Below are 57,671 nucleotides of genomic sequence, written 5' to 3'. Positions count from 1 at the left end.
AACAGTTGAGAAAGAACAAGATGAAATAGGAAAACAATTTAAGAAAGTATTTCAATAAGATGGTGATTACATGGTAAATCGATTTGTATCAGTAAGACAAGTTGGAATGACGGTAGCGTTGTTACTTGTGGCGATGTTAATCGTCATTCCGCTTTTCCTCATTTTATTTTCTAGCGTATATGAAAATAGTAGTTGGAATTTTTTAAAGCCTTTTGAAGTGATGCAGAGTGGTGGATTAGCCGGGATTTTTCTAAACTCGATGCTTCTAGGTGTACTCGTAGTAATAGGAGCAACCGTATTTGCATTTCCATTGGCGTTTATTATGAGCAAAACAGATGTTGGAAAGTATAGTAAATTGGATATTATTTTTATGATTCCATTTATGACACCGCCATATATTGGATCGATGGGCTGGATTTTGTTCATGCAGCCGAACGGCTATTTCGAACAGTTTTTCCCGATGCTAAAGACGATTTCATCTTCATTTTTTAGTTTAGGAGGTATGGTTTTAATTATGAGTCTGCATTTATTCCCATTTCTTTACTTTATGTTGAAAAACACGTTACTTCAAATTGGAAGTAGTAAAGAAGAGGCTGCAGCGGTTCATGGTGGAAACTTTTTCTATCGTTTACGAAAAATAATATTACCATTATTAGTATCAAGTTATGTAATGGGTGCTTTACTTATTTTCGTAAAGACGATTGCTGAATTTGGAACACCGGCTACATTCGGACGAAGAATAGGATTTCATGTGTTAACATCAGAGATTCATAAATTTATTTCGAGTTGGCCGATTGATTTTAGTAGTGCAACAGCATTATCTTCTTTATTACTTAGTGCGTGTATGCTCATTTGGTATATGCAAAATGTATTGAATCGAAAGTATTCATATGCAATGGTTAGTGGAAAAGGTGTGAAGTCTAAAAGGTATACTTTGTCTATATTTACACGCATTGTAGCATGGGGCTATGTAATTGGTTTATTAATCGTATCAATTGGAATCCCGTATTTTTCTATACTGATTGCTTCATTATCAAAATTAAGAGGCGGTGGCTTACATATAAACAACTTTACAACGAGCCATTATGAAGCATTGTTTACAATTGGATCTCCAGGATTAGAGGCTTTATGGAACAGTTTTCTTTTTTCACTTATAACAGCGATTATTGCTGCTACTATTGGAGTGTTTTTGGCGCTTATGATTCGAAAGGGGAAAAACTCTTCTGAAAAATGGCTTGATATGTGCGGTATGTTACCGAATATGGTACCAGGAATCGTGATGGTTGTAGGGCTTATTTTATTTTGGAATTCACCCTATATGCCCATGTCAATTTACAATACGCCAGTCATGGTTATCGTAACGTACGTTGTTCTTTTTTTACCTTATACGGTGCAATATGTAAAAGCATCGCTCGTGCAAATTGATGATTCTCTAGTACAGGCAGGAAGTATTTTTTCTGGAAATTATATTTATATTTTTAGAAAAATAATATTACCTCTTATTATCCCGGGAATTCTTGCTGGGTGGGCGATGATATTTACAATCTCGATAAGAGAGTTAGTAGCATCCCTTCTCGTACTGCCTCCATCAGTAGAAACGTCAGCAACATTTATTTTTGCTCAATTTGAACAAGGAGAAGTATCTATTGGCATGGCAATGGCTGTCGTTTCAGTTGGACTTACAACAATATGTTTATTACTTCTGCAACATATGGAGCAAAAACGAAAAGGGGTAGCATGATGAGGATAGAAGTATGGGGAGGAGCGGGAGAATACGGTCGCTCCTGCTACTTCGTAAAAAATAAAGAGACGAAAATAGTATTTGATTGTGGTATTAATCGGTCATATGAGGATAGTTATCCAAAGATAGAGAGGGAAGTTGTACCGTTTTTAGATGCAGTATTTTTATCACATATTCATGAAGATCATACGATGGGCTTACCTTTATTAGCGAAGTATGGATATAAGAAAAAAATTTGGACGACTCGTTATACGAAGGAGCAACTTCCCGCTTATTATGAAAAATGGAGAAACTATAATTTGACGCAAGGATGGAATGTACCTTATAACGACCAAAATGTTAAAGATTTAAATTATGTATATATTGATGAGATTAGTAATCCGAATGAATGGATACAGATTACACCTACATTGCGTTTTCAATGGGGGTATAGTGGGCATGTATTGGGGGCTGTTTGGTTTTTAGTGGACATGAGTCATACATATGTATTTTATTCTGGCGATTATTCAGCGGAGTCTAACATACTACGAGCTAATTTACCTGAGAAGTTGCACGGCGATATAAAAGTCGCAATCGTAGATGCCGCTTATCATACTGATGATGTTTCGCAACACGAACGAATAAACGAACTGTGTACAGAAATTGAACGAGTTGCGCAAAAGAAAGGAATAGCATTATTGCCATTGCCACCGCTTGGTAGGGCGCAAGATATCGTATTGTATTTATATGAAAAATATAAAGAACTTCCCATTATAGTAGATCAAGAAATTTTGGATGGATTTCAAGAGATGTTCGTATATAAAGATTGGATCAAAAATAATGAAGAACTTGAAGGGCTTATGGAGAGTTTAAAAAGAAACATAATCGTTATGGATCATGACTTTGGTACGCAAAATAGTTATGGAATAGTTATAATGAGTGATGCGAATATGCAAACGAAACGAGCGCAGTTATATTATGAACAACTGCGATATGAAGAACGAAATTCCATTATATTTACTGGACATATTGCTAAAGGGAGTTTTGCAGACAAAGTTTTGAAAGAATGTGTAGGTAAAGAATGTAGGGTGACGCGAGTTCCATATAAAGTTCACCAAAGTATAAGAGATGTGAAAGAGATGTTAAATACATTATTACCAGAACATACGGTGTTAGTACACGCTTTGAAAGAGGATACGGATCGATTGCAGGAAAAGCTTAGTATAGCAGGGTATGAAAATGTGTATTCACTTACTATGGAGCGTATAGAAGTCATTTAAAATGTAAAGGAGATAGGTATATGAAAAAAGTATTTGTATTCGTAAGCATTTTCTTTTGTTGTTTCCTTTATAACGTTAAGGAAGGGTTTGCTGCCAGTCCGATGACACCTAGTTTTGAAGTGAAATTATTATTAAAACCAGAACAAGTATTAGGTTATAACAAAGAGATAAATCAAGAGGTATTAGAATATTTCCAGGCTGGTACAAATTATGAAAGAATACAAGTGCAATTTTTAGATACGGCAAATAAAAATTTAAATAATGAAGGTTGGTTTGCGAGAATTCGAAAGAAAGAATTTAGTAAAGATTTTGAGCTAACATATAAAAAAAGATATCCTATTCAAAATGGTGTAATTCAAGATGCACTAGAAGTGGCTAAAAAAGATGGATTTGATAGTAAAACTGATAACTATGAGGCAGAAATAGATTGGGGATTTGAGAAGAAAACGTTAAGTATTTCAAATAAGAAAAGCTACAGTGCTAAAGGATATGGAGTACTTGATTTACCAAAAGAACGAGCTGCTCAAAATATGTTAATAGAAAAGTTGCCAGGGAAAATGAACAAATGGTTGTATACAAATTGGGGAGAAGAAATGCTCAAAAATTCTCGTATTTATGGCCCTGTATTAATGAAACGGTATACAGCTGAATTTGAAAATATTAAAACGAATATTGAAGTTTGGCCACTAAGTAATACAGGGAAAATAGAAGATGATTTCGTAATAGAAGTATCGTTTAAAACAAATGAGGAAAGTATTGCAACAAAACAAAGAGAATTATTAATGAAGAGTTTAGAACAAAAAGGATGGTTGTTACCGAAAGATAGTCTGAAGACAGAACTTATTTTTCAGTGAATAGTAAAAAGGAATCCATATTCCATGGATTCCTTTTTCTAATATATGAGTATTAAGCTAAATCAGCTGACACGAACATATCATTATTTTGAAGGTTTTTAGAGCGTAAACTATAAGCAACTACCTTCTTTTTATGTTGCTTTACAACATCAACATGCTCTTCATGACTATAAATATAAAATGTAAAATCTTTTTTGCCACGTTTTGCATTGATAATTAAAGGCGTGCCCTCATTGTGTGGTGGTGCATAATAGCGATCTAAAAATAAACCTTCGTTAAAATCATGAATAATTTTGGATTTCTGTTCGCCTTCTAAGTTATTTCCATTGATTGTAACAGTCGCATTCTCTTCTTCAAGTTGTGGATGTGTCTCGTACTTGCTAATAATGGATTCAATAACAGAGTTGGGAAGGCTAGAAACGATAATTTTAAATGCCCCAAATACAACTAACATAACAATAAACCACGTCGTCATAGTATATCATCCCCTTTTTCCTATTAAATAATATAACTCATATGGTAATAGTACATATGGTGAAGTTTTGTATAATTTGTGAAAAATATGCCATTTTTACGAACGAAATATTAGAAAAATCAATTTTGTTACAAAAAGTTGAAATCGAAGTATTTTAAAAGAAAAAGGTTTATAATAAAAATATAACTAATAACAACATTACTAATTATAAGGAAGTGTAACTATGAGTACTGTAACAATCGTATATGGTATTATTCTTTCTACAATTATTGTTTTATTTATTGTCGGGGTTTCACGTTATATTCATAAATGGAAAGAAGGCGTTGCGAAATTAAATCACATTGAAGAAGAACTTAGTGATTTAATGTTACATCATGGTAAGTAAACGTTTATTTTTTAACTAAACAATGTGAAAAATATCACAAAACATGCTCTCATCATGAAGGCATGTTTTTTTTGTTATGTGAATGATAGGCACATTCATACATTTTTTCCATACGATACAGTGTGAAAGTAGAAATGTTCGGAGTGGAAAAGAGGGATAAAATGAGTAGTTCAGGTTATGTTCCAGATAATAAAAATTTAAAGAAAAGCTCAGGAACTCCAAACCTTTTCTTTGATTCAAGAAAAAATGTCTTTTTTAAAAGAGATGAGAAAAACGTTGCATATGAAGTTACGTCAACGCAGTTACCAGCGATGATAGGAGGGGCGTTTGTTGATTTGTTTATGACGAAAGGGCATATGAGGGAACCACATTGGCATCCGAATGCGTGGGAATTAGATGTTGTTGTATCAGGAGAAGCAGTTACATCCATTTTAAATCCGGAAACGAATCAATTGCAAAATTATCATGTGAAAGCGGGGCAAACTGTCTTTATTCCAATGGGATGGTGGCATTGGATTACAGCGATAACAGAAGAAGTACAATTACATTTGTTCTTCAATAACGATCAGTTTGAAACAGCAGAAGGATCAGACATACTTAGATTAACTCCGCCAGAAGTATTTCAAGCTGCATACGGTGTAAGTGCAGAAAAATTAGGAAAGGACCTTTCGCCAATTAAGGAGTCAGTTGTAATTGGTCCTCCTAACTCAAATCGACTAAATAGCGTTAAAGAAAGTCACGACTCAAATATAATCGTTACGTTAAATGGAAACATAACATCATGTGAAATAGAGTAACTCTTTCTATTTTAGGAAGGGTTACTCTGTTTTGTTTAATTTTGTAATTTAATTCGTTATAATTATTATATAGAAGGGAATTTCTAGAGGGGGCATATTGTGAACATATTAAAGATTATAGGAATTGTTGCAGGAGTCATTATAGTAGCCGTTATAGCTTTCTTTGTTATTATGAAGTACTATTTGTCAAAAGAAGATCCTGATTATGTATTAAAGTACATAAAAGAACATAAAGATGATAAAACATGTTCATTACTAATTAGAAAAAATGGGGAAGTATTAACATCTATAAATGAAAATGTAAAATTGCCATTAGCAAGTACGGCAAAAATCGTCATAGCAGTTGAATTTGCTAAGCAAGTGTCAGAAGGAAAGATAAGCCGTGATGAACAAATTTCACTGCAGGAGCTAGAAAAATATTACGTTAATAATACTGATGGTGGAGCGCATCCTGACTGGTTAGAAGATGCCAAAGCGAGAGAATTAGTGAAAAATGGACAGATCGCCTTAGAAGAAGTCGCTAAAGGGATGATTCATTATAGTTCTAATGCAAATACAACATATTTGTTAGATAAGCTTGGAATAGAAAGGGTAAATGAAAGTATAAAAGAATTAGAGCTTACTAGTCATGACAAATTCTCTTCGTATACTGCTGCACTATATATGAGAGGGTATGTAGAAAAAGAGCTTCATGAGCCAGAAAATCAATCGTTAGAAATGATACGTAACATGTCAAAGGATGAGTATAATAAACATGTATTACAAATTCATGAATGGATGAAAGATGAAGAAGAATGGAAAAAAAGGGATATTCCATTAAAGGTAGATATGGAATTTCAGCGAATTTGGTCAGATCGATTAGTGAGTGCCAACGCTAAAGATTATATGAGTATAATGAAAAAGATAAATAGTAGAAATTATTTTCCAAAATCAATGCAAGAAGAAATTGAGAATATTTTCAAAGGAACAGTTAATAATAGTAAGTTAGAATTTGCTGGTCAAAAAGGTGGCTCTACCGCATTCGTATTGACAAAAAGTTTGTATACTACAGATAAGAAGGGGAATAAGGTAGAAGTTGTAATTATGTTTAACGATATAGAAGATCAAGTTGCATACCAAAAGCTGAGAAATAATATAGATTATTTTATTCAAGATGCTATAACAGATGAAGAGTTTAGAAAGAAATTATAACGAAATAATTTTATTATGTAAACAAGGGCGCTTTTTAGAAAGCGTCCTTTTTCTTTTTATAATACAGGATTTCTTATTTACTTCATTGAATATTGATTGAAAATAAGAAGGGAAGTTGAAAAATGACCACAATATATTTCGTTCGCCATGCCCACTCTACATATACAAAAGAAGAACGGGAAAGGCCTTTATCTGAAAAAGGTTTGTTAGATACGCAGCATGTAACACGCTTATTAAAAGATAAACATATTGATGTTGTGATTTCTAGTCCGTACAAAAGGGCAATGCAAACTGTGCAAGGAATTGCGAATACATATAATTTATCAATACAACTGGAAGAAGATTTACGGGAAAGGCTATTAAGTAAAGAACCAGTACAGGATTTTAATGATGCTCTTCAGAAGGTATGGGAAGACTGGACTTTTGCATACGAAGGCGGAGAATCAAATGATGTAGCGCAAAGACGTGCTGTAATATGTATGCAAAGTATATTAAAAAAATATAAAGGTAAGAATATTGTAATAGGTACTCATGGGAATATTATGGTATTACTAATGAATTATTTTGATTCGAAATATGATTTTCAGTTTTGGAAAACCCTTCATATGCCTGACGTGTATAAATTAACTTTTGATAATAATTGTTTCAGTTCTGCTGAAAGAATACAGTCTACAGATTATCAGATAAATAATTTGTAAAAGTTTATCAAAAAAAGAGGAAAGGGAGAAGTTATTGTAGAAGTATGACTTTGTAACATAAAAAATATGTGTTAAAGGAGGCTGTTTACATGTTTGAGAAAGAGAAAGAAGGGCTTATTGAAGTTCAGAACGTATTTGAAATTGTACCAGCAGATGGAGCAATTATTGGTATGGCAACGGAAGAAGAAATGGAAATTGCTGCTGAACTAGAGCTGCAGTACTATGCCCATTCTCGTTTGCTAGAAGCAAATATTCAGTTAGACGGTTCCTCCTACAAAGAGTTACTTCAGGAGTTCCAGGAGTATGAAAGAAAATCAATGAGCTTTTGGCGAGCAATACATAAGCGTTTAGCTGTGCCATGGGCATGGGTATTACGTATTGACGTTGCGAATGGCCCTATTTATGTAAGTAATGGGAATTCGTATTATGAAGAAATCGATGATGAAGAAGATTATGAATAGATAAGTAAGGAAGCAGCGTTAGTTGCTTCCTTTTTTTATTTGCAAGGAGTGAATTGCTTCAATACCTCTACAAATTTATAAATAGTAAACCCTCCTAACTAAGCTTGAAATAATTTTTGACAAGCAAAAACGATACACCAAACCCCAATTCCGAGTAAGACAGATGTACTAAGTGAAAACGAATTTTTCAACCCAATATAGACGATAAATAATAGTAGTGCGGATGCAGGAAATCCATATAATACGCCTATAGCAAATTGACTTAATTCTTGTTTGTTCCCGCCTTCTAAAGAAATCCAAAATAGGCTTAGTAAACTAACGAGTGGAAGGGCAGCAATAAAGCCGCCTATCGTACTATAATGTTTAGCGACTTCAGTAATAACGCCAATAATAAGTGCAGAAACGATTACTTTAACGAGGAAATGCATATTTTGCCTCCTTCGCTAATAACGAAAAGGCTTTTTCAATTAATTGTTGTTCTTCTTTTGATAACTGTGATTCTAATATTTTTATCTTTTCTTTATCTAGTAAAGTATGCTTTTCTAATACTTCAATGCCGCCTTTCGTTAAAGTAAGGTTTACGACCCTTTCATCTTGTTTATTTCTTTCTTTCATGATAAATCCTTTTTGAATAAGGCGCTTTACGTGTTCAGACGCTGTGTTATGAGAGAGACTAAGCTCAATAGCGACTTTTCCAATTGTTATATCTTTCTCACGAGAAACGATTTGTAAAATACGAATGGCTTGGTGGGAAAGGTTGTCTTCATATTCATATCGTAAGTGATAATAAATACTTTCCCAATGTTGATTGATGTCTTTCATAATGATAAATCCTCCTATTTTTATATCGTATAGTAAGATATATTCGTGAATATAGAAATAAAATCCTTTTATTTGGATAAAAAATGTTGAAAAAGTATATTTTTATTGAAATATAAGGTAATCTATGTGTAAAGGTATACATTTAGCAAGAGAGAGGATGATAGCTGTGAATACATTCAAATGGATGAGTCATGAACAGATGTATGTAGATGAAATACATGTTGAAAAATGTGGTCCTCTTTCAGTCGGCGTATATGGGGGAAATCAAGAAAGTGATGCATATGAAAGAGGAGATGCGGTGCTTGCTTGGTGGGATCCTGAATTACAATTTGAATTTGTTATGATTTTTGATACACACCACAAAACAAAAAATATCGATTATATAATAGAAGCAATTTCAGAAAGAAAAGAGAAACTAAAAGAGTTATTTTCTTACCCGATACATTTAGCTTTTCATCATACGCATATGTACTTATTAGCGTTATTTACAGATGAACTGTTTATTGAAAAATGTGATCAAGATGATGAGGAACTTGCATGCTTAATTTGTTTGCGAAAAGGCGAATTTTTATATTGGCTATCAGTTGGTGATTGCTTCGCATATTTATTCCATTCTGAAAAAACGAAGAATGGTAAAGGGCGGTTAAATAAACGGAAGAATTACGAATATATTGGTAGGAAAAATATTTTTGCTGCAAATACACCTTGCTTTACATCAGGTGTCAGAGGATTAGAAAAAGGAATGAATCACATTGTAATGGCAACGGACGGTATTTTAGAGTGTGATAAACGAAAATTTGATGATGATCAATCTTTAGTAGAAATATTGCACGACGGAAGTTGCTTACAGATTGAGCCAGTATTAACAAATGTACTGCAGTGGAAAGGTAGAGATTGTGCCACTATTATTGGGTGGTCTATTGACACTGAGAATAAACAATGTGCTAATTAATATAAAAGGAGTTCAAGGTTTTTATCCTTGAACTCCTTTTTGTTAAGCAATATGAATATGATACGTTTTCAACCATTCATTTACTTGTAGCATATATTCCAGAGCACTTCTTGCTTCAAAATTGTTAATTTCTTTATTGCTTTGATCGGCAATGGCAAGTAATGTGGAATGATTAATAAGTGAGAAGATAGGATTGTTTTTATTACTGCACATGTCGAGTGATAAATGACGGATTGTTTGTAAATAATGTGGATCTTGTGAAGTTGGATAAGCACTTTTTCTTCTATTGCGTACATCGTCAGGTAAAGCAGGTTGCAGTGCTCTACGTAAAATGCCTTTTTCAATATTATCAATGCTTTTTATATTGAAAGGAACGTTCCATAAATATTCAACTAATCTATAATCGCAAAACGGTACACGAACTTCAAAGCCTACAGCCATACTCATACGGTCTTTACGATCAAGTAAGAATGGGAGAAATCTCGTTAAAAATAAATAAAACATTTGACGTTGTTTCGCGGATTTTTTACTTTCACCTTCAAGAGTAGGTACTTCAAGTATCGCTTCTTGGAATCGTGTATCAATATAGTTTTCTAAGTTGCATTGGTTATTTACTTCATTTAGTAGAAGAGGGGAAGTGTTTTTCCAATTTGTTAGCCAAGGAAATTTATCGACATATAGTAATTCTTCTTGATGAAACCAAGGATACCCGCCGAATACTTCATCAGCAGATTCTCCGGATAAAGCTACAGTTGCATCTTTTTTCATTTCGCAAAATAGTAAATATAGTGAAGTTTCCATTTCGCCAGCACTCGGTAAATCTTTTGCATGGAGGGGAACGAATAAGTGATTTGCTAACTCTTCAGCATTCACAATAATGTCATGATGAGATGTCCCTACATGTTCAGAAACGCGTTTTACCCAAGGAGCGTCTAAACCAGTGCGAGCAAATGTCAACTCGAAATCTTTTGCGCTATTTACAAAGTCAACGGAATACGTATGAAGTGTTTTATTTTCTGCTGCAAATTCTTTTCCTGCTAGTGCAGTAATACCGCTAGAATCTAATCCTCCTGATAACATACAGACGAGAGGAACATCGGCAATTAATTGTCTTTTTACTGTATCTTGTAAAATAGATAAAATATGTGATGATGTATCTTCAGTACAGTCTGTATGAACTTTACTTTTTAAATTCCAATACTTTTGAACTACTTTTTTATCACGTGTAAACGTTATAAAATGTCCAGCACGCACTTCTTGAATATGTTTAAAGACGCCACAGCCTGGAGTTCGAAATAAGCCTAATCCAAATATTTCGTTTATTCCATCCGAATCAATTTCAGCAGGAACAGATGGATGAGCTAATAATGCTTTTATTTCAGATCCGAAAATAATGCTGTCATTTCTTTCTGTATAAAAGAGTGGCTTTACGCCTAAATGATCGCGTGCTAAAAACAGTTGTTGCTTTTGATCATCCCATATTGCAAAGGCAAAAATCCCATTTAAATGTTGTACGCAGTCTTCTTTCCATTCTAAATATGCATGTAGTAATACTTCTGTATCTGAATTCGTTTCAAATGCATGACCACATTGTTGAAGTTGCTCTCTCAGTTCATGGAAATTATAAATTTCTCCATTATAAGTAAGAGCATACGTATAATCACCAGCACGAAATGTCTTCGGCTGTGTCCCACCTTCTGGATCAATAACAATTAAACGCCGGTGTGCAAAAGCCGCACGTGGTGAAAACCAAAATCCTTCAGCATCAGGACCACGATGCTGGATACTATTTGCCATCTTTTCTAAAATAACATGTTCATTGGAAAGATCCTTACTCCAATTTACCCAACCTGTAATTCCACACATACACATCTCATCTCCTAGTTTAAAATGTTGAAAAGTAGATTAATGAAATAAAATGTACACCTAGTTAAAGGATGACCATATAAATAGTGTACTACATGAATTAAAGCGTAGACTTGAGAAAATTTTCTTTGAACGCGTAGTTATGTGAGACAATGGCTAAGGGAAAGTATTCCATTACATACAAAAAATAAAAAAAGATGAGAGAAAATATTTTGTAAGACGTTATATAGGGTGTAAAAGCTTTTACAAAAATATAAGGGGAATCGCTACATGAAATCAAATGAGAAAAATTTTATAAAAAGATTACAGCGGCAAAAAGAAGATGCGCTAGAATTTGTTGTCGATACATACTTACCACTCATAAAGGGGATTACGCACAAAGTTCTTCTTCCGGTTCAAAATGATGGATTAATAGAAGAATGTATAAATGATATTTTTCTTTCCATTTGGAATAACGCAAATAAGTTTCATGGAGAGCCGAATGATTTTAAAAAATGGATTGCAGCGATTGCAAAGTTTAAAGCAATTGATTATTACCGAAAAGCGACTAATAAAGTAGAAATTATTTCAAATGAGTTTCATATCAGTACGGAAAAGTCAGCGGAAGACGAATTAATCGTTATGGAAGATAGGGAAGAATTAATGCAGCTTCTTAACCAATTAGAACCGTTAGATCAAAAAGTATTCATTATGAAATATCTTCTCGGTATGAAGACAGAGGAAATCGGAGAGAAATTAGGATTAACCCGAGCAGCCATAGATAACCGGGTGTACCGGGGAAAAAAGAAACTACAACAAAATGCTACGAAAATTAGTTTTGGAGGTAGTGCAATATGAAAGACATTTATGAACTATTAAATGATATTGATATAGATGAAAATGAACTTGAGGAAATTGAGGCTTCTGAAATTGAAAAAGAAAAAGTGAAACGTAATGTAAAACAATCGATACGTACGAAGAAAAAGATGAAAAGTTGGAAAAAGGGTGTCGCTGCTGCATCTATTTTAGTAGGGTTATCAGTTGCAACGCTTGGTATCGGGTTTCCTACATATGCCGGGGGATTGCCAATTGTAGGTGACATATTCCGATTTTTAGATAATGGTAGAACAGGGTTATATGAAAATTATAAAGAGTTTTCGACTGAATTGAATATGACGAGAGAGAGTAATGGGGTTAAGGTTACAATTAATGATGTAATTTCTGATGGCAGAACATTATCTATAACGTATTCACTGGAAAGTGAGCAAGACTTAGGGGATGATCCTATTATATTAGGCGGATTGGATATAATGGACGCTCATGGTAGTTCAGGAAGTGGGAAAATGACTAAAGTTACTGAAAAAAAGTATGTAGGTATGGTAACAACGACGCACCATGATATTAATAAAAAGGACAAAGTAAACTTTAGATGGAATATAGAGGGAATAGAGATGCCAGATAGGAAAAAATCAATACAAGGTAATTGGAATTTCGCATTAACTGTAAAATCAATGGATAGTAAAGAGAGAACAATTGGTGGAAGTTCGGAAAAAGAAGGTATAAAAGCAAATATGGAAAAGGTCGCAATGTCGCCGGTTTCATTTATTCTTTATTACAATCAAGAAGTTTCTAAGGGTGCGAGGAAAGAATGGGATAGTGTAGATGTTGAATTGACGGTTAAGGATGATCTAGGGAATGATTATTCGGGTGAAGGAAATGGGGGAAGTGGCAACGATCCTTACAATATTCGATGGAGTGCCACATTCCAAAAACTAAACGAAAATGCAACAAAGCTTATCGTTACACCTCACGTGCACTTGCGAGTTCATACACCTGAAAATCATGGTGGAGTGGAATATGTGAATGGAAAAGAGAAGAAAATTGAAGTGCCGAAAAAAGAAGAGAAGAGTAAAGATATTGTTCTAGATGATATCGTAATTGATTTAAAGAAATAAAAGAGAGACTGCCTAAAAACATTAGGCAGTCTCTTTTCCGTTAAAAACTAGTTACGAGTAATGCATGCGGATGCTGCTTTTTATACTCATCTTTCCACGGAATATTTAGTTGTTCCCATGATTCGCCGCTATCATTGGATTGAAACATGCCGTTGTTATTTAAAGTGTAAAATGTATGTGGTTCTGCTGGATTTGTCGCAAACATTGAAATGACTGTACCAATTGCAGATGGTAGACCTTGCTGCAATTGCTGGAACGGAGTATCTTTCGTTTTACGATAAATATAAGATTCATAAGGAATACGGTGATGAGCGAGGTCAGCACTTGGTGCGGCAGAAACGAGAATCGTATCGCAATCGGCCGGATCGATAGCCATGCTGTATAAATAATGATGTTCAAGTCCTTCACTGCATGAGATCCAGCTGTTTCCATTGTTATAACTTTCAAGGTATGCGCGATCAGGTCCGCCCATAAATCCGTCACCACATGATGCATAAAGGCGATTTGGAGCTTCAGGGTGCATAAGTAATTGATGAGCGTCGATAGGAGCACCGAATTTTTTATCAATCCATGTATGCCCTCTATCATTACTTTGAATAACAGCACCAGCTTCAATTGAAACATGGATTGTATTTGGATTGTTTGGATCAACTGTAATCCAGCGTACATGATGGGTGAAAGGTCTAGGCGGAAAAGCCCACGTGTAAGAAGATAATAATGATTTCATATTTTTAAGTTCAGTCCACGTTTCACCACCATTTTCCGAACGGAATAAAGCGCTCGGTTCTGTGCCGACATAAACGACGCCATAGCCGTTAACTTGTTCATTAGGACTTATCGTAATGGAAGTTATCGAAGAGTGTAAAATCCCATCTTCTTTAGGGAAATCAAAGTAACGATATGAATCTCCAATTGGTTTCCACGAATCCCCGCCATCGCCGCTTAACCATAAACCTCGTCCAAATGTTCCGCAGTATACACGATTCTTTTGAAATGGATCAACAGCGATACAGGTAGGTTGCATATTTTGTAAGTGATACGCTGTTTCAAAGTGACCATATTGTTCTTTCACTACAACAAGTTCTCGCTCCATACAGAGAAATAAACGTTTCATTTTAGTAACCTCCTTAAAAATTCTTTCATTAGTAAACAATATGAAGCTGAAAAAGAAGTAGTCTTATTTTTTGTTGAGAAAAAGGACTTGTTTGAAAAATAGCGAAGTGTGTAGGTAGAGGAAGCGGACGTTTATGGGCAGTTAATGGGGGATAAAGAGGGGGAGTTTGTTTCATACTAACATACAGATATTGCACTTAAAGGAGCATTTGTATGGGGCATTCACATGATCACGGTCATTCTAACAATAAAAAGGCGTTACTAATTGCTTTCGTATTAACGACAAGTTTTATGATTGCTGAAGTGATTGGGGGATTTGTAACAAATAGTTTAGCACTACTATCTGACGCGGGGCATATGTTAAGTGATGCAGTATCCTTAGCGTTAAGTTTACTTGCGTTTAAGCTTGGAGAAAAAACAGCAACAGCTGCGAAAACATACGGGTATAAGAGAGTCGAAATGTTAGCGGCATTATGTAATGGTGTCGTTCTTATTGTCATTTCAGTATACATTTTTATTGAAGCAATTCGCCGTTTTAAAGAACCAGTTGAGATTGCTAGTAATGGGATGCTCATTATTGCTGTACTTGGTCTGCTTATTAATATTTTATCAGCTTGGATATTAATGAGAGGCGGAGATGTGAAGGGTAACTTGAATTTAAGAAGTGCTTTCCTACACGTATTAGGCGATCTATTAGGATCAGTCGGAGCGATTATTGCAGCGCTATGTATTAAATTTTTCGGATGGACTGTTGCTGATGCGATTGCTAGTATTCTTGTGTCTATTTTAGTCATTATTAGTGGATGGCGTGTAACACGTGATACCATCCATATATTAATGGAAGGTGCACCGCAGCACATAAATGTTGAAGAGGTAAAAAGTACATTATTAAATATTACGGTTGTAAAAGAAGTTCATGATTTGCACATATGGTCTGTCACATCTGATTTTCAAGTATTAACTTGCCATTTGATTATTAAAGGTGATGAAACGCAAAATGTATTAAAAGAGGCTACGGATGTATTAAAGGAGAAGTTTCATGTAGAACATGTCACTATTCAAGTAGAAATAGATGGTGAATCTAATCATAGTGAGACAACTTGCAAAGTATGAAAGAAAAAGGATTAGAAAAAGTGTCATAACATTTTTCGCGTGACATACATATATATAATGTGGCCACAAATACTTTGTAAGGTAAATATTTCATGAAATTACTTTACTTATAAAGAGTCATCTTTTATAATCTAAAGTGGTAATTGATAAAGATTATCATTTTCAATGATTGTAGAAAGGAGTTTTTTAAAAGATGAGTAGTCAACTCCGTTTTGCTGTTGAAAATCGTAAGAGGCATTTAATTGATGAGTTAATTGGAGCAGGTGTGTTTAAGATTCGCGACCGACAATTATACGAGCTGTCTTTAGAGGAATTGGAAAAAGAGTACGAAAATATGGAAGATTATGCAGATATTCAGGTATAACTATATAGATTAGTAAAAAGTGAGCTGGTTACGATTTTGTGTAACCAGCTCTATTATTATTTTGTAGAAATTATTTTTGATATTTCTTTCATTGGACGGAGCCAGTTTTGAGACATCATTTGTTCCATTTGTTTTTCGTCCTGCTTTTGCAATGCTTGAATGATAGAGTGATGCTCTTCAATAGATTGACTTGCTGGAACAAAGTTTTGGAAAAACAAATATTCAAGGCGTAGAACATGAAGTTGCATATTTTCTAGAAAGGGTTCAATATATTGGTTTTTAGCAATAGAAGAAATTGTATTGTGAAATTGTATATCTAGTTTTAAAGCTTGTTTTGCGTTTTTCTTCTCTATAGAGCGCTGAAAATCAGCATTTATTTCAGAAAGTAGTTTCAAATCAGCGTCTGTAATGTTTTGAAGAGCTTGCTTTCCTATAATAGAGTGAAGACCAGCCATCGTTTCATAAATGATAGGAATGTCGTCTAACTTAATAGGAGCAATTTTTGTTTTTTGCCCAGGTACCATTTCCACTAATCCAGAAAGCTCTAATATTTGAAGTGCTTCTCTTACAGGTGTTCTGCTTACTCCTAGTGCTTCAGCCAATTCCCCATCATTAATTTTTTCATCAGGTTGCAGTACACCTTCAATAATCCAATCTTGTAGTTGATTTAAAACGAGTGATTTTGCCGAAACTCTTCCTTGTTTTTTATAATTTTGAGGGATAGGCATAGTGAATTCAATCCTTTCATTGTATATTTTCTTTTTTCTCATGAACAAACTTTAATTCCTGTTTCCCTTCATCCGGTTTTTGGCTTAAGATGAGCACCATTACAATGACACAAAAAGCACCTAATAACTGAAAAGATTGAAAGGGTACGTGTAATATAAGTACAGAAGAAATAATAGCTGCGAGTGGTTCAGTACAACCGAATAATGTCGTTTCTTTCGGAGTCAGGTATCGTATGCTGTCTAAGTATAAATAAAATGCAATCAGTGTCCCGAAAATGACGACAAATGTGATGAGCGGTAGGGTACTTAGTTTTACATATTTCATAGTCGATAATAAAATGAATTCGTTTGTAGAAATAAAGTGTAGAATCGTAACGCCAATACCCCCAATAATCATGCCCCATCCAACGATAACAGAGGAAGACCATCTTTCTAGTAATGTCTTGGAATATAAACTATAAAAAGCAAGAGATACCCCAGATAAAATACCCCAAATAATAGCCGGTGTAGAAACAGCTAAGTTATGAACAGACCCATTTGTTAGTAAGAGAAAAGTGCCTACTAATGAAAGGGTAATGGAAATGAAATCAATTTTTGATGGCCGAACGTTCCATTTGAAAAGTAAGTATACAGTAATAAATATAGGAGCTAAATATTGCAATAATGTTGCGACGGCAGCGTTCCCTTCTTTAATAGAAGCGAAGTACGTGTACTGTACAGCAAGCATACCGAATAGGCCAAACAATATCATTTTAGTAGCATCAGATCTTTGTTTCCATATGCCGAATATTTCTTTTTTTCTCGTTCCGAATGATGAAATAATGAGCAAGATAAAGCCCGATATAAGCAAACGAATTGTAACTAACCATTCAGTAGAAACATTTTCATATTGAAAAAGTTGTTGTGCAGCTGTCCCGGACAAGCCCCATAAACAAGCACCAATTACAACCATAATGATTCCTTTTAAACGATTTGGATCCATATAGTTTTAATTCTCCTTTTCTAAAAATTCGTTTTGGATACAATATGCAATATATCACGAAATGAATAAAAAATAAACTGAAATTTCTGTGTTAGAAGGTGGGAATTTTAGTAGTTCCAGTTATGTTTACGATACAAGTGAGTAGGTGAAATAAAGCGAGATAAAATTATAAAATTAAATCATAATCAAGAGGATAAAAAAATAAAGATAAGAGTAATTTGGTTTGTTAAAAATATGTGTAGAAGGAGAAATGTGATGAGCTGGGTTACTTATAAACCAACATTTGAATTTGATCAATATAGTCCATATATTCGAATGAACTCTGCGTGGGTGGGACATTTAAACTTCGCTTATGATTTAGTAAGATTTGAAAAACCAGAAATATTAGTTGAGTTAGGTACACATTTAGGAGCTTCTTTTTTTAGTTTTTGCCAAGGGGTAAAAGATGGAGGAGTATCTACAAAATGCTTTGCTGTAGATACTTGGGCAGGAGATGAGCACACAGGTCCATATGGAGAAGGTGTTTTTCAAATAGTGAGTAAATTCGTGAGCACGAGTTATCCTCAAATAGGGAATTTAATTCGGTCTACTTTTGATGAGGCTGTGGATCAGTTTCAAGATGGAACGATAAATTTGTTGCATATTGATGGCTATCATACGTATGAAGCAGTTTCTCATGATTATAAAACATGGTTACCGAAACTTGCGAATAACGGTATCGTGTTATTTCACGATATTGAGGTGAAAGATCGAAATTTCGGCGTGTATAAATTTTGGGATGAGGTCAAAGCGAAGTACCCTCATTTTCAGTTTGAGCATTCATATGGGCTCGGAGTGTTATTTCCGAAAGGTTGTAGTGATAAGTTTGCGGAAATACTTAAAAATAAAGAAGAAATACAAAATATGTATAAATAAAAGTGGAGCATGCATCATTTTAATGATGTGTGCTTTTTTGTGGGGAAAAATGGTAGTCCTTAAAAGGTGAGGATAATAGTAAAAAATTTGTTATGGCAAATATTAAAAAAGTTATTTATGGATTGTTCTATATAAAAATGTAACATTTTTTATATTTTCCATTGCGAAAAGTAACATCTACTTTTACAATAGAAAAGGTGTTATATTATACTGGAAAAATAAATCGAAATAATATGAAAATTTTGTTTTGTCTTCGCTAATTGTATATTACATACATGTAAGACGACACACGTCATGTTATCGACTTGTAAGGAGAGAAAAAAATGAAAAGTGTAAGATTACCATCGATGCTAGAAATCATAGTTCTTTTATTACTATTTCTTGCTGTTGTCTTTTCCTTCCAAACGATTTTTGATCTCCCAATTCAATTAGCGCTATTTATTTCATGGTTTTTAGTAATTGCGCTTGGATTAAGATTAGGATTTCGTTATCAAGAATTGCAAGATGCAATTACGAAAGGAATTTCTAACGGATTAGAAGCAATACTGATTTTAGTTGCAGTAGGTGCTTTAATTGGAACATGGATTGCTGGTGGCGTAGTACCAACATTAATCTATTATGGATTAGAATTTATTCACCCTAGCATATTCCTATTAGCAACATTAATCATTTGTTCGATTACTTCTATCGCAACAGGAACATCATGGGGAACAGTAGGAACAGCGGGTATTGCTATGATGGCGATTGGTGAGGGACTTGGATTACCACTTCCACTTGTTGCGGGTGCAGTTCTTTCAGGAGCTTATTTCGGCGACAAATTATCACCACTTTCTGATAGCACAGTTCTTGCAGCTTCTATGGCGAAAGTAGACGTTATTGCCCACGTTCGAGCTATGCTCGTATTAGATGTTCCGGCTTATATTATTACTAGCATTATGTTTACTATAGCTGGTTGGATGTATGGCGGCGATAATGTAGATTTGAATCGAGTAGAGTTTTTAAAAGAAGCTTTATTAAAGCAATTTGATATTAAAATATGGATGCTTGTTCCGGCGGTCATTGTTATTGTTCTATTAGCGATGAAAAAGCCGTCTATGCCGACAATTGCAATGGGAGCTTTAATTGGTGCAATTTGGGCAGCTCTTTTCCAAGGAATGAACTTTGGAGAGGCGATTGGAACAGCGTATAACGGATTTTCAATTCAATCTGGTGTTGAGTTTGTTGACAAGTTATTAAACCGTGGTGGAATTAACGGTATGCTTGGCTCAGTGGCCGTTATTATTTTCGGTTTAGGATTTGGTGGATTACTTGAAAAACTAGGTGTTTTAAAAGTGATTGTATCTAAATTTGAGAAGAAATTAAATTCTGCAGGCAATGTAACATTGTCTACATTAATCGTGGCATTCTTAGCTAATATATTTGGTTGTGCGATGTACGTATCACTAATTTTAACACCGAAAATTATGGAAGATAGCTATGATAAATTAAAAATAGACCGACGTGTATTAGCGCGTAACTCAGAAGTAGGTGGAACGTTAACTTCTGGTATGGTTCCGTGGTCGGATAATGGTATTTTTATGGCTGGTATTTTAGGTGTAGCAACGTTCTCATACGTTCCATTTATGTGGTTAAGCTTCGTATCGTTAATTTTAGCAGTTATTTACGGATATACAGGTAAATTCATTTGGTATGTAGATGACGTTGAAAAAGGAAAGCAAGCATCATAAAATAAAAAATCACCTTCTACAATATGTAGAAGGTGATTTTTTATTTTGTAATAGGAGTTGAAGAAGTTATCTCGTTCTCATATTTAGCGATTTTTTGTTGTATCTTTTTTAAGTTTTTTTCAGTGTCTTGAATGAGTTGTAAGACATTGGTCTCCTGTTGTTGCATTAATTCCAACCGTCGAAGGATTGTAGATTCTCCCTCCATAGACCAGTCGATAAATTGTTTTATTTTTTGAATGGGCATACCGGTGTTTTTTAAGCATAAAATCATCTCTAAATATTTCAGTGCTTCTTCATCAAAAACTCGATCTCCTTTTCCATTTCTTTTAAGAAAAGGGAACAGTCCTTGTTTATCGTAATAACGTATTTGAGAAATAGTTAAGTGGTGCATTTTGGCGACTTGCCCAATTGTATAATACATATCGTTCATCCCTTTATTACCAAGGTATAATGCCATCTTTATTTAGTATTTTACCATTATAGTTTGTTTCACTTAATGCATATTTAATAATAATTTTAGCACTTTCATTAGTCGTATGGCCACCTGGGGAATTTCCATTTAGGTCAGTAGTTGTAAAACCAGGAGTTACTCCGAAAATTTCTGGACCGTTAGTACCAAATTCTTTGCTAAAAGCTAATGTTAAAGCATTAATAGCTGTTTTTGAAGAATTATATCCTAATGTATTAATCGGGTGTGTTTCACCATTAGCAAACATTGTTAGTGAGGCCATGTCAGTTGTTACATTTATAATTTTACTGTTACTTGATTTCTTTAATAATGGTAAAAAGGCTTGCACCATTTGGAATGTTCCAAAAAAGTTAACTTCAAATCCTTGGCGTAAACTTTCAATATTCAATTCACTAGGTATCGTATGGAAGTCTAGTGCTATGCCTGCATTATTGATTAATAAATCTAAGTGGTCAGTCGTTTCATGGGTTTTTTTGATTGCTTCTTGAATGGATTGAGCACTAGAAATGTCTACTTGAATATAGGAAACGTTTGAAACATGTAAAGATTCTATGGCTTGTTGTCCAAGTTGTTTATTACGGGCACCTAAAAATACGTGATAGTCTTTTTCGGCTAATTGACGAACAAGTTCATATCCTATTCCTTTATTCGCACCTGTTATGAAAGCATATTTTTTCATTTTGAATTCCTCCAGTAGTGTTATAGTAGGTTACAATGGAAAGGATACGGCCTAAACTTAAGTTTAGGTCAAGAGGAATTTTTAAAAAAAACATTGAATATTTGTATATATAAGTGAGAATTCTTATCATTTGATTGAAAGTCTGTTAATATAAGAAATGTAGGTATTATATTTTCAAGGGGATGAAAAAATGGATTACAGAATTGAAAGAGATACAATAGGAGAAATAAAAGTTCCAGCTGATAAATTATGGGCAGCACAAACGCAACGTAGTAAAGAAAACTTCCCGATTGGAACAGAGCAAATGCCGCTTGAAATTGTAAAAGCATTTGCCATATTAAAGAAGAGTGCAGCACTTAGTAATCAAAAATTAGGAAAGCTATCAGAAGAAAAAGCAGAAGCAATTGTGGCAGCAGCTGACGAAGTGATTGCAGGGAAATGGAATGAACATTTTCCACTTGTCGTATGGCAAACGGGTAGTGGTACACAGTCAAACATGAATGTGAATGAAGTAATTGCAAATCGAGGGAATCAAATTTTGAAAGAGAAGGGATCTGACGTACATATTCATCCGAATGATGATGTGAACATGTCTCAAAGTTCAAATGATACATTTCCAACAGCACTTCATGTAGCATGTGTAATCGCAGTAGAAAATCACGTATTACCAGCAATTACGAAATTAAAAGAAACGTTTGCAGAAAAAGTAACTGCATTTGAACATATTATAAAAATTGGTCGTACACACTTACAAGATGCAACACCGTTAACATTAGGACAAGAAATTAGCGGATGGCACCGTATGCTTGAAAAAACAGAGCGTATGATTGCTGAGAGCAATACATATATGAAAGAGCTTGCGATTGGTGGTACTGCAGTTGGAACAGGTATTAATGCTCATCCAAAATTCAGTGAGATGGTGTCAGAGGAAATTAGCCAATTTACAGGTAAGCAATTTATTTCTGCACCAAATAAATTCCACGCATTAACGAGCCATGATGAAGCTGTATATACGCATGGTGCATTAAAAGCATTAGCAGCTGATTTAATGAAGATTGCTAACGATGTGCGCTGGCTGGCAAGTGGTCCACGTAGTGGTCTAGGAGAAATTATTATTCCGGCAAATGAGCCAGGAAGCTCTATTATGCCAGGTAAAGTAAATCCAACGCAAAGTGAAGCGTTAACGATGGTTGTAGCGCAAGTGATGGGAAATGATGCAACAATCGGATTTGCTGCGAGTCAAGGTAATTTTGAGTTAAACGTATTTAAACCTGTTATTGCATATAACTTCTTACAATCCGCTCACTTATTAGCAGATGCAATTGTTTCATTTAATGATAATTGTGCAGTTGGTATTGAAGCAGATGAAGAAGTAATTAAAGAGAATGTGAATCGTTCATTAATGCTTGTTACAGCATTAAACCCGCATATCGGATATGAAAATGCAGCGAAAATTGCGAAGCATGCTCATAAAGATGGGTTAACGCTAAAAGAAGCAGCACTGCAATCTGGACTACTAACAGAAGAACAATTTGATGAAATTGTCGATCCGAAAAAAATGATTGCTCCGAAAGAGTAATGAAAAAGCCAAGATTCTTAGTTTAGAATCTTGGTTTTTTTGATATTTATTTTTATGACTTCCATTTGTATTACTGCAAGTGCCAAAATATATTATTTGTTAGCAGGCATATTCAATACTTTCATTTGTGGACAGTTTTCTTTTAAGAGTGAAATGAACTTTTCTTCTTCTTGAGGTACGAAAGTTGTCACAGAATCAAATAAATTGTAATGAATTTCTAATTGCTGCCTAGTCCACTTTTCTGAGCGAAGTGTTTTGCCAGAGTATTTAATGTGGCGAATATCTTCAAATGGAATTTCAGTACGCAGTATGAAACCATGTTTTACAACAAGAGAGGATTCCGTTACGTTGTAGTGAGAGAAATAGAATGAAGAAAGATTGACGATATTTAATAGCATCATGAGAGTGAAAAAAATAGAATTTTCATTTTGGAAGAATAGCGAAACGAAAAAAATAATGATAAATAATGTAATAAAAATGACGTGAAATGGATTCTTTTTCGCTTTGAATTTCAAGTTAGTCACCTCAGTTTACGTGTACTCTAACTAAATTAAATCACAACATCTTAATAAAACGTGTGAATATGCATAATTGCATATTCACACGTTTTATTATTCATGTAAAATTTTCTGATGGGATAAATTTAAATGGAATTTTGCAGTAGTGGAGAGGTATAAAGTGACTTGCAAAAATAGAAAGTTAGCATTAGTCATAATTAGTTGTATGATGATTATGGGTAGTTGTGCTAATAAATTTGTTGAGGATGGAAACCGAAAGCATATATTCGTACAGGTAAGTAGAGCTTTAGTCGAGGTTGTAAATAGAATATATAATGGATAAAAGGTATTTCTGTATACGGAAATACCTTTTTTGTAGTTAAAATTGAATACTGAAGTTTTCGAATGAGTGAGTACCAGTTCCGTGTTGAATGAGGTTGTTATCACTCAAATATTGAATAGCGTATTTTACTTCTTTCAGTATAGTAGGCGGGAGACCAAGAGTATGATGTGAACCGTAAATTTGATTAATAGGTGAGAAATTTGTAATTTTGTGTAGAGACTGGACGAAGTCTACAGGATTAGTCGTTGGATAAAACGCAAAAATTGTGCCTTCATAAAGTAAATCTCCTGTGAATAAAAACGCAGTTTCATAATCGTATAGGCATATATGTCCTGGTGAGTGACCTGGGGTATGTATAATTTGAATTTTCCTATTTCCAATATCAATCATATCTCCATCTTGTAGTAATTTTGTTGGTGTCCCTTGGAATGGCTCGAATGTTTCAGGTTGAAATGTTTTAGGTGTAGGTAAAGTAATGTCACGAGCGATGTCGTGCCTAATTTGAGTAATAGGGAGTCCTTTTATGCCGTTAATGAGCCAATCTTCTTCTAAAGCATGTACATAGATTTCTTCATATTGTGCGTGGCTACCGATATGATCCCAATGGACGTGTGTTGTGACAACTGTAATGGGTAAGTTTGTTAGTTGGTCCGTTATACGTTTCATATTATCGATACCTAGTCCTGTATCGATAAGAATTGCAGCAGTATCGCCTATAAGTAAGAAGGAATGTACTTTCTCCCAATGTCCATATTCACTAATTGCATATGTATTTTGTGCAATCTGCATTACAGTAAACCAAGGGTCTTGAGGAATAGTCATGTTCTATTTCACATCCTATTGAATGAATTTATATAAATACATTCGCTTTTCGTTGTACCAAACCCTTTTAATAGATGTTTTTATAAAAGTTTACAAAATGGGTAAACGAAGCGTTGAAGTGTTTGTTTGTTTTATGTTAAGATGATGAAGAGATAGTAAACGTTATTGGAAAATGTCTGTTTTTAGATAAACATTTTAAAGGAGTGTTTAGTGTGAGTGATATTTCAGAGAAGTTTTGGGATGCTTCGGTAGAAGAATTGAAGAAAGGGTATGTATTTGAAGCGGAAGCAGAGGAGTATATTTGTTTAGCTTGTGGAGAAGCGTTTATTAAGGGGGTTATTTATCAAGATAATCAGGTTTTGTATGAAGCAGAGAAGTTTATACAATTGCATGTGCAAAATGAACATACGTCTATGTTTGATTATTTATTAAACCTTGATAAGAAGTATACTGGTTTAACGGATTTGCAAAAGAAAATGGTTCAGTTTTTCCATATGGGGCTAAATGATAAAGAGATTGTAAAAGAGATGGATGGCGGAAGTACATCAACCATTCGTAATCATCGATTTACACTTCGAGAGAAAATGAAGCAAGCGAAAGTGTTTTTAGCGTTAATGGAACTGTCAGAAGAAAAATCAAAAGTACAAACGAAATTTGTACCCATTCATAGAACAGCAACGATGGTAGATGATCGTTACAATATTACGGAAGAAGAAAATGATGAAGTATTAAAAGCACATTTTACAGAAGGATTAGATGGACCGCTTTCTACATTTCCGAAAAAGCAAAAGCGTAAATTAATTATATTACGCCATTTAGTGACGAAGTTTGATAGTAATAAAAAGTACACTGAAAAAGAAGTGAATACTGTTATAGAAAGTGTATACCCGGATTTTGTAACTTTAAGAAGATATTTAATTGAATATGGATTTTTAGATAGAACAGCTGATGGAAGCCAATATTGGGTGAAGTTATAATCATACGGAAAAGAAAATGAATAGAAGCAAATTATTATAACAACTATACAAAGAGATAGAAGTTGAAAAAACAGATTTTTAATAAAAGGAGAAATGAAATTTGAAACCACCTACAGATAACAATAAAGAAGGTGCGGAGTCACATAAGTTAGAAAGTGAGAGTAAACCGATTTGGAAGTCGATGTCCATGTTTTTAGTACCGTTACTATTAAGTAATGTATTACAATCGATTGGACAATTATTCGGTATGGTAGTAGTAGGAAGATGGCTTGGAGTGAATGATTTAGCAGCCATATCAGCATTCTTCCCGCTATTTTTCTTACTCGTTTCATTTGTAATTGGTATTGGTTCAGGTAGTTCTATTTTAATTGGTCAGGCGTTTGGCGCTAAAAACGAAGATCGTTTAAAAGCTATCGTTGGTACGACGCTGACATTTACATTTATTATTGGAGTCGTGTTGGCGATAGTAGGCAGTATTTTTGCAATGGATATTATGCGCCTTATGGGAACGCCAGAAAATATTATTGAAATAAGTGTACATTATGCACGGATATTATTTATATCGATGCCAGTATTATTTTTATATTTCGCATATACAACATTTATGAGAGGTACAGGAGATTCCAAAACGCCATTTTACTTTTTAATTGTAAGTACAGCGCTAAATATGATTTTATTACCAATTCTTATTTTCGGATGGTTAGGAGCTCCGAAATTAGATGTGTATGGAGCAGCCTATGCTTCTGTTATATCTACAGTGATTACGTTCATTGTCATGTTAGTGTATTTAAAGAAGAAAAACCATCCACTACAATTAGATAGTACGGTAAGAAAATATCTTCGAATGGATGGGGAGTTATTAAAGCTATTGCTACGACTCGGAATTCCAGCGAGTATTAACATGATATTAGTTTCATTATCTGAAATTGCGGTAATCGCGTTTGTAAATCGTTATGGTTCGGATGCAACAGCGGCATATGGCGTCGTGAATCAGGTTGCAAGTTATGTACAAATGCCAGCAGTTAGCCTTGGTATTACAGTTTCCATTTTTGCAGCACAATCAATTGGTGCGAATCAATTTGATAGATTGCAGAAAGTTGTGAAGGCCGGAATTATTATGAACTACGTCATCGGTGGTGTGCTAATATCTCTTATTTACTTGTTCTCAAGAGACATTCTATCACTATTTTTAACGAGTCAAACTACAATTGAAATTGCTCATAGTCTAGTTATGATTACATTATGGAGTTATTTAATTTTCGGGCATGCGCAAATTATTAGTGCGACAATGCGAGCAAGTGGTACAGTATTATGGCCAACTGTTATCGGCGTTGTATCAATTTGGCTTGTTGAAGTACCTGTAGCGTATTACCTTTCTTACCATACAAGTCTCGGCATAGAAGGGATATGGATTGGGTACCCAGCAGCATTTATTGTTAGCTTAATATTACAGTATGCATATTATAAGCTTTCATGGCAGAAGAAACGAATTACACGATTAGTGAGTTAAATCATGCAAATGTCCCTAAGCTATTATACTTAGGGACATTTTTTGTAAGTGTAGGTTTACAAATAGCTTTTTAAAGTGATATCAAAATGTTGTCTAATGAGCTCGTTATCACTCATATAAAACTCCCATGCTTTTTCAGGTTCACCAATAATTTCAAAAGATTCTTCTGTAATATATAAAGCGCAATTATCCTCTAGTGCAATTCCTTCTATATTACCTTGATGATTTTGTAAAAAGGAATGGAAGGCGTTCATTCTATTTAATTGATTATAATGTGGACAAAACCTTTTGTTAACAATCCCCCAACCGTTACACTCTATATAACCAGAACCTTCATAATCGGATCGGATACTAGATGTGAACCAGCACATAGCACCAGCACTATACCCTGCAATGAGTGTTCCTTGCTGCAAAGCAAATAATAATTTTTCATCTAGTTTATGTTCTTTCCATTGTGTAAGCATGTGAATGTAGTTCCCGCCACCGAGATAAATTAAATCAGCAGACTGAATCATTTCGTCTATTTCATATTTAGAAGGTGTATCAGCTATAGTACTTAAAATTTGTACTTCACAGTGTAATTGTTTTTCGAACGCGTCTAAAAATAGCTTTATATAGCTTTCATCATCATGACTAGCTGTAGGAATGAATAATACTTTTGGATACTGTTTATTTGTTAATTCTATAAGTCGCTCATTAATAGGCGAGTGATTTGAATCTTGTAAATCACCGCCACCAATGACAGCTAATTTCATAGTAAAGCACCACCTAATCATTTTTGTTATATAAAAATTCGATAGAAGAGAGTAACATTCCTTCTCTTACGTAATGAATAAGTAGAAAATGCGGTTTAAATATATTGGAATAGTAAAGGTGATGATAGCTATATAGAAGAATGAATTAGAAACACTTTATTGATATATAATACTTCATACTATTGTTTCAAAATATGGAAACAATATGTTTAAATGGATATAACGAAGCATTATTTCATATTGCATTAGTGTTTATATTTTAAAAAGGAATCGGAAATAATAGAGATTTCACAAATCATTTTTTACTTTTAATAGGAACTTGTATTACAATATGGTAAAATTATTTCAATATATTTATTTAATATAAAAATACAAAGAGGGAGCGTGAAAAAGGTGGATTTTCGATTTGAGTTTGCAACGAAAGTGAAAGAATACTTAGATGATGAGAAGGATGAAAAAATAATAAAAGATGGACATAGAGATATAATTTTTCACTATTTATATGCGTTAGAGGCTGAAATTGGCGTTGTTAAAAATCCTAACTTTACTTTCTTTACATCAGGAAGACGTTCACATATCGTATTAGAAAATATTGAATTTAAAACAGAGGTAAATGTCAAAAGTAACATCATTGAAATTACAAAAATAGTGGATAATGTCGTTATTCCATTAGATACTATCGTAGCGAAAGATCGGGAATTATTTGCACTTGGACGTAATGAGAAGTTTAGTGTGCAAATATTAGAGCAGTATCTCTTTGATACATTTGGAGAGAAGTTAGGTTTACGATGAATAGAACGGGGTACTGATTTATAGGTAGTGAATTTTAGTGCATATCATTCGTGTTTGACCTTTCATTTAATTTATACTACAATTCGTAGTGTGAAAGGAGCCATACTATGTTTACTCAAAACTATAAGTTAAATGAGCAAGGGTTAAATCATTTCTTTGGACCGCTTGAAGCGAAAATTATGGAGATTGTCTGGTCCACCGAGGGTATTACGATTAAAGAAGTGCAGCAGAAATTAAGTGAAGAATCACCTGTGAATTTTAATACGGTCATGACAGTTATGAACAGGTTAGTAGAGAAATTCCACTTAGAAAAACAGACTGTGAAAAGAAGTGGCATATATCGTACTGTACAAACAAAAGAAGAATTCTTATCCAATCAAACGAAGAAGATGACACAAGAATTGATGGGGGAATTTGGGGATTTAGTTGTAAATCATATGCTTGATGAGTTAGAGCAGGCTGATCCGACTTTAATAAAAAAATTAGAAGACAAATTGAATCAGTTAAAAAAAGAGGATCAATGAAATGAAATGGCAAATGCGTAAAATCGTATTGTTAGCAGTAATTGTTAGTACCCTCTTTTTCAGTATGTTAGTGTATTACGTTACATATCCATTTCTGTTTCAAAATAAGGCGTTCTTTCTTTCAAAGTTTTGCTTGTTCCAGTTAGAACAACATATGAAAGAATTATCGCTCATTCGTATTATAATTGCTGGATTACTATTACTTACTGTACTCATAGTTTGCAAAAGAATTTGGCGACAATTTTTCTATAGTAAAAAATTACAAAAAGTACTTATCCCTTTCATTCGAAAAGGAAAACAAATATATATATTGCCGACCGTGGAAGTTGCGGCATTTACAATTGGGTTATTTCGTCCGAAAGTTGTCATGTCAGAAGGGATGCTTCAAACATTTTCAGATGAAGAAATGGATGCAATTATTTTTCATGAAGAATATCATCAAAATAATCGAGATCCGTTAAAATTATTTTGTTTTACGTTATTAGCAGAAGGAATGATATACATCCCGATATTAAAAGGGCTATTGCAACGCTATCATGTGTATCAGGAGTTAGCTGCAGATAAATATGCAATGCGAAAAATGAAATCTAAATTCGAGTTAGGTAGCGCATTATTAAAATTAATTAAAATAAAGACAATGGAAAATAGATGTGTTACAGCTTCATTTGCAAAAACAGCAATAAATTTACGAATCAATCAAGTGTTAAATGAAAAAGTCGTAAAGCTTAATATTCCATTACATACGAATTCAGTATATGTAACATTAGGTTTATTCTGTATATCGGTTGTACTTATTGTCGGAGAGTGCATATAGCCTCTTTTTTTAAAGATTAACACTACCTATTGTAGTGTGTTTAGGGGGAATAAAATGAATGCAGCAGATTTAACAATTTGGCTTGTAGCTGGGGCAGGGGTACTGTCGTTTATATCACCATGTTCTTTACCGCTATATCCATCTTATTTATCGTATATTACAGGTGTGTCTATTCAAGATTTAAAAGAAAATCGTGGAATGATGCAAAAATCAGCGATCATACATACCGTATTTTTTATGATCGGATTTTCGGTTATATTTTATGCGTTAGGCTTATCGGTAAGCTGGATTGGAATAACATTTTCATCTAACCAAAAATTGATTCAACAAATTGGTGGGATTTTCATTGTTTTGATGGGGCTGTTTATGACAGGTTTGTTTCAGCCTAAGTGGCTTATGGCAGAGAAAAAGGTACAGTATAGAAGTAAATCGACTGGATATATTCGCTCGATTTTAGTCGGTATGACATATGCAGCGGGTTGGACGCCATGTGTTGGACCGATATTTTCAGCTGTACTCATGCTTGGGGCGACGAATCCTGAAGGTGCACTTCTTTATATTACAGCGTATACCCTTGGGTTTGCGGTTCCGTTTTTCGTGATGGCATTCTTTATTGGGAAGGTAAGATGGATCGTTACATATGCCAATGTCATGATGAAAATTGGTGGCGGAATGATGATTGTAACAGGAATTTTATTGTATACAAATCAAATGACGAAAATTACAGCATTCTTTATTCGTCTATTCGGTGGATTTACAGGCTTTTAATAATGAGGAGGAAGAAAAGTGAAGAAGCTAATTGCGATTATACTGGCCGGGGCACTAATTTGGGCCGGAGTTAATTTTTATAATACAAAGAAAGAAGAAAAAGAAAGAAAAGCAAAACAAGCGGAGTTACAAAAAACAGAAGTATTACCACAAGTAGGATTTAAAGCGCCAAACATAACGTTAAAAGGGTTAGACGGGAAGCTGTATTCGTTAAATGATGCAAAGGGAAAGCCATATCTTATTAATTTTTGGGCATCATGGTGTGGTCCATGTGAAATGGAGGCACCTGACTTAGTTCATATGTATGACAAATATAAAAAGGATGTTGAAATTTTTGCGGTAAATGCGACAATCGGAGATCCAGTACAAGAAGCGAGCGCATTTGCAGATCGTCACGGATTTAAGTTTCCTGTTTTACTAGATATGGACGGAGTAGCTGGATTAGATTATAAAGTATTTTCGTTACCAACGACATTTTTTGTTAATAAAGATGGAATTATCGTAGAGCAAGTGCGAGGCGTATTACCTCCAGATCAATTAGAAGAGAAATTTAAGAAATTAATTGAGAGTTAAAGAGGGGATTTTGTATTGATGGAGTGGATCGTGAGGTTACAACCTGTATCTATTATAATTGGAAGTCTATTTGGGTTTATGTTGATGAAACGAAAGATGAAGAACGAAAGTGTACCATATGAAAAAATGATGGATGCAGTAACAAATGCTTTTCTTATCATCGTATTTGTATGGAAATTTGCACCGGCAATTATAAATCCAGTATGGGCTTTTAGGTCGCCATTGCAGGCACTATTAGCTGTAGGAAGTATGCAGCATATTATAGCAGGATGTGTAATTGCGAGTATATACATTGTTTGGAAAAGTAAAAAGGGACAATTTTCGCTTCGTATTTTACTTGATGCATTACCTATTGGACTATGTATGAGTATTATTTTTTATTTTCTATTCAACCACAAAATAGGTGTACAAACGACATTGCCTTGGGGTGTGAAAATATATGAATCTAAATTTTTATATCATCCTATTTTCGCATACGAGATCATCCTTACCCTTTGTATAATCGGCTTGTTATGGATGAAAAATGAAAGGCTCGGAAATGGAAAGAATATAAGTGTTTTTCTAATTATTGAAGGGGTTGCTCATATCATTATTTCGCTTGTTAGTGAACAAAATTCGGTTTTATTTGGTTTATCAGCACAGCAAATAATGAGCTTCTTTGTTATTAGTTTAGGGATTATGTTCGTGCCGAAAAAATAAAAAGGTAGCCACATATGGAGTGTGTCCATGCGTGGCTATTTTTTTATTTTGTATTAAAAAATCGGCGGAGTAACAGAAAATAAAACAATTGCATTTTTCTCAAATTGATTTACCCATTTATGTTTTAAATAAGCGGGTATTTTTACGCTATCACCCGTTTCTAATATGTATTCTTCTTCGTTTAAGTACAATGTGATTTTCCCGTCTAATACGTATGCTAACTCTTCACCTTTATGTTCTAGTACATTTTCTGATGAAGCTGTATTTGGCGGAACAGTCATAATTGCTGTTGCTAAATTTCCTGTGAAATCAGGTGATAACAATTCATATGATAAATTATCAATAATCATTTTTTTTCGTTTATGAGAACGTACAATTAAATCGTCTGTATTTGTATCTTCCAGTAAAAAGCTAAATGTTGGTACATCAAGAGCTTTAGCGAGTACTTTTAATGTTTGAATAGAAGGGTTAGCAGACCCACGCTCAATTTGACTTAACATAGATGGTGTAATACCTGCCATCGTTGCTAGTTCTTTACTCGTTAAACCTTTTTCTTTTCTTTGCTTTTCAATCTTTTTACCAATATCTATATTTTCCATAATGAAAGGCTCCTTACTAATTATTAAATTGTATTTAAAAAAATTAAATTAAAATTAACTTAAGTGAATGATTTATGTTAAACTATATTAAAATTAATTTAATTATAATTTATTGAATCGTAAGCTACAAGGTTATGAGGAGGAAGAGAAATGAAGGAAATAGAGAAATTAAAAGAGGAATATCCACTATTAAATAAATTAATCGCAACAGAAGAAGTGTTTTGGGTAAATCCGAACATGGAAAAGTATGAAACGGCAATAAAAGATTCCCCATTGAATGAAGAGAATGTAAAAGATGCGGAAGAGAGGTTAAAGCGTTTTGCACCGTACATTGCGAAAGTTTTTCCAGAAACGAAAGAAACGGGCGGCATTATAGAATCACCTTTAGTGAAGATACCTACTATGAAACAGTCTTTAGAGAAAAATTATGGGAAACCTATATTAGGTGAATTACTATTAAAATGTGATAGCGGGCTTCCGATATCAGGATCCATTAAAGCTAGAGGCGGCATTTATGAAGTGCTGAAGCATGCGGAGAAATTAGCTTTGCAGCATGGAATGTTAACAGAAGAAGATGATTATTCCATTTTAGACAGTGATACATGTAGAGAGTTTTTTGCGAAATACTCAATTGCGGTGGGTTCTACCGGTAATTTAGGACTAAGCATTGGGATTATGAGTGCAAAACTAGGTTTTAACGTAACTGTTCATATGTCAGCAGACGCAAAAGAATGGAAAAAAGATTTATTAAGAAGTAAAGGTGTAGACGTTATTGAATATGAAGCTGATTATAGTAAAGCAGTAGAAGAGGGGCGTCAGCAAGCAGATGCAAATCCTAGCTGTTATTTTGTAGATGATGAAAACTCCCATGATTTATTTTTAGGATACGCAGTAGCAGCATCGCGATTACAAAAGCAATTAGAAGAGTTAGAGATTGTAGTAGATGAAAATCATCCTTTATTCGTTTACCTTCCGTGCGGAGTAGGAGGCGGACCTGGCGGAGTCGCATTTGGTTTAAAGTTATTGTATAAAGACAACGTGCACTGTTTCTTTGCGGAGCCTACGCACTCTCCATGTATGTTACTCGGTTTAATGACAGGACTTCATGATAAAATTGCTGTTCAAGATGTCGGGATTGATAATGTAACAGACGCGGACGGACTAGCGGTAGGAAGACCGTCTGGATTTGTCGGTAAAACGATGGAACCATTTTTGAGTGGGAATTACACAGTAAGTGATGAAGAGTTATATAGATTATTAAAAGAACTAGCTGATACGGAAAATATTTATTTAGAGCCTTCTGCGTTAGCCGGCATGATAGGACCAATGAAAGTATGTAAAGAAGATGAGTATTTACAGAAGCAACAGTTAATGGAGAAGATGAAGAAAGGTACTCATATTGTGTGGGGAACTGGCGGTAGTATGGTTCCGGAAGATGTGATGAATGGGTATTATAAAACAGGCGAGTCATTAACAATATTAGAAAAATGAGGCTAATTGTGGCCTCATTTTTTATTTATATGACATATGTATTATTATAAATTCTTTGTTATTTTCGCATTAGTTCATTATAGTATAGATATAAAGAACGAATATCAAATAAATATAACAAAAAGCTTTATTTTACATAATAAGAGGATGTGTATACGATGTCATTACAGACTAAATATATAGCGGGTATTTCGCTTGGGGTTATGGGAGTAGGTTTTGCGGCTTCTATCCCTTTTCAAGGAACGGTAGTAGGTGAGATTATACAAGGGGGATTTGAAGCTGGATTAGTTGGCGGACTTGCGGATTGGTTCGCAGTTACAGCATTATTCCGTCATCCGATGGGAATTCCAATTCCACATACAGCGTTATTACCTAAAAATCGTAAACGAGTAACGAAAGGGCTCATTCATACGTTAGAAAATGAGTGGCTGACGAAAGAAAGTATTACGAATAAAGTAAAAGAAATGCAGCTAGCGCAAATGGTACTGCAAATTGCTGAAAGAGAAATGCAGTCTGACGCTGTGAAAAAGGGAATTGTAACAATTGCTGAGAAGGCGATTGTTACAATAGATACGGAAAAATTAGCGGTTATTATTGAAAAAGAATTAAAAACGTATTTGCATACAATTAATACAAGTAACATATTACAAGTGCTTGTTGATCAACTAGTTGTGCAAGAATATGATGAAAAGACACTTGATTACATTTTAGTAAAAGTGAAAGATTGGACAGCGCAAGATGAAGCGCGTTACCAGCTCGGAAGCTTAGGTATGAAGGCGATGGAAAACATAAAAGTAGATGGATTTTTACAGTTTACTTTGAAATCGTTTATGAATATTGTAGATGAAGATAAAATTGGCGGCATTTTGCAGAAATTTATTATTAGCAATATTAACAGCTTACAAGATGCAGATAATAGCACAAGACAACTTATATTAGCGAAAATTCGTCAAGAAATTATAAATGTAAAAGAAAATGAAGCTTTACTGCAGGAATTAGAAAATTGGAAAGAAAAATGGATTGCCAATTGGGATGCTACTGACAAAATTAAAGAGATGCTGGGGCAAGTACAACAAAGGGCAATTACTTTTGTGAAAAATGAAGAATTTACGGATAAATATGTTATGCCATTTTTACAAAAACAAATGAATAAAATAAAAGAAGATGAACAGACTGTTCAAAAAATAGAAGAGTGGTTACAAAAACAAGTTGTCACACTTGTGGAAAAGAATCATTCGAAAATCGGAAAACTTGTACAAGAAAATCTTGATAAGTTAGACGATAAAACGTTAATTGAAATGATTGAAAATAATGTAGGTAAAGATTTGCAGTGGATCCGAGTAAACGGGGCTGTTTGCGGATTTATGATTGGGTTAGTGTTAGAAGGCATTAAAGCGATTATATGAGAAAAACCTTCCACAATTGTGGAAGGTTTTTTATTTTTCAATAACACTCATATTTAAATTGTAAGCTTTCTCAATGTTTAACTTATACGTCCCATTGCCTGTTTTAATTGAATTTTTATACCAATGTTCTTGCCCGTTGAATTCTGGATTTTCTTCTGAAGTATTATCTTCTTTTTTCGTTAAATCTTCAACTTGTTCCCAAGGAGTGCTTCCGTGTGCTTCTTTTTTGTTTGTTACGGCGATTAAAGACACATCACTTTCTTTTGCTAAATGAACAGATACATTTGAACTTTCTTGTACAAACCAATTATTTTGTAATTGACCTGGATAAAGGGATAGTTCGTTATTTGAAGCACGAACTTCTACATTTTTATTTTGCGGAAGAACGAGTGTTTGTTTTACCTGTGGTGCTGAATTCCATAACGTATGTTGAACAGGTAATGATTTCAAAGTGATATACATCGTTTCCCCAGCTGTTTGAACTGAAAGGAAATCTTCTTGTTTTAAATTAAGTTTTTCATTAGCTTTCGTTGTCATTTCATATGTTCCAAGAAGGTGAATTTGATTTGTATCATTACCCTCTATTGTTAGAGGATAATGCCCTGCATCCACTACGATTTTTTTGATAGATTCAGGTATATCAAGTTGTCCACTTGGAATATTACTCGTTTGCTGAGTGGTATTAATAGAATGACGAACTTCATCTAGTAATCCAGTTGATAGTAAACAGTAAAAAGCAATTCCAGCGCTTCCTAAAACACCGATAAAGAAAATACTAAAAATATCATATTTAATAAAAGATTGTTCCTTCTTAGAAAATAGAAGGTATAGTAAAATTTCCACGCCAAGTATGACAAGTAAAACAGGCCACCAAGCTGTTAAGGAATCTAATACCTCAGTACCTTTTATAACTGAAAATAGTAAGAAGCAACCTAATGCAATAATAGAAAGCCCCATTGAAAATGTTCCAACGCGCCATGTTCTCATTCTTTTGTACCACCTTTGTTTTCTTTATTTCCAAGTAACAATTTAAAGCCGCCACCAATTAAGAGGAGTGCAACGATAGATGTTTGGAAATAGCGATAATACAGCTCGCTAAGATGAATGTTAAATATAGTTGCAAAGTAATCGTTCAAAATAGGAAGGACTGTTTGATCTAATAAATAATAACCACCGAGTGTAATTAACCCAATACCGATCCATCTTTGATGATTGATAAAATAATCAATGATAGGTTCGTCATTTACACGTTCTTTTCCATACTTTGCGGTTTGCTGTAAAGCGTCAAAAAAGCTATAGAACCAAATGATTGGAACTAAAAATAAAAACGCTGAAAGTCTTAATAAGTCGAGTAAATATATGGAAAGTAAAAAGGCTGCCATAAGTTGAAGGCCGCGGCGTTGTAAGCCTAAATACATATGTCCTGCTCCGGGGAACATCGCTAAAATAGAAGCGAATGTTTTATTCTTCTTTCCTTGTTCACGATGCTCTTCAAACTCTTCGAAAATAGTACGATCATCTAGTTGCTCGCCACGTTCTTTTTTCTGGAGTTGCTGAACAACATCAAAGAAATTGTAAATCCATAAAACAGGTAATGTAATAAGGAAGATAAGGAAACTTTCTTGCGATGTTAAAAGTGCAACGAAAATAATCATACTTCCGATTCCTGTGCAAGCTACTAAAAATGTAAGTCCACGTTGCATAAGTCCTAATTGAAAATGTCCAAGTCCAGGGATGATTGATAGAAGAATGATATAAAATCGTTCGCTTTCTTTAGAGGACTCTGTAAATTCTCCTGCAGCTTGTTTTTTCGATTGGTTAATAATAGTGATAACTAAATCTAATAAATTGATCGCCCATAAGACGACTAGTAAAAATAGAGAAAGAAAAGCAATATCACGCGCACCTAATGCTATTGTACAAAATGCTGCAAAGATAAATAGAAATACAGCCCCTCCGCTATATAAAATAAACCGTCCAAATTTCTTTAAATATAAATGTCCAAGCCCGGGAATTAGCCCTAATACAAGTGCTAAAAAGGGATTTTTATTCATGCTTTGAACCTCCGTCCTTTTTTGATGTGTCTACCGATTTGTTTACAATTTGTTGTGAGATAGAAGACTCGTTATGTTTTGAAGATTTCTCGAAATTTGATGTCGCTGTGAAGATATACTGGAATAAACCACTTACCATAAAAATAATTGTAGCCGCAGTCGCAATTATGTAGTGAATAATGGTGCGCTTTAGTGAGTTTGTTTTTATATTTTCATTAGGTTGTAGCGTTTCAAAATTAATTTGCGTCATAACTTCGTTCGTAAATGAATCATCATTTATCATTGGAAGGTTTTCATGTTGTTCACCGATACTTTCCATATAAAGTGCTAAACAATGATCACATTCATAAAGGTGTTCTTCCATAGATTCACGTTCATTGCTTTCTATAAAATCTAAAGTATAATTGCGCCAATCCTCTTTTGAATAATGCATCATAGAAACTCTTCCTCCTTCCAATGTTTTTTAATCCATTTTCTTGCCCGGTACAGTTTCATTTCGACTGTTTTCACTTCGATGTTTTCCTGTAAAGAAATTTCTTGATAACTTTTTTCTTCTAAGTAATGTGCGAGAACGACGTCACGGTAATTTTCGGGAAGTTCTCTCAGTTTTTGAGCAATGAGTAATTTTTGCTCTTTCGTCAATAATAAAGCCTCAATATTCTGAGAGGATTTTATATTTTCCTCAGTGTCTTTACATAAGGAGAGTTCTTCATTTTCTCTAGCTTTCTTCCTTTTATAATCAATAGCGTGATTGGTGGCAATACGTGCCATCCACGTTTTTAATCCGCGAAATTGATAATTTGGGAGAGAGGCGTGAATTTTTAAGAATACTTCTTGTGTAACATCTTTCGCATCTTCTTCATGTCTTAAAATAGAAAAGATAACTTGAAAAATATAATGACGATATGTTTGCACAAGGATACGAAAAGCATGTTCGCTTCCTTGCTGTGCTTTTTCAATTAATTGTTTTTCCTCAATGGGTCTCTCCCTCCTTTTTGACGCATTCTATTATATAGACGTAAGAAATGATTGGTCACCCTACACATGTTGTAAAAAAAGAATAATATATTTTTAGGAAGGAAGCTATATGAAAAAAGGTGTGAAAAAATGGTAAAAAGAAGTATATAATGAGCAAGTGGGAAATGTTACGTGAAGAAAGGATGTGAATGTTAGTAGGGGAAGGTCCATACTAACAAACATGAAAATTAAAATATTAATAGCGGATGATAATTCTTTTATTAGAGAAGGCATGAAAATTATTTTAAATACATATGAAGAGTTCGAAGTGGTAGATACAGTAAATGATGGGAAAGAAGCAGTGGAATATTGTAAAAAGAACGACGTTGATATCGCTCTTTTAGATGTCCGCATGCCAAATATGAACGGGGTAGAGGCAACGAAATTTATTTGTGAAGAAACGGAAACGAAACCACTAATTTTAACGACGTTCGATGATGATGAATATATTTTGGACGCAGTGAAGAACGGGGCGAAAGGTTATTTATTAAAAAATAATGATCCAGAGCGTATTCGTGATGCAATAAAAGGAGTATATAACGGTCAAACTGTTATGCAAGATGTAGTGCTTGATAAAATTAAGAGCAATTTAATGGAGAGCAAAGAGGACGAATGCAAAATAGATACAAGTCTTTTTACAGAAAGAGAACTTAGTATTATCGCATTAATTGCGAAAGGTTTCTCGAATAAAGAAATTTCAAAGCAACTTTTCATATCAGAAGGAACGATTGCAAATTATATTACATCAGTTTTAGGGAAAACTGGACTTGAACATCGCACACAAATTGCAATTTATTATTTAACAGGGAAAGTAGATTAAAGATATGGAATTTTGGTTAATTGTAAGTAAATTAATTGTCTTTATATATATTGTGTTTAGTTACATTTATTTAAATGTTGTGAACTTACCATGGATTATACTTACTTTGCTTTTATATCTTTCTGTAAATGTGCTGATCTCTATATTTAAACAAGATACGTACAAAAACATATTATCTAATCTGTCAATTGGCATAGTTATATTATTTACATGGAAGGTTCATCCATTTTTTATTTTATTTTTACCATTGAACTTATATGAAGTTATATTTCGTTATATAGAGAAGAAATGGCAGCTCTTTATCATTATGATGATTCCTATTATCTTTACAGAAGAAAGTATTCGAATGACATATGGATTAATTGTTACATTTTCTTTTATTGTATTAACTATGGCAGAACGGTATATATCGCGTGTATTAAAGCTTGAATCACAAAATGATAAGATGCGAAAAGATATGCAGCGGCTGACGAAAAGCTTACATGAAAATAAAGAGTACATAAAGCAATCAGAGTACACATTTAAGTTAGAAGAGAGAAATCGGTTGTCACAAGAAATTCATGATAAAATTGGCCACTCGATGACAGGGGCGCTAATTCAAATGGAAGCAGCAAAGAGGTTAATGGGGATAGATAAAGAAAAATCTGCCGAGTTATTACAAAATGCAATTCATATATCGAAAGATGGAATTGAAAGTATTCGGGTTACATTAAAAAATATGAAGCCGCCAACTGAGCAAATTGGTATTCATCGTATGAAATTATTCATAGAGGAATTTGCCGGTAAACATGATATAAATATTCCTTTCGTATATAAAGGGAATTTAGATATGATTTCTCCAATTCAGTGGAAGATTATCGGTGAAAATGTTACGGAGGCACTAACGAACGCGATGAAATATGCTGATGCGACAGTCATTTCAATCGATATTCATGTACTTAACAAGATGGTGAAAGTACAGGTGAAGGATAATGGAAAAGGTGCAGCTCTCGTTAAGAAAGGTCTCGGGATTATGGGGATGGAGGAGCGAACAGCATCAGTAAACGGAAAAATTATTGTAGACGGAAGAAGTGGTTTTTCAGTAACGATGCTGTTGCCCATATAGGAAATTATGACGAGGATGAATCATCTCATATGAAAAAAGTGAATAATCTCATGTGAAAAGAATGAACTTCTGCACTGAGCAGGTTCATTTTTTTTGTTTATACTAAAAGCAGAGAAACCGAAATAGGGGTGAAATGATGAATACATTAGAAATTAAAAATTTAACGAAAAAATTTGGTGATTTCATCGCGGTAGATAATATGTCTTTATCTATTAAAGAAGGAGAGATATTTGGCTTTTTAGGATCAAATGGTGCTGGTAAGAGTACAACGATAAATATGATTGCTGGATTGCTAAGAAGTAATGAAGGTGAAATTAGCATACTAGGAAAAAATATAAAGAAACATAATCGATTTGCCAAAATGAACATCGGTATCGTTCCGCAAGATATTGCGATTTATGAAGAGTTAACTGCCTATGAAAATGTGAAATTCTTTGCTGGATTGTACGGGTTAAGAGGAGCTGAGCTAAAAGCGAGAGTAGAGGAAGCACTTCAATTTGTAGGGCTTAGTGATAAGCATAAAAGTTACCCGAAAAACTTTTCTGGCGGGATGAAACGAAGACTGAATATTGCTTGTGCGATTGCTCATAGACCGAAGTTAATTATTATGGATGAGCCGACAGTTGGAATTGATCCGCAGTCAAGAAACTATATCCTTCAGTCTGTTCGGAAATTAAATGAAATGGGAAGTACTATTATTTATACGAGTCACTACATGGAAGAAGTAGAAGAGATTTGTTCGAAAATAGCAATTGTAGATCACGGTAAAGTGATTGCAGAAGGAACGAAAGAACAGTTAAAAGCGATTATTACTGATACGAAAGACATTTGGGTTGAAGTGAAGTCAGTAGAAAATTTAGATGTAGAAAAGTTAAAAGAGATAAACGGTGTGAAAGCTGTTCAAGTTGAAGAGAACGTAATCAAGGTAAACTCGGATGCAGGAGTAAATAATTTAAATAAAATTATTCAGCATTTCATTAATCATGACATTGAAATTCGTTCGTTAGAGGAGCAGGCCCCGAACTTAGAAACAGTATTCCTTACGTTGACTGGAAGAAACTTACGAGATAAATAAAAGGTAAATGAAGAAAAGGTAAAGGGAGGTTCATCAATTGAACATCTTCAATATTGCAGTTATGCATATTAAAAGAGATTTCAGGGACGTAAGAACTTTAGTTTTTATGTTAGCATTTCCGATTGTACTAATGCTTGTGTTAGGAACAGCGTTAACGAATGCATTTGATAGCGATAGTCAAGCGATTAAAGATATACAAGTGCTCTACAAAGATGAAGCGAGTAGCACATTTTCTCAAACGTTCGAAGCATTTACGAAAGAAGTCGATAAATCGGGTATTCATTTTAAAAAAGCTTCCGGCAGTATAGATGGGAAAGAAGAAGTGAAGCAAAATAAATATGCTGCTTATGTAGAATTAAATAAAGATGGTGCGAAATTTTACGGAAGTGACAAAAGTAGTATTGAGGGAAGTATTGTGGAAGGCATGCTTACAACATTTATTGATAAGTACAATGTAGCGGCCGAAGTTGCAAAAGTTGATCCTAGTAAGGTGAGCGCGGTTATTTCAAGCGGAAATCATAATGATTATATAAAAGAAACATCTTTACAAGCTGCGAAAAAGCCAGGTTCTATGGATTACTACGCGGTTGTAATGACAACGATGATTGCACTATATGCTGCGATGGGAGCGAGTTCTTTAATTCGAGGAGAACGAATACGTAAAACAGGAGATCGTCTCATTGCTGCACCTATAAGTAAGGCTGAAATATTCATTGGAAAAGTACTTGGTAGCCTAGTAGCAAATGCTCTGTGCATATTACTCGTCATGTTATTTAGTAAATTTGTTTTTCAAGCGAATTGGGGCGACCATCTTGGAATCATATTTCTTATTTTATTAACACAAATTTTTCTAGCAATTAGCTTCGGTTTAGGAATTGGATATATTACAAAAACACCGGAATCATCTAGAGCGATTATTATGGTTATTGTGCAATTAGCCTCTATTTTTGGTGGTGCATATTTCGTAATAGAAGAAAATTTCGTTACGAATTTATCACCATTAACGTGGGCAAACACAGCTGTTATGAAAATTATTTATGCAAATGATGTAGGAGCAGCACTACCGGTAATATGTTTAAACCTTGGCATTTCAGCACTCTTTTTATTAATTGCAATTATTGCATTACGTAGACGGGAGGGGCTATAGTATGAAAGATATTTTATGGCTCATACAAAAAACGTTATCTGTACTTTTGAAAAATAAAAAAGGGTTATTCATTATTATTAGTTTGCCGATAATCGGAACACTAATCTCCTTCTCGATGTATGGGAATATGGGGCAAGGGACGTTAAATATCGGGGTTATTAATAAAGAAAATCAATCTATAGCAAATGATACGGTGAAATTTTTAGAAGGATTAAATCATGTAAAGGTAAGTAAAATTAAAGAATCTGAAGTAGAAGATAAACTCACTTCCAAAAAACTTGATGGAGTTATTACATTAGATTCTGGTTTTTCAAAAAGTGTTCGAGAAGGGAAACCAAATCATATTGAAATTTCATCGATTAAAGGTGATCAAGTAACAGGATTTATAAAATCATATTTATACAATTATATTGATAATGTAGCAGCTATTAGTAAAGTAGCAGGAACAGATCAAAGTGCATTTGATACTATGTACGCAGGATATCAAAAAGGTTCATTTAAAATGAAAACTGAGACGCTAGAAGATACTTCGAAAAATAAAGATATGACAAACCAAACGATGGGTTACCTTATTATGTTTATGCTATTTTCAGCAGCGAACTTATCAGGTTATATTTTAAAAGAAAAAGAAAATAGAACGTATTTTAGACTCTTATCAACGCCGATAGATGGGAAGAAATTCATATTATCTAATGTCGGGGTAAATATGCTGCTATTAACAGTACAAATTCTGATTACAATCCTATTCCTAACGAATGTTTTTCATACGAATATCAATATGCCTTTCATAGTGATGCTTGGCGTACTCATGCTATTTGCTTTAATAGCGATTGGAATATCGTTAGTGCTTGTCGCTTTTTCGAAAAACTCAGCATCGGCAAATGCACTGCAAAATATGATCATTGTACCGACATGTTTACTCGCTGGATGTTATTTTCCATATGATATTATGCCGAAAGCAGTGCAAAAAGTAGCTGATTTTCTTCCGCAAAGATGGCTATTAGATACGGTATCAAAACTACAACAAGGAATTCCAGTTTCAGATTTGTATTTAAATATTTTAATCCTAATTGCCTTTGCGGTAGCATTCTTCTTAATTGCTATTTATAAGTTTGGAAGAAATAATGATGCGAGAAACTTTGTTTAATGGAGAAAGGGTGTGACGTTAAGTCGCATCCTTTTTTGTATGGAGCATGAAATTTAAATTGGAATGACAAAATAGAAGAGTGGAAAGAAAATGAGCGGAAGGAAATCAAAATGATAAAAAAAATATTGCGAGTTACTTCTATTGTAATTACTATTTTCGTTTTTGTTTTAATTTGGATGCATATTGACGTTACGCTCGGAAGAAAAATGGAAGTCGGGAAAAATATGCCGACAGAGTACGCTCCTCATTATAGTGATTTTCAATTATATGTAGAAGGAAAGTCATTTTATAAACAGTTATTTACTGATATAAGAGAGGCGAAGCAATCTATTTACACGTATTTTTTTATTTTGTCGGATGATAAAAGTAGCCATACTTTTTTAAACTTATTAAAAGAGAAGGCAAAAGAAGGAGTAAACGTCTATTTATCAGTTGATCGCATTAATGATTTATCATTTGAAAGAAAGATGAAAAATGAATTGCGGGAAAGTGGTGTGCATTTTACATATAGTAGAAAACCTGAATTGCCATTCGGATTTTATTCACTTCACCATCGTAATCATCGCCGTATTACGACCATTGATGGGGAGATTGGGTATACAGGTGGTTTTAATATGGGAGATGAGTACTTAGGAAAAGATAAGCGATTTGGATATTGGCGTGATTATCATGTGCGGCTTAGAGGAGAAGGAGCGAAAGATTTAGAAGAGCAATTCGCTTTAGATTGGAGACGAGATACGAAAGAACATATAAAAAGAAGTACGAATAAAGCTAGTAAAGGGAGCACATTACATACGATGACTAGCTATAATGGACATTACGTCGCTGAAAAGTATATCGAATTAATAAAACAAGCGAAGCATTCAATTGTCATTACAACACCTTATTTTATAGCGAAAAATAAAGAATTTATGAATGCTTTAATTGAAGCGCAAAAACGTGGTGTCACAGTGAAAATACTTTGGTCATATAAACCAGATATTCCTCTTATTAAAGAGGCAGCGTATCCTTACATTCGTCAAGCTGTTAATAATGGGATTAAAGTATATGGTTATAAAAAAGGAATGTTTCATGGAAAGTTAATGCTGATTGATAATGAACTAACTGTTATCGGTACAACGAACATAACTGCACGTAGCTTTTATATTAATGATGAGATGAATTTGTATATTCACGGTGGGACTATCGTATCAGAAGTGAATGAGGCATTAACAAAAGATTTTCGTGATTCAAAAGAGATGACGAAAGAGTTTTTTGAGAAGTTATCTTTTTGGGAGCGGTGTAAGGAGAAATTAGCAGGATTGGTGGACTTTTATTTATAAAGGTTAATGGAAAAGGGTGTCTTTTATAGACACCCTTTTTAATGAGAAATCATTAGTTTTCATGCATAAGCAATGAAGCATCATCATTAATCAATGTCCCCACATGCTCACCTAAGCAAATTCTTTTCATAACTCCAGGCTCATCAAAGTTAAAGACGTGTGCTGGCAAATTATAATCACGGGCAAGTAATAAAGCGGCTTGATCCATTACTTGTATGTTTTGCCTAACAATGTCGTTATAGTTTAGTTTTCTGTACATTTTTGCTGATTTATTATGTTTTGGATCACTAGTAAAGACGCCATCTACTCCTTGTTTTGCGACTAATATAGCGTCACTATTCATTTCAATGGCTCTTTGAACACTTGGATAATCTGTCGTAACAAATGGTTGCCCGTTACCACCTCCAAAGATAATGATATAACCGTTATCTAAATGATGTACTGCGCGTAGGCGGATATATGGTTCAGCTACAGCATTAAACGGGATGGAAGTCATAACGCGTACTTCTTTATTTGTTTTACTTGTTAAAACGCCGCGTAGCATTAGACTGTTGATAATTGTACCTAACGTACCGATATTATCAGCTTCTACACGATCAATTCCCCATTCTTCAGCTAAATGACCTCTGAAAATGTTACCGCCTCCGATGACAATAGATACCTCGATACCTAAATCAACAATGGATAAAATCTCGTTTGCGATATGTTCTAATCTTTTGGAGTTAAAGCTATTTCCGGTTTGATCGGCAAGTGCACCGCCGCTTAATTTAATTAAGACACGTTTATATGGCCTCATAACAATTCCCCCCTATATAGATCGCAATAAAAAAGGAACAAAGGCAAATGCCTTTGTTCCTTTTTTAGAAAATGAAAAAGAAAAGAAGAAGATAGGACGAATTTTTGTACATAATTTTTCATATCATCCACTCCTTTTCATTTCGATTTGTTGTAAGTATATATCTTTTTGATTATACGAAACAATCTGATTACTTATCAAGTATATTTTATTTCTTTTTAATGAAAAGGTGTCAATGAAAAAGAAAAGAAAAATTTTCGAATTTTTTGTGACGAACTTGTAGGTTTTTGTATGATTTTGTAGGTTCGCCTATAAGATGTGTGAGTAAGCTTTTATAAATACGAAATGAAAGCGTTCGCATGAAGGGGATGAACATAAATGAAAAAATTCGGATTGGCAACACAAATTTTTGTCGCGCTTGTTTTAGGGATTGTAGTAGGGGCAATCTTTTATGGCAATAAAACGGCGATTTCTTATATCACACCAATTGGGGATATATTTATTCACTTAATTAAAATGATTGTAGTACCAATTGTTATTTCAGCATTAATTGTTGCGGTAGCTGGTGTAGGAGATATGAAGAAGCTTGGGAAACTGGGCGGTAAGACAATTCTTTATTTCGAAATTATTACGACGATTGCTATTTTAATGGGATTACTTGCAGCGAATATATTCCAACCAGGTACTGGCGTTGATATGAGTAATTTACAGCAAAGTGATATTTCTTCTTATAAACAAACAGCAGATGCAACAGAGAAGAAAGGCTTTGCAGAAACGATTGTTCATATTGTACCGAAAAACGTATTTGAATCGATTGCACAAGGTGACTTATTACCGATTATTTTCTTCTCAGTATTATTCGGTTTAGGAGTTGCGGCAATTGGAGACAAAGGAAAGCCCGTCTTTAACTTCTTTGAAGGTGTACTCGAAGCGATGTTTTGGGTTACAAATCAAGTTATGAAATTTGCACCATTTGGTGTATTCGCATTAATTGCAGTTACGGTTGCAAAATTTGGTGTAGCAACACTACTTCCTTTAGGAAAACTAGTGCTAGCTGTATACGTAACTGTTATACTATTCGTTGTGATTGTATTAGGGATTAATGCACGAATGGTTGGCGTAAACATTTTTACATTAATGAAAATTTTAAAAGAAGAACTTATTCTTTCATTTACGACAGCAAGTTCAGAAGCTGTTTTACCTAATATAATGAGAAAAATGGAAGAGTTCGGTTGTCCAAAGGCAGTTGCCTCTTTCGTTATTCCGACAGGTTATACATTCAACTTGACTGGATCGGCTATTTATCAAGCGTTAGCGGCATTGTTTGTTGCACAAATGTACGGTGTGCACATGTCACTGACAGAGCAAATTACGTTATTATTCGTTCTCATGTTAACATCCAAGGGTATGGCGGGAGTTCCAGGTGCATCGTTCGTTGTTGTATTAGCAACGTTAGGTTCAATGGGATTACCACTAGAAGGTATAGCGTTAATTGCGGGAATTGACCGCATTTTAGATATGATTCGCTCATCTGTCAATGTATTAGGAAATGCATTAGCGGCCATTGTTATGTCGAAGTGGGAAGGCGAATTCGATAATGAGAAAGCAAAACAATATGTAGAAACAGTCAAAGAAACAAAAGCAGCATAAGAAATCGTTAAGGAGTGAATAATCATGGCAACATTAACTGAAGTTAAAAATGGTGTTCGAATTGAAAAAGATTTTTTAGGTGAAAAAGAAGTGCCAAACTATGCATACTACGGCGTACAAACAATGCGTGCAGTAGAAAACTTCCCAATTACAGGATACAAAATCCATGAAGGCTTAATTAAAGCATTCGCAATTGTAAAAAAGGCTGCAGCGCTTGCTAATACAGATGTAGGAAGATTGGAATTGAACAAGGGCGGCGCGATCGCAGAAGCCGCTCAAGAAATTCTTGATGGAAAATGGCATGATCATTTCATCGTAGATCCAATCCAAGGCGGAGCAGGTACTTCAATGAATATGAATGCAAATGAAGTCATTGCCAATCGTGCTCTTGAATTATTAGGAATGGAAAAGGGAGACTATCATTATATTAGTCCAAATAGTCATGTAAACATGGCGCAATCAACAAACGATGCATTCCCAACGGCGATTCATATTGCAACATTAAATGCATTAGAAGGCTTATTACAAACGATGGGTTATATGCACGATGTATTTGAATTAAAAGCAGAGCAGTTCGATCATGTTATTAAAATGGGTCGTACACATTTACAAGACGCTGTGCCAATTCGTCTTGGACAAGAATTTAAAGCGTATTCTCGCGTACTTGAACGTGATATGAAACGTATCAAGCAATCACGTCAACATCTATATGAAGTAAATATGGGAGCAACTGCAGTTGGTACAGGCTTAAATGCAGATCCAGAATATATTGAAGCAGTTGTAAAACATTTAGCTACAATTAGTGAACTGCCACTTGTTGGTGCAGAAGACTTAGTAGATGCAACGCAAAATACGGATGCATACACAGAAGTATCAGCAGCACTGAAAGTATGTATGATGAATATGTCTAAAATTGCGAATGACCTTCGCTTAATGGCATCAGGTCCACGTGTTGGCTTAGCGGAAATTATGTTGCCTGCTCGTCAACCAGGTTCATCTATTATGCCAGGGAAAGTAAACCCTGTTATGCCAGAAGTAATTAATCAAATTGCGTTCCAAGTAATTGGTAACGACCATACAATTTGCCTTGCTTCAGAAGCAGGACAATTAGAATTAAACGTTATGGAACCAGTACTTGTTTTCAACTTACTTCAATCTATTAGCATTATGAATAACGGTTTCCGTGCCTTTACAGATAATTGCTTAAAAGGAATTGAAGCGAATGAAGATCGCTTAAAAGAGTATGTTGAGAAGAGTGTAGGAATTATTACAGCCGTGAACCCTCATATCGGTTATGAAGCAGCAGCTCGCGTTGCGAAAGAAGCAATTGCAACAGGTCAATCCGTTCGAGAACTTTGTGTGAAAAATGGTGTACTGTCACAAGAAGACCTAGAGTTAATTCTAGATCCATTCGAAATGACGCACCCAGGGATTGCAGGAGCAACTCTTTTAAAGAAAAATTAAAAGAAGAGGGGGACAATCCCCTCTTTTTTGTTTACAATATAGAAATGCTATATATGAATAGAGGTAGGGATGTTATGAGTAAGTTTACAGTAGCTTCTAATGGTTCATTAGAAACGACATTAAGAGGAGTAGAAGTATTATCGACACCACTTTTAAATAAAGGGGTCGCTTTCACGCAAGAAGAGAGAGAAGAATTAGGTTTAAAAGGGTTATTACCGCCAGCAGTTTTAACTTTAGAAGAACAAGCACGCCGAGCGTATGAACAATTTTGTTCTCAGCCGGATGATTTATTAAAGAACGTATACTTAACAGCGTTACATGATCGAAATGAAGTATTATTTTATCGTATATTAACAAATCACTTACGTGAAATGTTACCAATTGTATATACACCAACAGTCGGTGTAGCAATTCAAAGGTATAGTCATGAATACCGTAAACCACGTGGTGTGTATTTATCAATTAACGATCCGTCGGGTATCGAAGAAGCATTCGCCAATATCGGTGCAACAGCTGAAAACATTGATTTAGTCGTTGTAACAGATGGAGAAGGCATACTTGGAATTGGTGACTGGGGTGTTGGTGGTATAAACATCGCAATCGGGAAATTAGCTGTTTATACGGCCGCAGTTGGTATCGATCCTAGCCGTGTATTACCGGTAATTTTAGATGTGGGTACAAATCGTGAGGAACTATTAAACAATCCATTTTATATTGGAAATCGTCACCCTCGTATAACTGGTGAAGCTTACGATGAATTTATTGATACATTTGTACAAGCAGTGAATAAACAATTCCCGAAAGCACTTTTACATTGGGAAGACTTTAGCTCTCGAAATGCACGAAAAATTTTAGATAAATATCGTCATGATATTTGTACATTTAATGATGATATTCAAGGTACAGGTGCAGTTTCACTTGCTGCTGTGTTATCGGCAGTGAAAGTTTCGGGTGTACCTTTAAGTGAACACCGCGTTGTTGTGTTTGGTGCTGGTACGGCTGGAATCGGTATCGCAGATCAAGTTAGAGATGCAATGGTCCGCGTTGGCGTATCAGAAGAAGAATCATATAAGCGTTTCTGGTGTATTGATCGTAACGGGTTAGTTACAGATAATATGGAAGATCTTCTTGATTTCCAAATTCCATATGCAAGAAAAGAAGCGGAAGTAAGTGAGTGGAAACAAAATGATGTGATCGGACTTGCTGAAGTTGTGAAGCATGTAAAACCGACAATTTTAATCGGTACATCAACTGTTGCAGGAGCATTCAAAGAAGAGATTATTAAAGAAATGGCTTCTCACGTAGAAAGACCAATCATTTTACCGATGTCGAATCCGACGCCACTTGCTGAAGCAAAACCAGCTGATTTAATCGAGTGGACAGAAGGAAGAGCATTAGTTGCAACAGGAAGTCCATTTGAACCAGTTACATACAACGGTGTAACGTATGTGATTGGACAATCAAATAACGCACTTATTTTCCCAGGTCTTGGTCTTGGAACAATTGTTGTACGTGCAAGCGTCATGACGGATGGAATGTTTGCAGCAGCTGCTGAAGCAGTTGCAAGCATGGTAGATACAAGTCAGCCAGGGGCACCTATCTTACCAGAAGTTGAAGAGCTACGTAATATCTCGGAAATGGTTGCAATTGAAGTAGCGAAAGTTGCCGTTGCAGAAGGTGTTGCTAGAGAGAACTTAAGTGATAACGATATCAAGATTGCAGTGAAAGAAGCAATATGGGAGCCGGAGTACCGCCAAATAAAAGCGGTAGAAAAGGTTAGAATATAGAAATAAAGCCCGTTTATTATAATAAGCGGGCTTTCACTTTTATTGTCGAAAAAAGTATAGGAAGTGGCACCTTTGAATTGGAATCAATTATGGAAGAAAGATATATCCCTTTTAATTATATTAATGGTAGTTGTTCCGATTGCTGGAGAGCTTAATTTTCATCCTTTTAACGATACGTTTCGCGTTAGCTTTGGGACACCGCTTTTCTTCTTTTTATTATTATTTTTAAGAAGAATACCAGCAGGGGCTGCGGGTATTCTTGTCGGTATATGTGTCGTTTTATTCCGTGTATGCCTTGATTGGATCATGCAAGGTTCATTTCATATGACAGAATCATTTTATTTGCGCTATGCTGTGTTCTTTTATTATTTTATTTATGGAAGTCTTTTTTCACTTTGTAGGGTGAATAAGTTTCATCAGAAACCAATCGTTATTGGGTGCCTTGGAATTACAATTGAAATTATCGCAAGTATGTCAGAACTTGCGATTTATCATATGGTAGTACTCAGTACAACAATAACAGTTTCTGAAGTGAATAAATTAATTATTATTGCTATTTTTCGTAGTTTCTTTGCACTTGGCTTTTTAAATATGATGATTTTATATGAAACGAAATTAAAAGAGTCACAAGTCCGAAAAGAAAATGAAAAAATGTTAATGCACCTTTCAAATTTATATGTAGAATCTGTTCACTTGAAAAAAACGTTACAAAATGCAGAGTTGATTACACAAGAAGCATATCAACTATATCGGAATTTACAGACAAGCGATGATTCTAGCAGTAAAATAGCATTGAAAATAGCGGGAGAAGTACATGAAATAAAAAAGGATAATCAAAGAATTTTTGCAGGGTTATCTAAACTGTTATTAGATAAAAATGTGGCTGAGTATGTAGAAGGACATGAGCTTACAGAAATGATCGTAAGAATAAATGAGAAATATGCTGAAATGCTAGGGAAAGATATACGTTTTTCAAAACATATAGAAGGTGAACACGCTGCATATCACGTGTATACAGTGCTATCAATCTTTAATAATTTAGTTGCCAATGCAGTGGAAGCAATTGAAGATAGAGGTCTCATTCGTATTAAGTTATATAAACGAGATCAACATGTAATCTTTGAAGTAATTGACGATGGCCCTGGTATTGCACAAAAGTATAAGAAATTAGTATTTAAGCCAGGGTTTACTTCCAAGTATGATCAAACAGGAACACCGTCAACAGGTATTGGACTTTCTTACATACACGAAATGGTAACAGAGCTCGGCGGAGAAGTAAGGTTAGAAGACAATGAAACAGGAAAAGGGTGTAAGTTTATCGTTTGTTTACCGGAGTGCAGTTTAAAGCGGGAAGGGGAATAGGTTTGTTTTATTATATCGTAGATGATGATGAAGTTTTCCGTTCGATGCTTTCGCAAATTATTGAGGATGGCGATCTTGGGGAAGTAATTGGAGAATCGGAAGATGGAGCTTTTGTTGAAGCAGAACAGCTAAATTATAAAAAAGTAGATATTTTATTTATTGATTTACTAATGCCGATGAGAGATGGCATTGAAACAGTTCGCCATATAGCGTCTTCATTTACTGGGAAAATTATTATGATTTCCCAAGTGGAATCGAAACAGCTCATTGGTGAGGCGTATACACTTGGTGTAGAATATTATATTACGAAACCACTAAACAAAATAGAAGTAATATCTGTTGTACGAAAAGTGATGGAGCGTATTCGTTTGGAACGTTCTATATATGACATTCAAAAATCATTAAATAATGTGTTTCAGTGGGAAAATCCGCAAATGCGTAGTGAAACAGTGCAAGAAGGAAAAAAGTTATCAGATTCAGGACGCTTCTTACTAGCAGAACTCGGTATTGCGGGAGAGAACGGAAGTAAAGATTTACTTAGTATGCTGGAATATTTATACGGACAAGAAAAGGCGCAAACATTTGAATTTGGATTTCCTGCGTTAAAAGATATTTTTCACCAAATAACATTAAAAAAATTAGATCATATAGCTTCGGATGCAGATATAGATAAGGAGAGAAAAGCATCTGAACAACGTGTAAGAAGAGCGATTTATCAATCATTGAATCATTTAGCCTCCCTCGGACTAACAGACTTTTCAAATCCAAAATTTGAAAGCTATGCTCCGAAATTTTTTGATTTTACGATAGTTAGAAAACGGATGACAGAAATGACAAAGGATGAACTAGCGACTTCTGGCCATATACGAATTAATACGAAAAAATTTATTCAAGTGTTATATTTTGAGGCGAAACGGTTGATGGAGATAGAGTGAAGAAGGTGCTTATAAATAAGCATCTTTTTTTGTTCAATCAATATTTTATATTTTCTCGTAGAGCATGTAAAATGTTAAGTAAGAGAAAATGGTTTTACATTAAGGAAGTGTCAAAACAATGAGTTTTACATTAAATAAATCGATTATAAAAGAAGTATGCGGAGAGACCTCATATAAAAGAGGTGAAGCTTATTATAAAGCAAATAAAGTAATCGTGAATCATTATGATGAAACGAAAGAAATTTGTGAGGCGACGGTAAAAGGGAATGAAGATTTTCATGTTACAGTAGAAAAAGCTAAAAAAGGTGATGTAGTTGCGAGATGTAGTTGTCCTTCATTAGCGTCTTTTCAAACGTACTGTCAACATGTTGCAGCCGTACTGATACAAATAAATTATAACCAGCAAACGGGCGGCATGTCCGAAAATATGAGCGGAAATGATCAATTAACGAGCGGAATGTTTCAGTTGTTTGCAGACAAACCACTGCGGCCAAAAAGTAAACAACACCGTTTTGATACACGTGAAATATTAGATGTTGCGTTTATATGTTCACCAGTAGCGACGAAAAGTGGTGGGGCCCTTCTTGGAATTCAGTTAAAACTTGCGAAAATATATTTTATAAAGCATATTAGAGAATTTCTTTCTAAAGTGGAGAAGAGAGAGACTTTTCATTGTTCTAATGAATTTACATACACACCAGATGTACATAGCTTCAGCCAGGAAACAGATGCGGTTATTCAGCAGCTTATTAAAATGTATCATAATGAAAAAATGTATGAAGATGCGTTAGAAGTACATGCGAAACAAGATGAAAGTATGATATTCATACCGCCAGCTTCGTGGAAAGATATGCTCTCTTCACTTTCTAAAGTTGAGTATGTACAGCTGAAACAAAATGAACAACAGTTTCAGGGTTTACAAATTTCAAACGGTTTATTGCCATTACATTTTGAGTTTACGAAAGGAAATAATGGTGGATTCACACTTCATATAGACGGCCTAAATCGTGTTCAAGTTATGGAAATGTATAACAACGCTCTTTACGATGGGAAATTATATCATTTACCTATGGAAGATTGTATGCGACTTATTGAATTGCAAAAGATGATGAGTCGCTCAAATAGCAATCAGTTTTATATTCCTGAAAGTAAGATGGAACATTTTGTAGCGAAAGTTGTGCCAGGATTAATGAAACTGGGAACGGTACGCATTGATGAAGTAATATCAGATCGTGTTGAAACGCCGTCGCTAAAAGCAAAGCTGTATTTAGATCGAGTGAAAAATCGTTTGTTAGCAGGTCTTGAATTTCATTATGGAAACGTCATGATCAATCCGTTAGAAGAAGATGGACAGCCGTCTGTTTTTAATCGTGATGAGAAAAAGGAAAAAGAGATTTTAGACATTATGAGTGAAAGTGCCTTTGCAAAAACAGAAGGCGGTTATTTTATGCATAATGAAGAGGCTGAGTATAACTTTTTATATCACGTCGTTCCGTCGTTAAAAGGCTTGGTTGACATTTATGCGACGACAGCAATTAAATTACGTATTCATAAAGGGGATACAGCACCACTTATTAGAGTGAGAAGAAAAGAAAGAATTGATTGGTTGTCATTTCGTTTTGATATAAAAGGAATACCGGAAGCAGAAATTAAAGGTGTATTAGTGGCTCTTGAAGAGAAACGCAAATATTATCGATTAGCGAATGGTTCTTTATTATCACTAGAGAGCAAAGAGTTTAATGAAATTAATCAGTTTGTAAAAGAATCAGGTATTCGAAAAGAATTTTTACATGGGGAAGAAGTGAATGTTCCGCTTATTCGGAGTGTGAAATGGATGAACGGACTTCACGAAGGTAATGTTTTAAGTTTAGATGAGTCTGTTCAAGATTTAGTGGAAAGCATTCAAAATCCGAAAAAATTAAAGTTTACAGTGCCGCAAACTTTAAATGCTGTAATGAGAGAGTATCAAGTATACGGATTTGAGTGGATGAAAACACTCGCCTATTACCGTTTTGGCGGTATTTTAGCAGACGATATGGGACTTGGAAAAACGCTGCAAAGTATTGCTTACATAGATTCTGTGTTGCCTGAAATTCGAGAAAAAAAACTACCTATATTAGTCGTTTCACCGTCCTCTCTTGTTTATAATTGGTTTAGTGAATTGAAAAAATTCGCCCCGCATATTAGAGCGGTTATTGCAGATGGAAATCAAACAGAGCGGCGAAAAATATTAAAAGACATAGTGGAATTTGATGTCGTAATTACGTCATATCCATTACTGAGAAGAGATATAAGATCGTATGCGAGGCCGTTTCATACACTGTTTCTTGATGAAGCACAGGCGTTTAAAAATCCTACAACCCAAACTGCAAAAGCAGTGAAAACAATTCAAGCTGAATACCGTTTCGGGCTAACGGGAACGCCTGTAGAAAATTCATTAGAAGAGCTATGGTCTATCTTCCATGTCGTATTTCCGGAATTATTACCAGGAAGAAAAGAATTCGGTGATTTAAGGCGCGAAGATATAGCGAAGCGCGTAAAACCTTTCGTATTAAGACGATTAAAAGAAGACGTATTACAGGAGCTTCCAGATAAAATAGAGCACTTACAGTCATCGGAGTTATTACCAGATCAAAAGAGACTTTATGCCGCTTATTTAGCGAAATTAAGGGAAGAAACGTTAAAACATTTAGATAAAGATACGTTACGTAAAAATAAAATTAGAATTTTAGCTGGCTTAACGAGATTGCGACAAATTTGTAATCATCCGGCTTTATTTGTTGATGATTATAAGGGTAGTTCAGCTAAATTTGAACAACTACTAGAGATACTAGAGGAATGCAGAAGTACTGGTAAGAGAATTTTAATCTTTTCTCAATTTACGAAGATGCTGTCTATTATTGGTCGTGAGTTAAATCGTCAAGCGATTCCATACTTTTATTTAGACGGGAGTACACCATCACAAGAACGTGTAGAGCTATGTAATCGGTTTAACGAGGGGGAAGGGGATCTATTTCTCATTTCTTTAAAAGCTGGTGGTACGGGTCTTAACTTAACGGGTGCCGATACAGTTATATTATACGATTTATGGTGGAATCCAGCTGTTGAACAACAAGCAGCTGATAGAGCATATCGAATGGGACAAAAAAATACGGTACAAGTTATTAAGTTGGTGGCCCACGGAACAATTGAGGAAAAAATGCATGAACTGCAAGAGAGTAAGAAAAATTTAATCGCTCAAGTGATTGAGCCGGGAGAAGAGAAATTATCATCAATGACGGAGGAAGAAATTCGAGATATTTTAATGATTTAATATAAAAAGCTATGCCTTCAAATGTATGAGTGCATAGCTTTTTTGTTGTAATAATTATATTTTGTTTTGTACAAAGTAAAGAAATCAAATGGTATTTAAATTACTTCTTTGTACCTTTACTTTTGTATGGCTTTGCAGCTGCCTTTTTCTTTGCACTTGATTGCCAACGATTCCATCCCTTACTTCCTGTACCTTGCCCTACACCTTTTTTCGGTTTTGCTTTCGTTTTACTCATATGATCACTCCGTTATATAAAAATCTTATTTGATAATAGTCAATGATTTAGAAAATACTCTTTATAAATGACTATGATTACTTTAAGTAAAAATAAACTGCTTGAATGCTATAGTATAACATGAATTTGCAAGTAAACTGAAAGGAATTACAAAGAAAATGAAAATAATACGAAATACTGCGGATTCTATATTTCGAACGATTACATTACTTGTTGTGTATATGTTAGTCTCGGTTAGTGAAACGTTTTTTGGATTGACAAGGCAAAAGAAGTGAAGATGTTATATTGAAAACAATCAATAAAGCCGTAAAATAAAGAATTGAAAAATATTTTTAAATTTTTGTTGACTTTCTTTATTTTTTGTATAGAATAATCATTAATAAAATGTTTCAGAGATGTGACAACAAAACGACTATGAAAGGACGAGTAGTAGTAGGATGTAGTCTAAGCGAGTCAGGGGTGGTGTGAGCCTGATACGAAGCCTATTATGAAGAACCTCCTGGAGTTGCTAACCGAAATCCTTTACAGGAAAGTAGACTTAGCCGGGAACTTCGCCGTTACAAGAAGAACAGTATCGAGATATTTCATCTCCGTATTGTATAAGTGAGCAACCTCTGTTGCTAATTTGGGTGGTACCGCGGAACCAAAGTCTTTCGTCCCAGTTTTTTGGGAAAGAAGGGCTTTTTTTGTTGGCTTCTTTTCACAACATCCAAACATTTTAGGAGGAAACCACCATGTATCAATCATTAATGACAGTAAGAGAGACTC

General features: G+C 34.5%; 60 protein-coding genes and 1 other annotated feature (2 of these 61 running past the window's edge). Of the genes, 41 read left to right on the top strand and 19 right to left on the bottom strand.

Annotated elements, in window-relative coordinates; translation table 11 throughout:
* The 4 genes in view from FS802_RS05435 to FS802_RS05420 are tightly spaced (at most 20 nt apart) and all read left to right on the top strand, a layout consistent with a single transcriptional unit that may run on beyond the window.
* Positions 1-58 carry the end of an ABC transporter substrate-binding protein gene (locus tag FS802_RS05435; RefSeq protein WP_000714705.1) on the top strand. It extends 968 nt beyond the left edge of the window, so 58 of the gene's 1,026 nt are visible here — the last part of the coding sequence; its start codon lies beyond the left edge, outside the window; the stop codon is at positions 56-58.
* A 12-nt stretch (positions 59-70) separates the two neighbouring features.
* Positions 71-1,741 carry an ABC transporter permease gene (locus tag FS802_RS05430; protein ID WP_098707263.1) on the top strand — a complete coding sequence of 557 codons (1,671 nt, stop codon included), beginning with the start codon at positions 71-73 and terminating at the stop codon, positions 1,739-1,741.
* The gene (locus FS802_RS05425) at positions 1,738-3,000 is read left to right on the top strand and encodes an MBL fold metallo-hydrolase (protein WP_141545876.1); all 1,263 of its coding nucleotides are present in this window, start codon (positions 1,738-1,740) and stop codon (positions 2,998-3,000) included. Before FS802_RS05430 ends, FS802_RS05425 begins: the two co-directional genes overlap by 4 nt.
* Before the next feature lie 20 nt (positions 3,001-3,020).
* Positions 3,021-3,854, top strand: coding sequence for a hypothetical protein (locus FS802_RS05420; RefSeq protein ID WP_098653205.1), 834 nt, complete (start codon positions 3,021-3,023; stop codon positions 3,852-3,854).
* Between the two features lie 52 nt (positions 3,855-3,906).
* Here the strand turns inward: FS802_RS05420 and FS802_RS05415 are convergent, their stop codons facing one another.
* Positions 3,907-4,329, bottom strand: coding sequence for a YfmQ family protein (locus FS802_RS05415; RefSeq protein ID WP_048543360.1), 423 nt, complete (start codon positions 4,327-4,329; stop codon positions 3,907-3,909).
* Positions 4,330-4,370: 41 nt separating this feature from the next.
* On the opposite strand from FS802_RS05415, the gene FS802_RS05410 reads away from it, so the two are divergent.
* From FS802_RS05410 to FS802_RS05385, 6 genes are all read left to right on the top strand, one after another.
* On the top strand, positions 4,371-4,487 hold the full coding sequence (locus FS802_RS05410; protein ID WP_002011946.1) for a hypothetical protein: 117 nt from the start codon (positions 4,371-4,373) through the stop codon (positions 4,485-4,487).
* A 65-nt stretch (positions 4,488-4,552) separates the two neighbouring features.
* The gene (locus FS802_RS05405; RefSeq protein WP_000109008.1) at positions 4,553-4,714 is read left to right on the top strand and encodes a hypothetical protein; all 162 of its coding nucleotides are present in this window, start codon (positions 4,553-4,555) and stop codon (positions 4,712-4,714) included.
* Between the two features lie 161 nt (positions 4,715-4,875).
* Complete coding sequence (locus FS802_RS05400; RefSeq protein ID WP_141545875.1) at positions 4,876-5,511, top strand: cupin domain-containing protein; 636 nt, start codon at positions 4,876-4,878, stop codon at positions 5,509-5,511.
* 99 nt (positions 5,512-5,610) lie between these two features.
* Positions 5,611-6,702, top strand: coding sequence for a serine hydrolase (locus FS802_RS05395; RefSeq protein ID WP_098707262.1), 1,092 nt, complete (start codon positions 5,611-5,613; stop codon positions 6,700-6,702).
* Positions 6,703-6,824: 122 nt separating this feature from the next.
* Complete coding sequence (locus FS802_RS05390) at positions 6,825-7,400, top strand: histidine phosphatase family protein (RefSeq protein ID WP_000208291.1); 576 nt, start codon at positions 6,825-6,827, stop codon at positions 7,398-7,400.
* 89 nt (positions 7,401-7,489) lie between these two features.
* Positions 7,490-7,861: a hypothetical protein gene (locus tag FS802_RS05385; protein ID WP_046959012.1), complete on the top strand. Its 372-nt coding sequence runs from the start codon at positions 7,490-7,492 to the stop codon at positions 7,859-7,861.
* Positions 7,862-7,959: 98 nt separating this feature from the next.
* Here the strand turns inward: FS802_RS05385 and FS802_RS05380 are convergent, their stop codons facing one another.
* Both FS802_RS05380 and FS802_RS05375 read right to left on the bottom strand, forming a co-directional pair.
* Positions 7,960-8,289 (bottom strand): DUF3147 family protein, encoded by a 330-nt coding sequence (locus FS802_RS05380; protein ID WP_098653209.1) that lies wholly within the window; start codon positions 8,287-8,289, stop codon positions 7,960-7,962.
* Positions 8,273-8,683 (bottom strand): MarR family winged helix-turn-helix transcriptional regulator, encoded by a 411-nt coding sequence (locus FS802_RS05375; RefSeq protein ID WP_098653210.1) that lies wholly within the window; start codon positions 8,681-8,683, stop codon positions 8,273-8,275. The genes FS802_RS05380 and FS802_RS05375 overlap by 17 nt, the downstream gene beginning before the upstream one ends.
* Before the next feature lie 124 nt (positions 8,684-8,807).
* On the opposite strand from FS802_RS05375, the gene FS802_RS05370 reads away from it, so the two are divergent.
* Entirely contained in the window at positions 8,808-9,635 is an 828-nt protein-coding gene (locus FS802_RS05370) for a PP2C family serine/threonine-protein phosphatase (protein ID WP_048561230.1), read from the top strand.
* A gap of 42 nt (positions 9,636-9,677) precedes the next feature.
* On the opposite strand, the gene asnB is transcribed toward FS802_RS05370, so the two are convergent.
* Positions 9,678-11,501 carry an asparagine synthase (glutamine-hydrolyzing) gene (gene asnB, locus FS802_RS05365; RefSeq protein WP_098720563.1) on the bottom strand — a complete coding sequence of 608 codons (1,824 nt, stop codon included), beginning with the start codon at positions 11,499-11,501 and terminating at the stop codon, positions 9,678-9,680.
* A 270-nt stretch (positions 11,502-11,771) separates the two neighbouring features.
* On the opposite strand from asnB, the gene FS802_RS05360 reads away from it, so the two are divergent.
* The gene (locus FS802_RS05360; protein WP_098653212.1) at positions 11,772-12,338 is read left to right on the top strand and encodes a sigma-70 family RNA polymerase sigma factor; all 567 of its coding nucleotides are present in this window, start codon (positions 11,772-11,774) and stop codon (positions 12,336-12,338) included.
* Positions 12,335-13,435: a DUF4179 domain-containing protein gene (locus tag FS802_RS05355; RefSeq protein ID WP_000653173.1), complete on the top strand. Its 1,101-nt coding sequence runs from the start codon at positions 12,335-12,337 to the stop codon at positions 13,433-13,435. The genes FS802_RS05360 and FS802_RS05355 overlap by 4 nt, the downstream gene beginning before the upstream one ends.
* Positions 13,436-13,475: 40 nt before the next feature.
* Here the strand turns inward: FS802_RS05355 and FS802_RS05350 are convergent, their stop codons facing one another.
* Complete coding sequence (locus tag FS802_RS05350; protein WP_098720564.1) at positions 13,476-14,549, bottom strand: WD40/YVTN/BNR-like repeat-containing protein; 1,074 nt, start codon at positions 14,547-14,549, stop codon at positions 13,476-13,478.
* Positions 14,550-14,761: 212 nt separating this feature from the next.
* On the opposite strand from FS802_RS05350, the gene FS802_RS05345 reads away from it, so the two are divergent.
* Positions 14,762-15,661: a cation diffusion facilitator family transporter gene (locus FS802_RS05345; protein ID WP_098653213.1), complete on the top strand. Its 900-nt coding sequence runs from the start codon at positions 14,762-14,764 to the stop codon at positions 15,659-15,661.
* A 193-nt stretch (positions 15,662-15,854) separates the two neighbouring features.
* Positions 15,855-16,025: a Fur-regulated basic protein FbpA gene (fbpA, locus tag FS802_RS05340; protein ID WP_098653214.1), complete on the top strand. Its 171-nt coding sequence runs from the start codon at positions 15,855-15,857 to the stop codon at positions 16,023-16,025.
* A gap of 56 nt (positions 16,026-16,081) precedes the next feature.
* Here the strand turns inward: fbpA and FS802_RS05335 are convergent, their stop codons facing one another.
* Positions 16,082-16,753 carry a GntR family transcriptional regulator gene (locus tag FS802_RS05335; RefSeq protein WP_046959020.1) on the bottom strand — a complete coding sequence of 224 codons (672 nt, stop codon included), beginning with the start codon at positions 16,751-16,753 and terminating at the stop codon, positions 16,082-16,084.
* Positions 16,754-16,769: 16 nt separating this feature from the next.
* On the bottom strand, positions 16,770-17,735 hold the full coding sequence (locus FS802_RS05330) for a DMT family transporter (RefSeq protein WP_098653215.1): 966 nt from the start codon (positions 17,733-17,735) through the stop codon (positions 16,770-16,772).
* A 255-nt stretch (positions 17,736-17,990) separates the two neighbouring features.
* On the opposite strand from FS802_RS05330, the gene FS802_RS05325 reads away from it, so the two are divergent.
* Entirely contained in the window at positions 17,991-18,650 is a 660-nt protein-coding gene (locus FS802_RS05325; protein ID WP_098653216.1) for a class I SAM-dependent methyltransferase, read from the top strand.
* A gap of 323 nt (positions 18,651-18,973) precedes the next feature.
* Positions 18,974-20,377 (top strand): Na+/H+ antiporter NhaC, encoded by a 1,404-nt coding sequence (gene nhaC, locus FS802_RS05320; protein WP_000843979.1) that lies wholly within the window; start codon positions 18,974-18,976, stop codon positions 20,375-20,377.
* Between the two features lie 40 nt (positions 20,378-20,417).
* On the opposite strand, the gene FS802_RS05315 is transcribed toward nhaC, so the two are convergent.
* Together FS802_RS05315 and FS802_RS05310 are read right to left on the bottom strand one after the other, a co-directional pair.
* A complete protein-coding gene (locus FS802_RS05315; RefSeq protein WP_141545874.1) occupies positions 20,418-20,798 on the bottom strand; it encodes a MerR family transcriptional regulator in 381 nt (126 codons plus the stop codon).
* Between the two features lie 16 nt (positions 20,799-20,814).
* Positions 20,815-21,525, bottom strand: coding sequence for an SDR family NAD(P)-dependent oxidoreductase (locus tag FS802_RS05310; protein WP_098111802.1), 711 nt, complete (start codon positions 21,523-21,525; stop codon positions 20,815-20,817).
* Positions 21,526-21,715: 190 nt separating this feature from the next.
* On the opposite strand from FS802_RS05310, the gene fumC reads away from it, so the two are divergent.
* Positions 21,716-23,104: a class II fumarate hydratase gene (gene fumC, locus FS802_RS05305; RefSeq protein ID WP_098707261.1), complete on the top strand. Its 1,389-nt coding sequence runs from the start codon at positions 21,716-21,718 to the stop codon at positions 23,102-23,104.
* Between the two features lie 92 nt (positions 23,105-23,196).
* Here fumC and FS802_RS05300 read toward each other — a convergent pair whose 3' ends face one another.
* Both FS802_RS05300 and FS802_RS05295 read right to left on the bottom strand, forming a co-directional pair.
* Complete coding sequence (locus FS802_RS05300; RefSeq protein WP_098653219.1) at positions 23,197-23,619, bottom strand: PH domain-containing protein; 423 nt, start codon at positions 23,617-23,619, stop codon at positions 23,197-23,199.
* 361 nt (positions 23,620-23,980) lie between these two features.
* On the bottom strand, positions 23,981-24,766 hold the full coding sequence (locus FS802_RS05295; protein ID WP_098111799.1) for an MBL fold metallo-hydrolase: 786 nt from the start codon (positions 24,764-24,766) through the stop codon (positions 23,981-23,983).
* 212 nt (positions 24,767-24,978) lie between these two features.
* Between FS802_RS05295 and FS802_RS05290 the strand changes: the two genes are divergently transcribed.
* Together FS802_RS05290 and FS802_RS05285 are read left to right on the top strand one after the other, a co-directional pair.
* Positions 24,979-25,743 (top strand): DUF2087 domain-containing protein, encoded by a 765-nt coding sequence (locus FS802_RS05290; RefSeq protein WP_098653220.1) that lies wholly within the window; start codon positions 24,979-24,981, stop codon positions 25,741-25,743.
* 100 nt (positions 25,744-25,843) lie between these two features.
* A complete protein-coding gene (locus FS802_RS05285; protein WP_088048495.1) occupies positions 25,844-27,253 on the top strand; it encodes an MATE family efflux transporter in 1,410 nt (469 codons plus the stop codon).
* A 56-nt stretch (positions 27,254-27,309) separates the two neighbouring features.
* Here FS802_RS05285 and FS802_RS05280 read toward each other — a convergent pair whose 3' ends face one another.
* Complete coding sequence (locus FS802_RS05280; protein WP_098653222.1) at positions 27,310-28,008, bottom strand: peptidase E; 699 nt, start codon at positions 28,006-28,008, stop codon at positions 27,310-27,312.
* A 393-nt stretch (positions 28,009-28,401) separates the two neighbouring features.
* Here FS802_RS05280 and FS802_RS05275 point away from each other — a divergent pair, with 393 nt between their 5' ends.
* The 6 genes from FS802_RS05275 to FS802_RS05250 all read left to right on the top strand — a co-directional run bounded on the left by FS802_RS05275 (position 28,402) and on the right by FS802_RS05250 (position 32,178).
* Positions 28,402-28,800, top strand: coding sequence for a DUF3942 family protein (locus tag FS802_RS05275; RefSeq protein ID WP_141545873.1), 399 nt, complete (start codon positions 28,402-28,404; stop codon positions 28,798-28,800).
* Between the two features lie 107 nt (positions 28,801-28,907).
* The gene (locus FS802_RS05270) at positions 28,908-29,324 is read left to right on the top strand and encodes a BlaI/MecI/CopY family transcriptional regulator (protein ID WP_000495068.1); all 417 of its coding nucleotides are present in this window, start codon (positions 28,908-28,910) and stop codon (positions 29,322-29,324) included.
* Between the two features lies 1 nt (position 29,325).
* Entirely contained in the window at positions 29,326-30,138 is an 813-nt protein-coding gene (locus FS802_RS05265; protein WP_098653224.1) for a M56 family metallopeptidase, read from the top strand.
* Positions 30,139-30,192: 54 nt separating this feature from the next.
* Positions 30,193-30,906, top strand: coding sequence for a cytochrome c-type biogenesis protein CcdA (gene ccdA, locus FS802_RS05260; RefSeq protein WP_144524921.1), 714 nt, complete (start codon positions 30,193-30,195; stop codon positions 30,904-30,906).
* Positions 30,907-30,924: 18 nt separating this feature from the next.
* Positions 30,925-31,479, top strand: a complete 555-nt coding sequence (locus tag FS802_RS05255) for a TlpA family protein disulfide reductase (protein ID WP_144524919.1) — start codon at positions 30,925-30,927, stop codon at positions 31,477-31,479.
* Positions 31,480-31,497: 18 nt separating this feature from the next.
* Positions 31,498-32,178, top strand: a complete 681-nt coding sequence (locus FS802_RS05250; RefSeq protein WP_144524918.1) for a prolipoprotein diacylglyceryl transferase family protein — start codon at positions 31,498-31,500, stop codon at positions 32,176-32,178.
* A gap of 53 nt (positions 32,179-32,231) precedes the next feature.
* Here FS802_RS05250 and FS802_RS05245 read toward each other — a convergent pair whose 3' ends face one another.
* A complete protein-coding gene (locus FS802_RS05245; protein ID WP_000427658.1) occupies positions 32,232-32,777 on the bottom strand; it encodes a helix-turn-helix domain-containing protein in 546 nt (181 codons plus the stop codon).
* A 150-nt stretch (positions 32,778-32,927) separates the two neighbouring features.
* Between FS802_RS05245 and dsdA the strand changes: the two genes are divergently transcribed.
* Together dsdA and FS802_RS05235 are read left to right on the top strand one after the other, a co-directional pair.
* Positions 32,928-34,268, top strand: a complete 1,341-nt coding sequence (dsdA, locus tag FS802_RS05240; RefSeq protein ID WP_144524916.1) for a D-serine ammonia-lyase — start codon at positions 32,928-32,930, stop codon at positions 34,266-34,268.
* Between the two features lie 158 nt (positions 34,269-34,426).
* On the top strand, positions 34,427-35,674 hold the full coding sequence (locus FS802_RS05235) for a DUF445 domain-containing protein (protein ID WP_098654430.1): 1,248 nt from the start codon (positions 34,427-34,429) through the stop codon (positions 35,672-35,674).
* A 30-nt stretch (positions 35,675-35,704) separates the two neighbouring features.
* Here FS802_RS05235 and exsE read toward each other — a convergent pair whose 3' ends face one another.
* The 4 genes from exsE to FS802_RS05215 are packed head-to-tail and all read right to left on the bottom strand — an operon-like array spanning position 35,705 to position 38,643.
* A complete protein-coding gene (exsE, locus tag FS802_RS05230; protein ID WP_098654429.1) occupies positions 35,705-36,661 on the bottom strand; it encodes an exosporium protein ExsE in 957 nt (318 codons plus the stop codon).
* On the bottom strand, positions 36,658-37,728 hold the full coding sequence (locus FS802_RS05225) for a hypothetical protein (RefSeq protein WP_001039100.1): 1,071 nt from the start codon (positions 37,726-37,728) through the stop codon (positions 36,658-36,660). The genes exsE and FS802_RS05225 overlap by 4 nt, the downstream gene beginning before the upstream one ends.
* Entirely contained in the window at positions 37,721-38,164 is a 444-nt protein-coding gene (locus tag FS802_RS05220) for a hypothetical protein (protein WP_144524914.1), read from the bottom strand. Before FS802_RS05220 ends, FS802_RS05225 begins: the two co-directional genes overlap by 8 nt.
* Complete coding sequence (locus FS802_RS05215) at positions 38,161-38,643, bottom strand: RNA polymerase sigma factor (protein ID WP_001195466.1); 483 nt, start codon at positions 38,641-38,643, stop codon at positions 38,161-38,163. The genes FS802_RS05220 and FS802_RS05215 overlap by 4 nt, the downstream gene beginning before the upstream one ends.
* A gap of 283 nt (positions 38,644-38,926) precedes the next feature.
* Between FS802_RS05215 and FS802_RS05205 the strand changes: the two genes are divergently transcribed.
* The 6 genes from FS802_RS05205 (at position 38,927) to cls (ending at position 45,361) form a co-directional block, all read left to right on the top strand.
* Entirely contained in the window at positions 38,927-39,565 is a 639-nt protein-coding gene (locus FS802_RS05205) for a response regulator transcription factor (RefSeq protein ID WP_000694104.1), read from the top strand.
* A gap of 4 nt (positions 39,566-39,569) precedes the next feature.
* Positions 39,570-40,670, top strand: a complete 1,101-nt coding sequence (locus FS802_RS05200; RefSeq protein ID WP_098654428.1) for a sensor histidine kinase — start codon at positions 39,570-39,572, stop codon at positions 40,668-40,670.
* 136 nt (positions 40,671-40,806) lie between these two features.
* The gene (locus FS802_RS05195; RefSeq protein ID WP_001093809.1) at positions 40,807-41,745 is read left to right on the top strand and encodes an ABC transporter ATP-binding protein; all 939 of its coding nucleotides are present in this window, start codon (positions 40,807-40,809) and stop codon (positions 41,743-41,745) included.
* 37 nt (positions 41,746-41,782) lie between these two features.
* The gene (locus FS802_RS05190; RefSeq protein WP_001020180.1) at positions 41,783-42,892 is read left to right on the top strand and encodes an ABC transporter permease; all 1,110 of its coding nucleotides are present in this window, start codon (positions 41,783-41,785) and stop codon (positions 42,890-42,892) included.
* A 1-nt stretch (position 42,893) separates the two neighbouring features.
* The gene (locus tag FS802_RS05185; RefSeq protein WP_000651862.1) at positions 42,894-44,039 is read left to right on the top strand and encodes an ABC transporter permease; all 1,146 of its coding nucleotides are present in this window, start codon (positions 42,894-42,896) and stop codon (positions 44,037-44,039) included.
* A 110-nt stretch (positions 44,040-44,149) separates the two neighbouring features.
* Positions 44,150-45,361, top strand: coding sequence for a cardiolipin synthase (gene cls, locus FS802_RS05180; RefSeq protein ID WP_141545871.1), 1,212 nt, complete (start codon positions 44,150-44,152; stop codon positions 45,359-45,361).
* A gap of 52 nt (positions 45,362-45,413) precedes the next feature.
* On the opposite strand, the gene pyrH is transcribed toward cls, so the two are convergent.
* Complete coding sequence (gene pyrH / locus FS802_RS05175; protein WP_064476472.1) at positions 45,414-46,157, bottom strand: UMP kinase; 744 nt, start codon at positions 46,155-46,157, stop codon at positions 45,414-45,416.
* A 378-nt stretch (positions 46,158-46,535) separates the two neighbouring features.
* Here pyrH and FS802_RS05170 point away from each other — a divergent pair, with 378 nt between their 5' ends.
* The 6 genes from FS802_RS05170 to FS802_RS05145 all read left to right on the top strand — a co-directional run bounded on the left by FS802_RS05170 (position 46,536) and on the right by FS802_RS05145 (position 56,668).
* Positions 46,536-47,807, top strand: a complete 1,272-nt coding sequence (locus FS802_RS05170; protein WP_000713278.1) for a cation:dicarboxylate symporter family transporter — start codon at positions 46,536-46,538, stop codon at positions 47,805-47,807.
* Between the two features lie 24 nt (positions 47,808-47,831).
* A complete protein-coding gene (aspA, locus tag FS802_RS05165; RefSeq protein WP_000224176.1) occupies positions 47,832-49,271 on the top strand; it encodes an aspartate ammonia-lyase in 1,440 nt (479 codons plus the stop codon).
* 74 nt (positions 49,272-49,345) lie between these two features.
* Complete coding sequence (malS, locus tag FS802_RS05160; RefSeq protein ID WP_002096733.1) at positions 49,346-51,058, top strand: oxaloacetate-decarboxylating malate dehydrogenase; 1,713 nt, start codon at positions 49,346-49,348, stop codon at positions 51,056-51,058.
* Positions 51,059-51,121: 63 nt separating this feature from the next.
* A complete protein-coding gene (locus FS802_RS05155; RefSeq protein ID WP_080014180.1) occupies positions 51,122-52,420 on the top strand; it encodes a sensor histidine kinase in 1,299 nt (432 codons plus the stop codon).
* 2 nt (positions 52,421-52,422) lie between these two features.
* The gene (locus tag FS802_RS05150) at positions 52,423-53,355 is read left to right on the top strand and encodes a response regulator (RefSeq protein WP_098707256.1); all 933 of its coding nucleotides are present in this window, start codon (positions 52,423-52,425) and stop codon (positions 53,353-53,355) included.
* A gap of 118 nt (positions 53,356-53,473) precedes the next feature.
* Positions 53,474-56,668, top strand: a complete 3,195-nt coding sequence (locus FS802_RS05145; RefSeq protein ID WP_098654425.1) for a DEAD/DEAH box helicase — start codon at positions 53,474-53,476, stop codon at positions 56,666-56,668.
* Between the two features lie 100 nt (positions 56,669-56,768).
* Here FS802_RS05145 and FS802_RS05140 read toward each other — a convergent pair whose 3' ends face one another.
* Entirely contained in the window at positions 56,769-56,903 is a 135-nt protein-coding gene (locus FS802_RS05140) for a DUF3934 domain-containing protein (RefSeq protein WP_000047588.1), read from the bottom strand.
* Between the two features lie 405 nt (positions 56,904-57,308).
* Positions 57,309-57,567, top strand: a binding site (T-box leader).
* Between the two features lie 70 nt (positions 57,568-57,637).
* Here FS802_RS05140 and asnA point away from each other — a divergent pair.
* A protein-coding gene (asnA, locus tag FS802_RS05130; protein ID WP_098707255.1) for an aspartate--ammonia ligase crosses the window boundary here: on the top strand, positions 57,638-57,671 show its 5' end (the start). Its footprint extends 950 nt past the window's final position; 34 of the gene's 984 nt are visible here — the first part of the coding sequence; it begins with the start codon at positions 57,638-57,640; the stop codon falls past the right edge of the window.

It is taken from the genome of Bacillus sp. DE0042 (assembly GCF_007680225.1).
GTDB lineage: Bacteria > Bacillota > Bacilli > Bacillales > Bacillaceae_G > Bacillus_A > Bacillus_A wiedmannii.
Note: the sequence above shows the minus strand (reverse complement) of the source record. Positions and strands in the feature narration are given on the sequence as shown.

What these genes read in the sequence shown, in the direction of transcription:
- FS802_RS05430 (WP_098707263.1), top strand. Translation starts at nt 71, where the DNA reads ATGGTAAATCGATTTGTATCAGTAAGACAAGTTGGAATGACGGTAGCG.
- FS802_RS05425 (WP_141545876.1), top strand. Translation starts at nt 1,738, where the DNA reads ATGATGAGGATAGAAGTATGGGGAGGAGCGGGAGAATACGGTCGCTCC.
- FS802_RS05420 (WP_098653205.1), top strand. Translation starts at nt 3,021, where the DNA reads ATGAAAAAAGTATTTGTATTCGTAAGCATTTTCTTTTGTTGTTTCCTT.
- FS802_RS05415 (WP_048543360.1), bottom strand. Translation starts at nt 4,329, where the DNA reads ATGACGACGTGGTTTATTGTTATGTTAGTTGTATTTGGGGCATTTAAA.
- FS802_RS05410 (WP_002011946.1), top strand. Translation starts at nt 4,371, where the DNA reads ATGGTAATAGTACATATGGTGAAGTTTTGTATAATTTGTGAAAAATAT.
- FS802_RS05405 (WP_000109008.1), top strand. Translation starts at nt 4,553, where the DNA reads ATGAGTACTGTAACAATCGTATATGGTATTATTCTTTCTACAATTATT.
- FS802_RS05400 (WP_141545875.1), top strand. Translation starts at nt 4,876, where the DNA reads ATGAGTAGTTCAGGTTATGTTCCAGATAATAAAAATTTAAAGAAAAGC.
- FS802_RS05390 (WP_000208291.1), top strand. Translation starts at nt 6,825, where the DNA reads ATGACCACAATATATTTCGTTCGCCATGCCCACTCTACATATACAAAA.
- FS802_RS05385 (WP_046959012.1), top strand. Translation starts at nt 7,490, where the DNA reads ATGTTTGAGAAAGAGAAAGAAGGGCTTATTGAAGTTCAGAACGTATTT.
- FS802_RS05380 (WP_098653209.1), bottom strand. Translation starts at nt 8,289, where the DNA reads ATGCATTTCCTCGTTAAAGTAATCGTTTCTGCACTTATTATTGGCGTT.
- FS802_RS05375 (WP_098653210.1), bottom strand. Translation starts at nt 8,683, where the DNA reads ATGAAAGACATCAATCAACATTGGGAAAGTATTTATTATCACTTACGA.
- FS802_RS05370 (WP_048561230.1), top strand. Translation starts at nt 8,808, where the DNA reads ATGTGTAAAGGTATACATTTAGCAAGAGAGAGGATGATAGCTGTGAAT.
- asnB (WP_098720563.1), bottom strand. Translation starts at nt 11,501, where the DNA reads ATGTGTGGAATTACAGGTTGGGTAAATTGGAGTAAGGATCTTTCCAAT.
- FS802_RS05360 (WP_098653212.1), top strand. Translation starts at nt 11,772, where the DNA reads ATGAAATCAAATGAGAAAAATTTTATAAAAAGATTACAGCGGCAAAAA.
- FS802_RS05355 (WP_000653173.1), top strand. Translation starts at nt 12,335, where the DNA reads ATGAAAGACATTTATGAACTATTAAATGATATTGATATAGATGAAAAT.
- FS802_RS05350 (WP_098720564.1), bottom strand. Translation starts at nt 14,549, where the DNA reads ATGAAACGTTTATTTCTCTGTATGGAGCGAGAACTTGTTGTAGTGAAA.
- FS802_RS05345 (WP_098653213.1), top strand. Translation starts at nt 14,762, where the DNA reads ATGGGGCATTCACATGATCACGGTCATTCTAACAATAAAAAGGCGTTA.
- fbpA (WP_098653214.1), top strand. Translation starts at nt 15,855, where the DNA reads ATGAGTAGTCAACTCCGTTTTGCTGTTGAAAATCGTAAGAGGCATTTA.
- FS802_RS05335 (WP_046959020.1), bottom strand. Translation starts at nt 16,753, where the DNA reads ATGCCTATCCCTCAAAATTATAAAAAACAAGGAAGAGTTTCGGCAAAA.
- FS802_RS05330 (WP_098653215.1), bottom strand. Translation starts at nt 17,735, where the DNA reads ATGGATCCAAATCGTTTAAAAGGAATCATTATGGTTGTAATTGGTGCT.
- FS802_RS05325 (WP_098653216.1), top strand. Translation starts at nt 17,991, where the DNA reads ATGAGCTGGGTTACTTATAAACCAACATTTGAATTTGATCAATATAGT.
- nhaC (WP_000843979.1), top strand. Translation starts at nt 18,974, where the DNA reads ATGAAAAGTGTAAGATTACCATCGATGCTAGAAATCATAGTTCTTTTA.
- FS802_RS05315 (WP_141545874.1), bottom strand. Translation starts at nt 20,798, where the DNA reads ATGTATTATACAATTGGGCAAGTCGCCAAAATGCACCACTTAACTATT.
- FS802_RS05310 (WP_098111802.1), bottom strand. Translation starts at nt 21,525, where the DNA reads ATGAAAAAATATGCTTTCATAACAGGTGCGAATAAAGGAATAGGATAT.
- fumC (WP_098707261.1), top strand. Translation starts at nt 21,716, where the DNA reads ATGGATTACAGAATTGAAAGAGATACAATAGGAGAAATAAAAGTTCCA.
- FS802_RS05295 (WP_098111799.1), bottom strand. Translation starts at nt 24,766, where the DNA reads ATGACTATTCCTCAAGACCCTTGGTTTACTGTAATGCAGATTGCACAA.
- FS802_RS05280 (WP_098653222.1), bottom strand. Translation starts at nt 28,008, where the DNA reads ATGAAATTAGCTGTCATTGGTGGCGGTGATTTACAAGATTCAAATCAC.
- FS802_RS05270 (WP_000495068.1), top strand. Translation starts at nt 28,908, where the DNA reads ATGTTTACTCAAAACTATAAGTTAAATGAGCAAGGGTTAAATCATTTC.
- FS802_RS05265 (WP_098653224.1), top strand. Translation starts at nt 29,326, where the DNA reads ATGAAATGGCAAATGCGTAAAATCGTATTGTTAGCAGTAATTGTTAGT.
- ccdA (WP_144524921.1), top strand. Translation starts at nt 30,193, where the DNA reads ATGAATGCAGCAGATTTAACAATTTGGCTTGTAGCTGGGGCAGGGGTA.
- FS802_RS05250 (WP_144524918.1), top strand. Translation starts at nt 31,498, where the DNA reads ATGGAGTGGATCGTGAGGTTACAACCTGTATCTATTATAATTGGAAGT.
- FS802_RS05245 (WP_000427658.1), bottom strand. Translation starts at nt 32,777, where the DNA reads ATGGAAAATATAGATATTGGTAAAAAGATTGAAAAGCAAAGAAAAGAA.
- dsdA (WP_144524916.1), top strand. Translation starts at nt 32,928, where the DNA reads ATGAAGGAAATAGAGAAATTAAAAGAGGAATATCCACTATTAAATAAA.
- FS802_RS05235 (WP_098654430.1), top strand. Translation starts at nt 34,427, where the DNA reads ATGTCATTACAGACTAAATATATAGCGGGTATTTCGCTTGGGGTTATG.
- exsE (WP_098654429.1), bottom strand. Translation starts at nt 36,661, where the DNA reads ATGAGAACATGGCGCGTTGGAACATTTTCAATGGGGCTTTCTATTATT.
- FS802_RS05225 (WP_001039100.1), bottom strand. Translation starts at nt 37,728, where the DNA reads ATGAATAAAAATCCCTTTTTAGCACTTGTATTAGGGCTAATTCCCGGG.
- FS802_RS05220 (WP_144524914.1), bottom strand. Translation starts at nt 38,164, where the DNA reads ATGATGCATTATTCAAAAGAGGATTGGCGCAATTATACTTTAGATTTT.
- FS802_RS05205 (WP_000694104.1), top strand. Translation starts at nt 38,927, where the DNA reads ATGAAAATTAAAATATTAATAGCGGATGATAATTCTTTTATTAGAGAA.
- FS802_RS05200 (WP_098654428.1), top strand. Translation starts at nt 39,570, where the DNA reads ATGGAATTTTGGTTAATTGTAAGTAAATTAATTGTCTTTATATATATT.
- FS802_RS05195 (WP_001093809.1), top strand. Translation starts at nt 40,807, where the DNA reads ATGAATACATTAGAAATTAAAAATTTAACGAAAAAATTTGGTGATTTC.
- FS802_RS05185 (WP_000651862.1), top strand. Translation starts at nt 42,894, where the DNA reads ATGAAAGATATTTTATGGCTCATACAAAAAACGTTATCTGTACTTTTG.
- cls (WP_141545871.1), top strand. Translation starts at nt 44,150, where the DNA reads ATGATAAAAAAAATATTGCGAGTTACTTCTATTGTAATTACTATTTTC.
- pyrH (WP_064476472.1), bottom strand. Translation starts at nt 46,157, where the DNA reads ATGAGGCCATATAAACGTGTCTTAATTAAATTAAGCGGCGGTGCACTT.
- FS802_RS05170 (WP_000713278.1), top strand. Translation starts at nt 46,536, where the DNA reads ATGAAAAAATTCGGATTGGCAACACAAATTTTTGTCGCGCTTGTTTTA.
- aspA (WP_000224176.1), top strand. Translation starts at nt 47,832, where the DNA reads ATGGCAACATTAACTGAAGTTAAAAATGGTGTTCGAATTGAAAAAGAT.
- malS (WP_002096733.1), top strand. Translation starts at nt 49,346, where the DNA reads ATGAGTAAGTTTACAGTAGCTTCTAATGGTTCATTAGAAACGACATTA.
- FS802_RS05145 (WP_098654425.1), top strand. Translation starts at nt 53,474, where the DNA reads ATGAGTTTTACATTAAATAAATCGATTATAAAAGAAGTATGCGGAGAG.
- FS802_RS05140 (WP_000047588.1), bottom strand. Translation starts at nt 56,903, where the DNA reads ATGAGTAAAACGAAAGCAAAACCGAAAAAAGGTGTAGGGCAAGGTACA.